The following is a 43,374-nucleotide window of genomic DNA, read 5'->3' as shown; positions in this document are numbered from 1 at the left end:
CAGATCGGAGCAAAGACACTCACTGTCGAGGCCAGGGTTTGATTGAGTCAGACCCCACCAGGAACGCCTGCCCTTCTAGTCTCACTGGGTCTGATAGAGCCCCGGCGCGCTCGGCGATCTTTCATCAGCCGAGCCTGTGTGACCGAACCACGCCGGGATCGCTGGAGGCTTTTGGTGTATCCCGGCACGGCTTATGAAGACCCCGGGGCGGACCGGTGAAGGCGGACCCGCGAAACAGGGTAGGGGCCTCCGAACCGGGACTGGAGCGGGAGAAAGGCGGCGAGCGAAACAGTCGCGATCGCGAACTGCGTCAGAGTCGCCGCCGATCCCCTGCCTTGGTCCTCGCCACGAAATGGTGCCAGATCGGCTAGGGCGAGTGAGGCGATCACTAACGCGGCGTCTGCCCATTCGATCGGCACCGCCTGGCAGGCCTGGGCGGTGGGCGGGGCGGCACCATGCCCGTTCGACGCGCGTTCGTTTCACGGCCGCAGGGGGTCGTGGCGCGAGGTGGGGCGGTGGTGGATGAGCCGGGACGAGGTGTGGCGCAGCCGCCGCCAGCGCCGCAGCGGGGTGGTCAATCTCAGCAGACGTTGCAAGGACGCCTCGCCGCCGGCCCAGCGCTCGAGCTCCTCGCGGCCGAGGAGGTGGATACGGAAGTCGTCGGCTGTCTGGCGGGCGTCGCGGGTGAAGGAGCCGTTGGTGACCACCACGGCGACATCACCGCCGTGCGCGGCGGCGGCCGTGCCGTTGACCTCGTAGATCACCCGGGAGCCGACCTTGGCGGCGGTGGTGGTGTGCTTGCACTGCACGACGATGACGTAGCCGCCGCGCTCGCGGCCGATGACGTCGGCCGCTTTGTCTCCGCGCTGTCCCACGTGCCGGGCCACGATGCCGTCTCGGATCATGAGGTCACGCGTGGCCCGCTCGAAATCGGTGGGATTCATCGCATCCAGTTGCGGCAGCGTCAGTTGCAGATGACGCAGCCGCGCAGAACGCCGCCGGGCGGCAATGGCCTTCCATTGAAGCCAACCGATAATCGCCAGAACGGCACATACTCCTGCGGAAACGCCGATGTACCAGGTGCTGAAAATCGCGTCGACCACGGTGCTGACGATCTGAATCGCGAAAGAGCCGAGGATGAGTGCGATGACAGCGGCGGCGCACCACTCCGTCGGCCCAGCGGGCATTCGCGGTTGTGGAAGGCGCCGCCAAAGCGGTCCGGTACGCCGTTTCACGGCGCCTCGGTCGGGTCGGGCGGCGACTCCTCGCCGGCGTCGGCGACCTGCTCGGGCGCCGGGACCTGCGCCGGGGGTGCGGGCTCTGACACCGAGGACGGCGGCTGGGCCGGGGTGGGCTGCTCGTCGGAGCTCTGGTTCCAAAACCAGGCGAGCACGGCGATAGCGGCCAGCAGAACCCACCCCGACCCCTTCGCGCTTTTCGGTTTCGGTCTGTTAACCCAATGCCCGCGCCGATAATACCTGCCTTGAGGCATGACGACTCCCTGGAAATGTCGGTGGCGTTTTGCCGGATAGCGGCTTACGGGAGATGTAAACACGAGCCACCGACAGATGAGCCCGTATTCGCGGCGTTCAGGAAAGCCTGGAATGGATAAGTGTGTTTCCGTCGGGTGAGTAGATTGTTGCGTTTTCGCCGTAGCGGCGAGGGCTGACTCAGTGCCTCATGCTCCACAGGAACGGCCAGGTGAGCGGGCTCTGGCCGAGGGAGACGGAGGCGATGATCGCCGCAACGTACCGGTCTTCAGGGGCAGCGTGTCCAGGGGACCGCAACCACGTCGGCCACCTCCACTGCCTACCTCTTGCCCTGTACCGCCGCGGGCAGGTCCGAGGGTGCCGGGCCGGTAGACGAGAGCACCTCAGCGCACCGCCCCGCCCATGGGTGGCCCCCCGGACGGGTCGTCGAACAACAGCGCTGTGTCCTCGCAACCGCCCGGCCTGCCCACCTAGAGCACCCCCGTGACCTGCTCGTTCGATGACTTCGATGTGGCCTTGAGGGTGTCCCTCCGGCCGGGCGAGGAAACGGATTAAGGCTTTTCGAGGCGCAGAAACGATCAATATGAAGGATTTTCACATATTCCAGATTGGTCACTATATGCGTCGAATTGAACCCATAAGGTTACGGTCAAGGCCCTGTCTTGCGTGAAGGAGACCTGTGACTCGAGGTATTGGCGCGTCCCTGCTCGCCGTCGTTCTCGCCGCTCCCCTGGCCGTGGCCGCGCCCGCCGAGGCTGCCGCCGTACCGAAGGGTGCGAAGAAAGCGACGGTCGTGAAAATCGTGGACGGTGACACGATCGATGTGCGGTTCACCCGTACCGGCCCCACCGTCCGCGTTCGCCTCTTGCAGGTCGACACCCCTGAGCGTGGCGCGTGCTGGTTCACCGCGGCCACCAAGCGCACCGCTGCCTTGTTGCCCGTCGGTAAGACGACGTACCTGCTCGCCGACAAGGAGCGCAGGGATCGCTACGGCCGGTCGCTGTTTTACGCGTGGACCGCCGGCGGCGTGTTCGTCAACCGCAACCTGGTGCGCTACGGCTACGGCAAGGCCGTGCTGTACAAGCCGAACGACAAGTACATCACCGTGATGCGCGCCGAGCAGACCAAGGCGAAGCGAGAGCGGCTGCGCATCTGGTCAGGCCGGTGCGACACCACCAACGCCCCGGCCCCGAATCCGACCTCGGCGCCTACCTCCGCGCCCACCTCGACGCCGGATCCGCCCTCGGGCGGCAACGATCCTCGCTTCCCCACGTGTGCGGCGGCCAATGCCGCCGGATACGGGCCCTACCGCCGCGGAACCGATCCCGAGTACGCCTGGTATCAAGACCGCGACGGCGACGGCATCGTCTGCGAGCGCTGATCCCGACCCCCTGAGCTCCCGCACGTCGCGCAGCCGCAGGCCGAACTGTCTGCGCAGCTCAGCGAGGCGTGGCGAGTGTGGGCGTCGTCTGTCCAAAGGCGTACTGCGTCGCCGACTGCTGCTGGTCCTGTTCGGTCTGGGCACCAACATGAGCATCAAGCGCGTCGCGGTGACCGGCAAGCAGGGCGGGTCCGAGGCGACGCTGCACCGGGTGCGGCACCTGTTCGTGGTTCGGTCAGCTCGTGGACGACTCCTCGGCGCGAAGCATCCCTCCGCTCGCCGGATTCAGCGGCATGTCAGGTTGACGGCCAGGGCGGCCACCGCCATACAGAAGAAGAGGGCCCAGGGGGCGAAGTGGTGGTCGTTGGCCCGTAGGTGTGCTGCGAATGCTCCGAGGAAGTACAGCACGAGCCCGCTGGCGGCGAGCGTGCCCAGGATCGGTACGGCGATTCCGGCCAGCAGCCCCAGCGCCCCGGCGGCCAGCAGCACCCCCAACAGGCGCATCCAGGACCGGGGAACGCCCAACATGTCCGCCTGGCTCTTGGGGTAGTCATGGCCGATGAGGTTGGCGATGGCTGCCATACCGTAGAGCGCCGCAGCGAGAAGTGTGACCGTGAGATAGACCGCGAACATCAAGATATTCCCTCTTCCATGACGACGATCGGCTGGTTGATCGCCTCACGGACGAGACGGCGGCCCGAGGAGTGACGCGTCGCCGTGTGATCTGCGTTACAACGCGACGCCGGTCAGCTTCTCCGGGTTGCTGACCACGTGGATCACCTCGATTTTCCCCTTCGTCAGGTGGAAGGTGGCCGCCAGCACGGGTGTGCGCCCCGAGTGGATGATGATTCCCGGGCCGTCGTTGACCTGGAAGATCTGCGCCAGCGAGTCGTACGGCCGACGTGCCGACAAGACGACGGCGGCGCGGGCCACACGCTCGCGGCCGTGAATGGCCCTGCGAGGGGCGCCGGTGAATCCGCCACCGTCGCTCACCATGGTCACATCCGGCGCCAATACCTCCATCAGGGCATTCAGGTCGCCGCCAAGGCAGGCCGCCAGAAACCGCTCGGTGGCCTGCCGCCTGGTCGCTTGATCAGTGTCATAGCGTCGGTGCCGCGTCTCCACCGCCTTCCTGGCGCGGAGCGCTATCTGGCGCACTGTCGCGTGTTTGCGCCCGATGAGGTGCGCTATCTCGTGGTGGCCGTACCCGAAGGCCTCGCTGAGCACGAACACCGCGCGTTCCACCGGGGAGAGCATCTCGAGCACCAGCAGCATCGCGGTCGACACCGACTCCTTGAGCAGCACGTTCTGCGCGGCATCCGGATCAGTCAGAAGCGGCTCGGGCAGCCACGATCCCACATAGGACTCCCGCCGCACGCGTGCACTGCGCAGCCGGTCGATCGCCAGCCGGGTGGCCACCCTGACCAGATAGCCTTCGGCGTCCACGACGGTCGCCACATCGACGCGGCTCCAGCGCAACCACGCGTCCTGCACCACATCTTCGGCTTCGGCGACGCTGCCGAGCACTCGGTAGGCCACAGCGTGCAGCAGACCGCGGTGCTCGGCGAATATCTGCTCGATTGCCAGGGGAAACATCTTGGTCCGCTCCGATACGGCTCGCGTGAACCTCGGGTACGCCGTCCGATCGATCGACACCACCTGAACCTTCGAAACCTTTACCAATATCGGCGATCAAGCTCGCTGCCCCGTTTCTGCGGTATTCCGGTGGCGCCCGAGTATCTCGTGAACCCCACCGCCCCATGGAAAGGTGGAGGAATTACTCCTTTTCGAGTCGGCTGGTGAGCGGAAGCAGCACCAGCGGGATCACGACGGCCACCGTGAGTGCGGCCAGCAACGGCACGCGTTCGCCGGGCGTGAGATGGTGCAGCAGCTGGACGTGGATCACTAGGTGCAGCACGGCGAACACCAGGTAGACGGCGAGCGCCGTACGAGCAATGCTCCGCCGTACGATGAAAAAACTCACGCCCAGCACCACCGACGTGGCCAGGCTCATCGCGCCGTAGTCCATCATCAGATGCGCGTTGTACGGCATGCGCATCCCCACCCACGGAATGTCGAAGAACGAGCGGGGCGACGACAGCGCCCAACCCCCTACGACGAACTGCGCCACGGCGAGGAAGGCCAGACCTGCCCGCAGCCAGGTGAGGGCACTCATGCGGCGAGGAACTGCTCGAAGGTGATGCGGCCGTCGGCGTGCTCAGGGGTGAGATGTCCCCCTTCGCGGTAGCCGCGGATACCGACCCCGGGCATCGGCACCGACACCACCGGCCGACGGCTGGGGCGCGAGCGCGTGTAGGCGCGGGCCAGATCGGCGGCGAGGCGCACCTCGGGCCCGCCCATGTCCGGCGACCGGCCGGCCGGTGGCGCGCCGGCCAGCGTGACCAGGCGGGCGGCCACCTCGCCGGCGTCGACGGGCTGGAAGCTGACCCCGCTGGGCATCACGATCATGGGCAGCCAGCGCTGGCTCGTGCACATCCAGACGATGAGCTCGTGGAACTGGGTCGTACGCTGGATCGTCCACGGCAGGGCAGAGCGTTCCACGAGCTGCTCGCAGGCCAGCTTCGCCCGGTAGTAGGCCGTGTCCACCTGGCCGACGCCGACGATGGACACGTACATCAGATGCGGGCGCCCGGCTCGCATCGCCGTCTGGATGAGGTTGCGCGTGCCGGCGATGTCCGCACGGCCGTTACCGGTCGCGCAGTGGACAATCACCCCGACGCCGTCGACCGCCTCCTTCAGGCCCTCACCGGTGAGCAGGTCACCGCGCCACGTCTGCTCATCCGACGGCGCCTTGCGGCTCAGCACGCGGACGGCATGACCGTCCGACAGAATCCGTGGCACGAGTACGCGGCCGAGCCGGCCGGTACCGCCCGTCACCAGGATCAGGTTCGTCACGAGTAGGAATCCTCCGCGGAGAGCGCGATGCCGGTGTTCCGGCCTCGCGCGGCTGTCAGGTCACCGCCTCACACCGGGTCCGGCGTGAGGTGGTCACCTGTTAAGAACCGGACAGGCCTCCGGAATGTGACAACCGCAGCTTGTCGGGGTTGGCGATGATGCGAATCCCGCTGATCCGGCCGTTCGACGTCTCCGGCACCAGCACGCCGACCGGCTTCCCACCGGCCCGGGCCAGCAGCCCCAGTGCGCCGTTCACCTCCGTAGCCGACAGCCGCACCCCCTCACCGGCGGTGCTCAACGACCCCACCAGGTAGCGCGCCACCTTGGAGACACCGCAGGACGATGTCCTCGGCCTCCTCAGCCGAACCCAGCATCCGATAGGCCAACCCGAACAGCTTCGAACGATGCCGCTCGAACTCCTCAACCGCATCAACTGTCACGCGCACCAGACTCTCAGCCCTTTTACGGGCCCGGTCGCCTGGAGGCCACGACGGGTGCCGCTCGCCCTGCCGCAGCGATCGGGGATGCGTGGAGCGAGTCGTGCGGTTCACCGAGCCGGAGGATGAAACCCGTCCCAGAAAGGCTGAGGAGCATCTGCGATCGTGACGATCAGTCGACCCTGACCACGTACTTGCCCCGCACCCCGCCCGCCTCAAGCGCCCGGTGTGCCGCCGCTGTCTCCTCCAGCGGGAAGCACCTGTCCACCGCGGGGCGCAGTCCCCCCTCCGCCGCCTGGCGGGCGAGGTCGTCGAAGAGCGCCCGTGTGGGGTTGCCGCTGAAGAAGCGCACCCGGCCGCGTCCGTGTACGGCGCTGGCGGCGATGTAGCCGATTGAGGCGGCGAGCCGTGTCAGGTCGAAGGAGATGGTGACCATGCGTCCGCCGGGCTTCAGCAGGCGCCGGAAGGACCGCAGGTCGGTGCCCGCGGTGTCGAGGACCACGTCGAACAGGCCCAGTTCCCCCGGCGAGACGGTCCGGTGATCGATGGCGTGGTGGGCGCCGAGCGTGCGGACGAAGTCGAGGTTGGCGGCACGTGCCAGGGCCGTGACTTCGGCACCGTATGCCCGTCCGAGCTGGACGGCGGCGTTGCCGACACCGCCTGCTGCGCCCCGTACGAGCAGTCGTTCGCCGGGGCGCAGCCTGGTCTTGTCGCGCAGCGCCGTGATGGCCGTGGTCGCGACCGGCAGCGCGGCGGCTGCCACCAGATCCAGTCCGTCCGGGACCGGGCCGAGCCGCTCGGCCCGGACCGCCACGTACTCGGCGGCGCTGCCGAATCCGGTACGGCCCACGATGCCCCACACCCGGTCACCGACCGCGACGCCCGTCACGCCCGCGCCGAGCGCGGCAACCTCGCCGGTGAAGTCCAGCCCGACGCGTTGCGGGAACTTCTGTCCGGTGAAGAGACGGAGGCGGCCGGAACGGGCCGCCAGTTCGCCGCCGTTGACGCTGAACGCGCGCACCCGCACGAGTACCTCGCCGGGTGCCGGTTCGGGACGTGGCACCCGGCCCACGTACAGCACCTCGGGGCCGCCGAAGCGGTCGAAAAGCACTGCTCTCATCGTGCGGTCGTTCATCGTTCTCACCTTCGTCACCATCGGCCGTGCGGGGGGCTGGCCCTGAGCGTAGGCTCTTAACCGGACGACACCGTCCGTTTAGGCCGGAGGTGAGAGACAGTGGTGGAGGAATCCTCTCGGATCGCGGGCCCGGGACTGCGGGCCGACGCCCGGCGCAACCGGGAGCGCATCCTCGTCGCCGCCCGTGCGGTCTTCGCCGAGCACGGGATCGACGCACCCATGGCGGCCGTGGCCCGACGGGCCGGGGTCGGCGTCGCGACGCTGTACCGGCGTTTTCCGACCCGGGACGACCTGGTGCGGGCCGCGTTCGCGCAGCAGATGGAGACCTGCGCCCGAGCGCTCACCGAGGCGCTGGCCGACCCCGACCCCTGGCGGGGCTTCCAGCGGTTGGTCGAGACGGCCTGCGAGCTTCAGCGGGAGGAACAGGGGTTCTCGGCCGCGTTCGTCGCGGCCTTCCCGGACAGCACGGTGGAACACGCGCAGGCCCGGGAACGGGCCGAGCGGGACCTGATGACCCTGGTCCGCAGAGCCCAGGCAGCGGGCGCGCTGCGGGCCGACTTCCACCCTTCCGACCTCGCCGTGGCCCTGTTGTCCCATTGCGGGCTGGTCACCGCGCTGCCGCGTGACAGTGCCGCGTCTCGGCGCCTGGTGGCGTACCTGCTCCAGTCGTTCCGCGCCGAGGCGGCTCACGGGGCCCTGCCTCCGCCGAGCGCTCTGTCGCTGCGCGGTCTCCCGCTCACGGCCGACGGCTCCCGGAGACAGCGGCCCTCCAGGGCCTGACGCGAGGGCGAGGCGCCTGCCGCGTGGCACGTCTGCTGCGAGACCGGCTCCCTACGCCGGGCCGCCGGGGATCCCAGCCGAGCCCACTTCTTCGGGTCGAAGTAATCAGCGAGCCGGTGGGGCGGACGCGCGCAGTGCCGCGGCGAGCCATTCGTACGGGAACCGCTCCGGTGGTGCGTTGTTCACGGCGGTGACCAGCGCCATGTACCGGTCGAGCGGTCCCTCCGGCTCCGGCGGCGTGCGGTCCCACTCCGCGGCCACCAGCATGTGGTCGGCCGTCTGGATCCGGAACTCGGGCGTGTCCGGCATCCCGGGGCTGTCCGGTGTCGCGAAAATGCCGGTCAGCCACCCGATCCATCGATCGGCGATCTCCCGCCCTGGCGGCGAGTCCGGCGGTACCCGCTCCCGCGCCGCGTCCATCGCCGCCTGGCCGATCGGCATGGCCGCCTCCAGGCTGTCCAGCATCGGCGACGAGGTCATCAGCGGTCCGGCCCCGGTGGTGCACACCTCGTGCAGCTCACGGCGCACGGCCTGCCGTGCCTCGGCGTCCCGGACCATCTCGGCCAGCTCGATCCACGCCTCCAGCTGGGCCGCGCTGGGATGTTCGGGCAGCTCAGGCCGGACCGCCCGCCACCACTCGAGCATCCGCTCCGGCGGCTCCCAGCCGGTGGAGACCTCCGTCCAGAACTCGTCGATCAGCCGGTCGCGCTCCTCGTCCGGCATGCCGACGAGCTTGTGCATCAGCGTGACCTGCTCGGCCGTGGAGTCCTGTCGCAGGATGGTCGACAACACCGCGCGACGGCTGCGCAGCCGTGCCTCCTGCCGTGCCAGCAGGGCCAGGTGGGTGGCGGCCAGCTCGCGCAGCGTCGCCTCGCCGGCCAGCACCCGCCGGATCTCGTCCAGGCCGGCGTCGAGTTCCCGTAGCGTCCGGACCAGTTCCAGCCGGGCGATGGCCGACACGTCGTACAGGCGGTGGCCGGCCGACGTGCTGGCGGCCGGCGTGACGACACCGGCGTCCGCGTAGTACCGGACGGCGCTGACGCTCAGGCCGGTCCGCCGGGCGACATCCCCAATGGCATACAGCTCGTTCGTGTCCACGACGCCCACTATGCGACCTCAAGCGGCTTGAGATGCAAGCTCCTGAGAAGACTTCGACGTGGAGCCTGGACACCTCCACCACATCGGAGGTCTTCGCTATTGATCAAGCTCAACTGTCAACTACGTTCGTGGTCAATACAAATGTCGCCAAGCACCCGGGCCGCCCGAGGAAGGCCGCGATGACGGCTGACCGTCCAGCGGTCGCGGCCCGCTCAGCGTGGGCGGCTGAGGGCGGCCTCGGCCAGATCCGTCCATCTCTCGGCCAAGGATTGAGGCACGACCACCCAGTCCTTCATCACCCTGCCCCGTCCCGAGGGGTCGAACAGGGACGTCCCGGCCAGCTGAAGCGCGGCCGTGTGTTCAACGGTGTCCCTGACCAGCCGGAACACCATGGAACCGTCGCGCTGCAGGCTCGCGAACACCTTCCCCGCCTGATCTTTCAGCGCGGGATTCCCCATCATTGTGGAGATCCATACGCCCAGGTCGGCCAGCTCGGCGCCGACCTGCTTGAAATTCTCTTCCGCGCTCATCGTCAGTCGGTCCCAAACTCCATGGCGTCATGGTCGAACAGCTCGTTCGGGTGGAGGGCTCTTCCCGCGTGACGCGATCACCCCGGCCCCGCCTCCCGGCAGCTCGGCGATCACGTTAGCCGTCCCGATGACACCGATCAAGGCCGGGTGGCCGACAGGCCGGCCGGGCATCGGGAAGTGGGTTTTTCGGCTAAGACCGGACCGTTCGCCGGACGTTCGGCGCCCAAGCGCACGGGTCGCGGGAGTGGGGCGAGCGCGGACGGGATCGGGGGTCGCGGATCGTCTTCGCCTACCTCGCTTCGGCGCATGCCTTCGCCTCGGCCAGATACCGTGCCACCGGGCCCAGGGTCAGCATTCCGCTGGCGGCGCCGGCTTGTTCCGCCCAGGCATCGCTCAGGGCCGCCGCGGCGCGCGCGGCGATTTCGCGCTCGCCGAGGTGTACGGCGGCGCGGGCGGTCAGGCACCACATGGCCTCCTGCATGTGGTCACGCGGTGGTTCGGGCACCGCGGCGAGGGCGGTACGGGCCTGCTCGCCCCGGTCCTGGGCGAGCAGCACGAGGGGGCGTGCCCAGGGCCGGTACGGACCCCAGTCGAGGTGCGGGTCAACGGGCGCGGGCCGGTCGTGCAGCAGGCGCAGCCCCAGTAGCGCGAGCGGGAACAGGCCGCGGTGCAGCCCCGGCATTCCGGCCGCAAGGAGGGTGTCCTCGCAGGCGCGGTAGTGCGCTGCGGCCGTGGCGGCGCTCGGCCCACCGGGTTCGGTGCTGCGGGCGGCCGTGGCCCGGGCCCTGAACCACCGGGTGAGGACGGCGACGAGGGGCGCCTCCGTGGTGGCGGCGAGCTGTTCGGCGGCCTCGGCGTGCGCGGTCGCGGCGTCGAGATCACCGAGGGCCGAGGCGGATTGCAGGCGGATGAGCCGGCCGAGTACGGCGAAGTTCGGCAGCTCGTGCCGGGTGGCCAGGTCGAGGATCTCGGCGCCGAGCCCGTCTCGTACCGTCGCGAGCCCGGGGCGGGTGAAGGACTGCAGGAAGACCCCGTTGAGCGCGAAGGCCAGCAGGGCCGGATCGGCCAGGTCCCGTGCCAGCGCCTCGGCCCGCAGCGCCGCCTGGTGCGCGCGTCTCAGCTCGGCCCCGGACAGATCGGCGCTGCGGCTCTCGACGGCGATCGTGGCCAGCAGGCGGCCCGACAGGTCGGGGGGACCGTCGGGGCCGAGTGCGGTGAGGGTGCGCTCGGCGGCCGCGACGACGGCGCGGGACTGTTCGGGGTCGTCGGCCCGGCTCCAGATGGCGGGCACGTCGTAGGCGCCGATGATCCGGGCGGTCAGAAAGAGGTCTCCCGTGCGTTCCGCCGCCTGGATGGCGGCGAGGCGGTCGCGCCGCGAGTGGATGAGGGCGTCGCCGCCCGCCAGTGCGAGGGTGCGGGCCAGATTCACGGTGGTGCGCGGGCCGAGCCGGGCACCGGGACCGGTCCACGCGGTGCGCGCGCCTTCGAGGAGCACGGATCCGCGGAGGATGTCCGTCTCCAGGCGCTGAAGATCGGCACCGGGGTCCAGTCCGAGTTGGTCGACGAGCATCGCGCGGGCGCGGCGGAGTGCGGCCAGTGCGTCGGCCTGGCGGCCCGCGCGGTACAGCGCGCGGGCAAGAAGCCCCCAGGCCGGCTCGCGCCACGGATGTTCGGCGACGTGAGCACCCAGTTCGGCGACGAGATCGGCCCCCTCCCCGGAGTCGAGGAGGATACGGGCGCGCAGTTCCACCCCCTCCAACCTCAGTTCCTCCAGCCGGGTCCGCTCGCGCCGCACCCATGGGGAGCCGGGCACATCGGCGTAGGCGGGTCCGCGCCAGGCCGTGAGTGCCACGTCGAGGTCGGCCACCGCGTCGGGGGTGCGGCGGGCGCGGGCCAGGGCGTCTTGGAACCGGTGGACGTCCACCTCCTCGCGTGACAGGCGCAGCGCGTAGCCGGGACCTTCGGTGACGATCACGCGCGGCGGGCTGCGCGGCGGCCGGTCGGGTTCGAGGGCGCGGCGCAACGCGGCGACGAACGTCCGCAAAGCGCCCACGGCGCGGGCCGGTGGATCGGTCCACAGGTCGTCGACGAGGGTGTCGGTGGTCACCATCCGCCCCTCGGCGGCGACGAGCCTGGCGAGTACCTCACGATGGCGAGGCCCGCCCAGGTCGGCCGGGCTGCCGTCGTCGCGGAGCGCCCGCACGGCGCCGAGCACGTCGATTCGCATACTCCCATCCTCCCTGCCTGGGGTCGGCCGAGCCCAACCGCACTGATCGGCTGCTGATCGCCGTCGCCCAGGCTGATCGGGTCAGTCCCCCAATCGAAAAGGACGGCCCTTCATGACGCTCACCATTCCCGGCTTCGATCACATTCGCCTGCCCGGTACGGGCGGTGTTGAGCTGGCCACCGCTGTCGGCGGCAGTGGCAGCCCGGTCGTGCTGTTGCACGGTTTTCCGCAGACCCACCTGATGTGGCGACACGTCGCCGAGCGGCTCGCCGACGAGCACACGGTGATCTGTCCTGACCTTCGAGGCTACGGCGCCAGCGACAAGCCGGCGGCCACCGACCCCGACGTGTACGCCAAGCGCGCCATGGCCGCCGACGTCGTGACCCTGGCGGCGGCGCTCGGGCACGAGCGTTTCGCCCTCGTCGGCCACGACCGGGGCGCCCTGGTCGCCTTCCGGGCGGGGTTGGACCATCCTGAGACCATCACGCACCTGGGCATCCTCGACATCGTGCCGACGCTCGACATGTGGAACGTCCTGCACGGCGTCTCGGCGGCGGTCGGCTACCACCTTTTCCTGATGGCGCAGCCGCCGGGCCTGCCGGAGACGATGATCGCAGGCAGCGCGGACGCGTTCTTCGGTTCCTTCCTCGACGCCTGGGCCAACGACCCGGCCGCCATGCCGGAGGATGTGCGTGCCGAATACCTGCGGGCGAGCGCCGCGGCGGTGCCGTCGATCGTCGCGGACTACCGGGCCTCGGCGGGCATCGACGTCCTGCACGACCAGGCGGACCTGGACGCCGGGTCGCAGCTGGCCATGCCCGTGACGGTCGTCCAGCAGGACTGGGGTGCGCGGCTGGGCTACGACGCCGCCGGGTGTGGAAGGCGTGGGCGCCGGACCTGGACCACCGGCTGACCCGGGCGGGGCACTTCATGGCGGAGGAGGCACCCGACGAGATCGCGGCGGCGATCCAGGGCCTGCTGACCCGCTGAGCCTCCCGTCGGCTGGGATGTGGGGGCCGGCATGACACTCACCGGTGCCGAACCGCGAAGATCCCGTGAGAAATCCTCCGGCATGGTGTCGAATCCGGGGCGAGCCGTTCGTAGAACAGGTGGGTGGCGGCCGGCGGCGATTGCCCTGTTACCGATTCAATGCCCTGAATGGTCGATGTCGTGGGCACGATGCAGGCCCAGTTTACGGTTCAGGCGCCCGGTCAACCGGGTGACCGTGGTGCGGGGTAGCGCGCGAGGGACCCACGTCGCCACCCTGTTGATCGTGCGCCCCGGGTAGGAGTTGACGGTGCCCTTGGCGAAGGCGTCGAGGGTCTTGACCGCGACGCCTTCCGGCGCATCGGTGAAAGCCGGATTCATGGTGACGGAGGTGCCGTCGAAGAACCCCGTGTCGGTGGCTCCGGGGTGGGCTGCCATGACACGGACTCCTGTGCCGCGGAGCTCCTCGGCGAGTGACTCGGTGAACGACAGCACGAACGCCTTCGTCGCCGCGTAGCCGGCCTGGTACGGCATCGGCTGGAAAGCGGCCGTGGAGGCCACGTTGATGATCCCGCCGTGTCCCCTCTCGGCCATGCGGCCGCCGAGGACGTGGGTCAGGCTCATCAGGGCGGTGATGTTCAGTTCGACCGAACCGACGTTCCGCCGGAGCGGGGTGCTCAGAAACGGACCGACCGCGCCCGCGCCCGCGTTGTTGACCAGCAGATCGACGGTACGATCCTGCCGGTCCAGTTCCGCGATCAGCCCTCTCACTCCGTCGGGCTCGGCGAGATCGGCCGTCACGGAGTTCACGTCGACCCGGTGCGCCTCACGGATCTCATCGGCGACCCGGCGCAATGCGTCGCCGGAGCGGGCCACGAGCACGACATGAGCCCCTCGCCGTGCGAGTTCGTGCGCGTAGGCCACGCCGAGCCCTTTCGACGCGCCGGTGACGAGTGCGGTGACGCCTTGGTATCTGTACATGATCGTCCAATCCATTTGCTTCGAGACTCAAAGCAAAAGCAGGCTAACAGCTTCGAGCCTCGAAACAAACTGCTATCCTCGAAGCATGACGAACCAGGCGCTGGAGCAGGTGGTGCGGGCCAGTCACGAGGTCTTCATGCTGACCGGTGACCGCATCGCCAAGGCGCTCGAGGAGCTCCGGCTCACGCACGCGACCGCGCAGGCCCTGTGGGCGATCGACCCCGAGCAGCCCGCCCCGTCGATGACGGTGCTGGCGGGCCGGCTGTTCTGCAACGCGCCCAACCTCAGTTTCCTCGTCAACCAGCTGGCCGATCGCGGGTACGTCGAGCGTGCCGTGGACCCCGGCGACCGGCGTTCTCGGATCGTCGTGCTGACCGAGCAGGGCCGGCGGGCCCGCGAGCGCGTCATCGACGTGACGCTTGCCGAGACCCCGTTCGCCGGCTGCGAACCGGAAGATCTGCGCCGCCTCGCCGAGATCTTCCAGCGGATCCTGAGCCGCACCGATCGGTAAGACCGGAGACATCCTGAGTAAGGAACCACGCGATGAGCACCCCGCACGTCTTCCCCCTGAACCCCGTTCCGATCCACGTGTCCGACGAGACTCTCGATGACCTGCGCGCCCGTCTCGCATCGACCCGTCCGCCGCTGGACGAGGGAAATGAGGACTGGTCCTACGGCGTCCCCGACGGCTATCTCCGCGAGTTGGTCACCTACTGGCGGGACGGCTACGACTGGCGCAAGGCCGAGGCCGCCATCAACGTCTACGAGCACTACCAGGTGAGCGTCGACGGTGTCCCGGTGCACTTCATGCGCAAGGCCGGCCGCGGCCCCCGTCCGATCCCGCTGATCCTCACCCACGGCTGGCCGTGGACGTTCTGGCACTGGTCGAAGGTGATCGACCCGCTCGCCGACCCGGCCGCGTTCGGCGGTGACCCCGCCGACGCCTTCGAAGTCATCGTGCCGTCTCTGCCGGGCTTCGGTTTCCCCGGCCCGCTCACCGGCTTTCCCGACGTCAACTTCTGGAAGGTCTCCGACCTCTGGCACACGCTGATGACCGAGACGCTGGGGTATGAGAAGTACGCCGCCGGGGGCTGCGACATCGGCGGGATCGTCACCAGCCAGCTCGGCCACAAGTACGCCGACGAGCTGTACGGCATCCACATCGGCTCCGGGTTGCCGCTCAACTTCTTCACCGGCCCCCGGGCCTGGAACTTCGCCCGGAACCAGCCTCTCACCGACGACCAGCCCGCGGACATCCGCGCCCGGATCATCGAGCTGGACCACCGCTGGGCGTCCCACCTCGCCGTGCACATGCTCGACGGCGCCACCCTGGCCCACGGGCTGAGCGACTCACCCGCCGGACTGCTCGCCTGGCTGCTGGAGCGCTGGAACGCCTGGAGCGACAACGGCGGCGACGTCGAAACCGTCTTCACCAAGGACGACCTGCTCACCCACGCCACGATCTACTGGGTGAACAACTCCATCGCCACGTCGATGCGCTACTACGCCAACGCCAACCGCTACCCCTGGGCCCCCGCCCACGACCGCACCCCGGTCGTGCAGGCCCCGGTCGGCCTCACCTTCGTCACGTACGAGAACCCGCCCGGCATCCACACCGCCACCGAGCGCGTCCAGACGTTCAAGACCGGCCCGCAGGGCGACTGGTTCGACCACGTCAACGTCAACGCCCACGACCACGGCGGCCACTTCATCCCCTGGGAGAACCCCGACGCCTGGGTGGACGACCTGCGCCGCACCTTCCACGGCCGCAGACCCTGAACGACCTTCGCGGGCTCCTGTGGCGAAGGTCGGCCAGTGGGGCCGTGTACGTCGCCTGACCGGTCGCTATGGAACATAGATGCTTATCGGCCGACGCCCCCGTCCACTCCCGTCGCCGCGACGCTGGAGCGGTGTGGATGGGCGCGCAGGTGAGCGCGCTCACCTTGATGGCCGAAGAGGGTCAGAACTTCAACGGAGTGTTCGTCGGCGTTGCCGAACCAGTGCGGTGTGCGGGTGTCGAATTCGGCGGCCTCGCCCGGTCCCATGATCAGGTCGTTGTCGCCCAGGAGCAGACGCAGACGCCCGTCGAGGACGTAGAGCCATTCGTAGCCCTCGTGACTGGATGGTTCGGGCCGGGGCGACCGTGTCCGAGAAGAGATGATCAATTTGTAGGCTTGCAGGTTCCCGGCGCGCCTGGTCAGCGGCAGGAGCGTCATGCCGTTGCGAGTGACCGCCCTGAGGTGCAGCCGAGGGTCTCCCGTGTGGGGTGCGCCGATCAGCTCATCTATGGCCACACGCAGATCCCGTGCGAGTGGCAGCAGCAGCTCGAGGGTGGGGCGACGCTGTCCTGATTCCAGACGCGAGAGCGTGCTGATAGAGATGCCGGTCGTCTCGGAGAGCTGGGTCAGCGTGATGTTGCGGTGGGTGCGCAGAGCCCTCAACCGGGGACCGACGGCCGCCATTGTCGCCGCTATGCTCTCATCCATATCTCCAGTTTGCCACTGCAGCAAGGATGTTTGCTGTATTGCCGCGCTGCCCTCAGTTTGGTCGCGGGCACCCTGTCGGGGCCCTTTCCCGCAGGACAGGAGAGCGATCAATGATCAAAGACAGCACGCCCACCGCGCCCGGCAGGCAGGTGGCAGGGCAGGCGGCCCGCCCGACGGTGGCCGTGCCGCACACCTCGGTGAGGGGAGCGACCATGATCGAGGACCTCGCCGACCAGACGGCACTGGTCACCGGGGCCACCGCCGGAATCGGCCGCGCCAGCGCCCTGCTCCTGGCCGAACGCGGCGCCCACGTCATCGTCCACGGCCGTGACCGCCACCGGGCCGCCGACACCCTCCGGCGCATCGAAACACTGGGCGGCCACGCCCGCTTCGAACCCGCCGACCTGTCCCATCCCGCCGAGGTGACGGCCCTGGCCGAACGCGCCGGAGACATCGACATCCTCGTCAACAACGCGGGCGTCTTCCATTTCGCCAGAACCGCCGACACCGACCAGGCGACCTTCGAGGCGCACATCAACATCAACCTGCGCGCGCCCTACCTTCTCGTCCAAGCCCTGGCACCCGCGATGGTCCGGCGCGGGCACGGCGTGATCATCAACATCAGCAGCGGCGCCGCCACCACACCGGGCCTGGGCACCGGCGTCTACGGCGCCAGCAAGGCCGCCCTGGAGTCCCTCACCCGCGCCTGGGCCGCGGAATTCGGCCCGGCAGGTGTTCGCGTCAACGCCGTCGCGGCCGGCCCTACCCGTACCGAAGGTACCGCCGCCTTTGGCGACGCCTTCGAGGCCGTCGGAAAAGCCGTCGCACTGCAACGTGTCGCGGACGCCGAGGAAATCGCCGGAGCCGTCGCCTTCCTCGCCTCCGGGGCCGCCAGCTATGTCAACGGCACCACCCTCAGCGCCATGGGCGGAATGCCAGCCCTCGGCTGATGACGGCGCCCCTCCCCACAGCGACGGCCGATGACATGATCCACGGTCCCGGTCTTCTCGGCGGGCTACCTGCCTGACAAGATGTCGTTCGTGACCCCTCCGGCGTCGGCGCTGCGCGTGCCGCGAGCCGTCGTCTTCGCGACGATGTGCCTCGTGGTCTCCGCGGGCGGCCACGTCCTGGCCGGGGGTGGCCTGATCCCCCCGCACCTGGCCGTTCTCGGCGCGTTGATCGCTTTTTGCGTGGCGTACGCGCTGAACGGGCGCGAACGCGGGGTGGAGGTCGTGCTCGGCGCGACCGTCGGCGCGCAGATCCTGCTGCACGAGCTGTTCGGCCGTGCCGCGCCCGCCTCGCACGCGATGCCGCCCGCCGAGCACGGCCATTCCGGGCTGGGCATGACGGTGGTCCATCTGGTGGTGGCACTGGGCACCGGCTGGTGGCTGCACCGGGGTGAGAGCGCCCTGTGGCTGATGATCCGCCTGTACGGCGGGCCCAGGCCGCTGATCCGGCTGCTGTTCGCCGTCCCCGTCGAGGTGGCGGCACCGGTGTGGCGGGCCGTCCCGGCCGCGGAGGTTCGGCCCTACGGCGGCTGGGAGATCTCACCGGTGCTGCGGCGGCGCGGCCCGCCCGTGCCGCGACACGCCGGCTGAGGGACCTCGGAAGAAAGGGTCCGGCGGGCGGCGTGCCCCCGTGACCATGATGTCCTCCTCTCTTGTGTTTCGCCGGAGGCGTCTCTTCCGTTCTCGTCGGCCCGTACCGAGGCACGGCGAAAAGGTCCCTTCTGGAGCCCACGATGGCGTCCCTGCCACGATCCGTCCGCACGACCGTTGTCACCACACTGTGCTGCGCCCTGTTCGTCCTGCTCAGCACCCCCTTCGCCCCCGCCGCACTCGCCCACGACCGCCTCAAGAGCAGCTCCCCGGCCAAGGGCGCCAAGGTCTCGGCGGTCGAGCGGATCAAGTTGGAGTTCAGCTCCCGGATGCGCTTCCCTACGGTCGCGTTGCGTACGGCGGGCGATGTGGTCATCGACATCGGCAAGGCGAAAGGCGCGGGCGACACGGTCACCTCCGACGTTCCCGAGCCACTGCCCGCAGGCAAATATGTGATCGCCTGGCGGGTGGTCTCCTCCGACGGTCACCCGATCGAAGGGGAGATCCCCTTCACCGTGACCGCCCCGGCAACCCCGTCTGCCATCCCCTCCCGCACACCGACATCGGAGTCGGACACCTCCGCCGTTCCTTCGGCGGACGCGCAGCCCTCCTCGCCCGCCCCGACATCTCCTACCTCCGCCGTGGCCGACGCCCCCGTTTCCGCGACCGACGACCGGCAGGCTTCCGAGGGACTGCCGGGCTGGACCTGGATCGCGCTGGTCGCGCTCGCGCTGATCGGCGCGGGCACCTGGTCGCTGACCTCGCGCCGGGGCCGTCCCGGCGGCGGCGCGGAGTGATCCGCTGAGCATGCCCGCGCACCCGACGCTCCGCCTGGCCCGCGCCGCGGTCTTCGCCGTGGTGTGCATGGGGCTGGGCGCGCTCGCCCATATCGTGGGCGGCGGCGTCGTCTCCGCGCCGGCAGCGGCGGGAGCTCTGGCGCTGGCGTTCCTGACAGCGCTGCCCGCGACCGGCACCGAGCGCGGCCTGGCGGTGATCTGGCCGCTGCTGGCGGCCACGCAGGTGGCGCTGCACCTGCTTTTTTCCACCGTTCACCTCATCGCGCCACTGGCCGAGACCGGCGGGCACACACATCCGGGGTCCGGGCTGGTGCCCGGCCTGGGCATGGTGGTGGCGCACGCCTGGGCCGGGGCGCTGGCCGCTTGGTGGCTGGCGCGCGGCGAGGCCGTGCTCTGGGCGGTGCTGCGCCGCCTCGCCGTCCGGGTTTTACGGTTGCTGACAGTCCGGTGCGACCGGACGGCCAAACCCGCCCGCCCCTGGCTCACCGCCTCCCCCGCACCGCCGCTGCCGCGCTCGGCGCTGTTGCGGTACGCGCTCAGCGGACGCGCCCCGCCGCTGTCGATCCGTAGCTGAACCGCTCCCCCATCACGGACCGACCTTCGTTCGAAGGCGGTTCCGTCTCCTCACGATGCCCTCCCGGGCGGACCTGTGTCCGTTCGGCCGCCGTCGTGCCCGAATTCACAGGCCGTACCCCTCACCGCAGGCCGGAGCAGGCCCATGCCCATCCCCCTTCTCGCCGCGAACACGAAACCCGATCGGTCCGGCCACGCGCCCCGATCCCGCTTCCGCGTTCCGCCTCGGCATTCGCGCTGTCCGGCCGCCCTCTTCCCGATCCCTGTCGTGGCCGGCCCCTCCGGGGCCGCGCCTTCGACCCGTGTATCCGTTCTGCACCGTGACCCGAGGAACGATCACCATGATTTCCGCCACGTGCGATCAACCCGCTGCCGACCACGACGTCACCACGTGTCCCGATGACGATTTGACGCTGCTCGCGCTGACCGCGCGCTCGGGAGCGCCCGCGGACGTCGAGGCCTTCACCCGCGCGGTCTACGCCGAGGTCCGCAGGTTCGTCGCCCATCTGGCCGGGAGCGCGCCGGCCGAAGACCTGACCCAGGAGACGTTCGTACGTGTCCTGCGCAGCCTGCCCCACTTCGCGGGCCGCTCCTCGGCCAGGACCTGGTTGCTGTCCATCGCCCGGAGGGTCGTCGTCGACCGGTTCCGGTCCGCGTCCCGCCGCCCCGTAGTCGCCGATCTCGCCGACTGGCAGGGCGTCGCCGAACGGCATCAACCCGTCGGGCTACCAGGATGCGAGGATCAGGTGGCTCTGGCCGACCTGCTGGCCAAGGTGCCCCGCGAGCGGCGGGAGGCGTTCGTGCTCACCCAGGTTGTCGGCGTGCCCTACGCCGAGGCCGCCCTGCTGATCGGCTGCCCGATCGGAACGGTGCGCTCCCGGGTGGCGCGAGCCCGAATCCAGCTCATCGAGTCCTTGGCAGCCGCCGATCGAGCCGCCTGAGTCCCGCTTCACAGAGCTTCGAGGGCCGGCAGGAGGGTGTGAAGGTTCAGCTGCGCCGGCGCGGCGGCGACGAGGCGGGCCGGGCTCGCGGCGGTGGCCAGGTCGACCTCGACGTTGACGGGTGACGAAGGCAACGCCGCGGATCGTTTTCGGCTCGTCTAGAGGTTGTTCGCGGTGAGCCAGGCCAGACAGGCGTCGGCCACCTCACGCCAGCCGTGGTCGATGGTCAGGGAGTGGCCGCGGTCGGGGAAATCCTGGAAGTCGGTGATCGCGGTGGAGTCCCGGTACTGCTTGAGGGTCGCTTTGGTGACGGTCTCGGGGACGGTGTGGTCCTTGCCACCGGCGATCAGGAGCAGCGGTCCCCGGGAGTTGTTGCCGGTGTCGACCTTGGCGGGCGAATGAGGGGAGAAGTTGGCGGCGGCGGCCTCGAACAGCGGCTTGCCCGGGGCGGGGATGGTCCAGCGTTCGTACAGTTCGGCGGCTTCCTGAGGCGGGATGGCGTTGCCGAACGCGTAGGTGAACTGGTCGAGGGTGAGGGAGACCACCCGGTGCTTGTTGGCCGGGTTTTTGAACACCGGCAGGGTCGAGCGCAGCGCCGACAGCGGCAGCGGCAGCACCCCCTTGATCTGTGCGGCGTCGATCGCGATCGCGGCTCTGGCCAGGTTCCGCCCGAGCAGCTTCTCGGCGATCATGCCGCCGAAGGAGTGGCCGATCAGGATCGGCTTGACGCCCAGAGCGTTGATGATCTCTGTGTAGTGGGCGACGACGTCGTCGATGCCATGGTCGGCGATGCTCTCGGGGTTCTTGCGGGACAATTCGACGCTTTCGCCGTCGCCCGGCCAGCCAGGGGCCGTCGCGTCGTAGCCGACGGTCGTGAACAGCTCGATCCAGGAGGACCAGGAGGTGGCGTGCAGCCAAAGGCCGTGGATGAAGATGACGGGAACGGTCGGTGCGGTCATGGGGTGTGGCTCCTTGGGAACAGGGCTGTTATGCCGGATGGGTGTGCTTGACCGCCCCGGTCGCGGTCGCGGCGGTGCGGATGTGGTCGGCCACGGCTGCCGGTCGCGACAGCGCGATCGCGTGTGACGCGTCGACCTCGATGGTGTCGGCCCCGGCGCGCCGGGCCATGAAACGCTGGGCGGCGGGATGGATCGCCTGATCGGCGGTCGCCACGACGTACCAGGACGGGAGGGTCTTCCAGCTCGCGTCGGGAGAGCTGTCCTCGAACGCCGTAGCCGCGATGGGGCGTTGCGCGGCGGCCGCCACCGAGGTGAAGGGCCCGGGCAGGTCGGCGGCGAACACCGCGGGGAACCGCTCGTCCTTGAGGAACAACTCCACGGTCTCCTCCCCGTCGGCCGCGCGTAAGACGGCCGGCCGCAGCGCCGGGCCCAGCAGGCTGCCGGGGAAGTGGCCCGTGACGTCCAGTAGGCTCTCCCCCGCCTCCAGCGCGAAAGCGGTCACGTAGACCAGCCCGACCACGTTGCCCGGTCGTGCTCCGGCCCAGGTGATGACCGCGCCGCCGTAGGAGTGGCCCACCAGCAGGACCGGACCGTCGATCGCGGCGACGACGCCGGTGAGGTAGGCGGCGTCGGTGGCCAGGCCGCGCAGCGGGTTGGCCACCGCGGTCACGGGTATCCCGGAATCCTGAAGTTCGGCGATCACGCCCGACCAGCTCGACCCGTCCGCGAAGGCGCCGTGGACCAGGACGACGGTCGGCGTGCTGCCGTTCTTGAAGGATCTCTCTGCTGTCATGGCCTCACCGTAGGAAGTCCCGTGCGCGCCTCGCGAGCGTCACATGACTGCGTCACCGAGCGTCACCCGAGCAGGCGGTGAGGTGGGGCCGATACGCGTAGCGCTGTGCTCAGAGCCGATCGTGAGGTGACCCCCAGCTTGGGGAAGATCCTGTAGAGGTGGGAGCTGACGGTTCGGTGAGACAGGTAGAGCTTCTCGCCGATCTCCCGGTTCGTCAGGCCGTCGGCCGCCATCTGGGCGATCTGGAGTTCCTGCGGGGTCAGCACGTCGCGCGCTTCGCTGCTGCGACTGTGGCTGCTCTCGCCCGAGGCCCTCAGCTCCTGGCGCGCTCGTTCGCTCCAGGGGATCACTCCCAAGGCGTCGAACGTCTCGCGAGCCATCCGCAAGGGCGCCCGCGACTCGGCCGTACGCCGTCGACGTCGCAGCCATTCCCCGTACGCCAGCTGCACCCGGGCCCGCACGAAGGGCCATCGCCGCAGGTCGGCGCCGAGCGCGGCATCGAAGAAGGGTCCTGCTGCCGCCTCGTCGGCCAGCACGGCCCGCGCGTAGCGCAGGTCGGCGTGCAAGGACGGCGACGGCGTGGTGAGCGCCACCGTCTCCATTTCCCGGAGGATGCCGGCGACCGCGTGGTTTTGACCGCTGTGCGCCGCGGCGTCTGCGAGTTCGGCGATGGAAAAGCAGCGTAGCGCCAGGTGGAAGGCCGGGTCGGCGGGGTCGTGCATTCTTCGCAACTGGTCGAAGGCGTCGGCGTAACGTCCTTCGCCCAGCGCGGCGAGCCCGCGCGCGAGCTGTACCGTGGCCAGTACGGGGCGGGCTCCGATGGGCAGGGCCACCTGCTCGGCCGCCGCCGCGAGGCTCTCCACCCGATCCTGTTCGCCGCGTAGCGCGGCGAGCACCGCGCCCGAGGCCTGAGCGATGGCGTGCATCAGCGGCTGGGATGTCTCGTGCGCCAGACGGGCGGCCTCCTCGGCAGCGGGAATGGCCACGCTCAGGTCGGCCAGCCGGGCCGCGCTCCATGCCTGTGCCCCGAGGTCTCGTGCCAGGAGGCTGAGCCGGCCCTGTGCGCGCAGGGCCGGTAGCGACGCGGCGCAAAACTTCTCTGACAGGTCGAATGCCCCCACCATCAACGCCGAGCTGCCGAGCAGTCCTGCCGCCGGCCTGCCGCCGGCCGGGTGGGCGGCCAGGTGGCGTAATCGCTCGATCACGACCTTGCCACGCTCGATGGGAGCCGCGAACGCCAAGACCGTCAGCAACCGCCCGTCCAGATCGTCGACGGGCAGGCCCTCGGCCACGGTGACGACGCGTTGCCGTGACTCCTCGTCGGCATGAGCCCAGAAACATCGTAAGGCCGCACTGGACAGGAGTTTCAGCGCGAGATCGACGTCTCCCTGCGCCGCCATGCTCTCGGCGAGGTCGGCCAGTGAGTGCGCTGCCTCGCTGTCGTCACGGATGCCGTCCTCGAAGTTCTCACGGATCCACACGATACGGGCCCGCTGCCGGGCCGAAGGCCGCAGCCGCTCGCCTTCGCTCAGCAGCCGCACGACGATGTCGCGCCGTCCCATCTCAGCCGCGTACTCGGCGGCCCGCACAAGCCGTTCACACCGGTGAGCGGGATTCTCGCTGAGCCTGACCGCGTGCTCCAGCGCCGCGACGGCCGACAACAGGTCGCCTCGGCGTCGCACGCTTCTGGCCGTGGTCTCCAGCTCGGCGGCGATGCTCTCATCCGGTCTGGGGGTGGATGCCGCGCGGTGCCAGAGGCGACGGTCGGGCCGGCCGGTGAGGACGTCGGCCAGGGCGGCGTGCACCGCGTGCCTCTGGGAGATGCTCGCCCCCTGGTAGATCGCCGAGCGCATGAGCGGGTGCCGGAAGGACACCCCGGCTTCGTGCACGTCGATCAGCCGTACGCTGACAGCGGGAGCCAGATCGTCTGCCGTGACCGCTACAGCGGTGATCAGCGCAGCGGCGTCGAGGGTCTCGGAAAGAGCGGTGCTGTCGTTGAGCGCGGCCACCAGCAGCATGGTCCGAAGGGTCGGCAACAATCCCGACATGCGGGCGGTGAAAGCCTGTTCCAGCCGGGTGGTCAGTGGGAGCCATCCCGGCGGCAGGGGCCCCTTCCCGTCCCGCGTGTCCGAGGCGATCGGCAGTTCGACGAGGGCCAACGGGTTTCCCGCCGCCTCCCGCAGCAACCGTGCGCGCACCGTCGGCGTCAGGGCGGGGCTGTGGGCGTCCAGCAGGGCGGTCGCGGCGGTGTCGTCGAGCCGATCGAGGAGCAACTCCTGCAGCCCCACCCTGTCGAGGGGACTCTGGAAACCGTCGCGTATCGCGGCCAACAGCACGATCGGTTCGGAGTCCAGCCGCCGCGCGACGAACGCGAGCACGTCGGCGCTGGCACGGTCCAGCCAGTGAGCGTCCTCGACGAGGAACAGGACGGGCGAGCGGACGGCGGCCTCGCCCAGGAGATTCAGCGCAGCCAGGGCGATGAGGAACGGGTCCGGCACCCGGGCGTCGGTCAGGCCGAACGCCGCTCCCAGCGCGTCGCGCTGCGGAGCGGGCAGTTTTCCGATCTCGGCACGAAGCGGAAGCAGTACCTGATGCAGGCCGGCGAAGGGCATGTGTGTCTCTGATTCCACACCGGCCGTCCGCAAGACGCGCATGCCACGCGCGGCCGCGATCTCCGCCGTGTCCAGCAACAGGGCCGACTTTCCGATCCCCGCCTCGCCACGCACCAGCAACGCCCCGCCGCTGGTGTGGACGCCGTCCACGAACTCGCGGAGACGCCGCTGTTCGGACTCTCGCCCGAAAAGTGATCTTCCTGGCGGGTTCGCTGGCATATATGGCCATGATTGCCCGCGCCAGAGGTCCCGTCCAGCGAGCCCACTGTCAGGCCCGTTGACAGATCGCTTCTGACCAGGCCGGTCTTGCGCTGTGGCGGGACCTGCCGGGGTGACGTTCCCGCGGTCGGATATCACGCCTTCTTCGGAAACGCGGATCATAAGGATTCCGGCCTTTCGCTGATGCGTTCGGTTCTGCGGGTGTCCGTGTTCTGGGCGGCTCGCAGGCGGCGACCGCGGCCTGTGTCGCGACGAGGGCTCCCAGGCCGGCGGGAAGAACAGGTCCGGCGGCGGCCTGGTCTCCCGCGCGAGGGCGGACGTCGTCAGGCGGCGGCCTCGCGGATGAGGTCGGCGACCACGGCGGGCTGGGAGACGTGGACGGCGTGGCTGCCGATGACTTCGACGATCTTCGCCCCGGCACGCTCGGCCATCCTGTGCTGAGCCGGCGGCGGGATCATCCGGTCCTCGGTCGCGATGAGGTACCAGCTGGGCCTGTGCCGCCAGGCCGGTTCGGTGACCGGCCCGCCGAAAGCGTCCACGCCCCACGGGACCTGGGAGTCCGCCATGAACGCGGCCACCCGGCCGGGCAGGTCGGCGGCGAACGCGGCGGCGAACCTGTCACGGTCGAGGAGGAGAAAGCCCTCCACCGCGGGCAGGATGGGCGGCGCGGGCGCGCCGGGGGGTGCGGCGGCGATGAGGGTGTCGACCGACTCACCCCTGTCGGGGGCGAACGCGGCGACGTACACCAGCGACGTGACGTTGGGGTGGGTGCCGGCCTCGCTGATGACGACCCCGCCGTAGGAGTGGCCGACCAGGACGGCTGGACCATCGAGGCCGTCCAGCACCCGGCGGGTCACCGCGGCGTCATCCTCCAGCGACAGCGTCGGGTTCTGCACGACGTGGACGCGGAGTCCGTCCCTGGTCAGCTCGTCGTGGACGCCCCGCCAGCCGGATCCGTCCACGAAGCCCCCGTGCACGAGCACGATGTTCCCGACAGCGGTCATGGTCGCTCCTGACCTGGACGGACAGGCCCGGCGCCTGTCCCTGACGCTCTCCATCCAAGTCGCGCGCGCGTGGTCAGGCCACGCAGAACAGGACGCAGAAGTGGCGCGGAAACGGTCAGGGCGCGACGGTCGCCAGGCTCCGGCAGCGGCCGCTCGCCTCGGCGTCGCCGACGGCCTGGTACACCTCGGCCGCCCGCGCGTAGGCACGGCGGCTCTCCCCGATCCGGTCCTCCTCGGCCAGCAGGACCGCCAGTGTCTCCAGGGAGCGGGCCTGCGGAACGGGCAACTGCCCCTGCTCCATGAGGCTGATCGCCTCGGTGAGCTTGAGGATCGCCTCAGCCCGGCGGCCGAGCAGTCCCAGACAGTCGCCGACGCGGGCCAGCGCGATCGGCCGGATGATCGCCACGACGCTCGGCGTCACCCCCGAGCGGTCGTCGTTCAGCAGAGCCAGCAAGCCGAGGTAGCGCTCCAGTGCCTCGGCGTGGTGCCCGGCGTCGCGCAGGCAGGTGCCGATGGCGCCGAGAGAGTGGCAGTACCGGTCCATGTCGCCGTTGGACCTGTGTAACTCCGCCGCCCGGGTTTCCGACGCGATGGCCTCGTCGAGGCGCCCGAGCCGCCGAAGCGCGCCCCCCGCATGGTGGTGGGCCAAGGCGATCTGGATCGAGGCACCGCTGCGGGTCGCCAGGTCCATCGCCTGGGCCGTGTAGCGCAGTGTGGCCTCCGGGTCGTCTCTCGACAGTAGATGAGCCCAGGCCAGCATGTTCAGCTGCACCGCCTGCCTGGCAGGGTCGCCCAGCGCGGCGGCGGCCTCGGCACCGAGGGTGAACACCTCGTACCAGAGCGGCGCGTGCATCCACCGGTCGGAGAACCAGTCCATCGACTCGGCGCAGTCGAGGACGACGTCGAACCGGCCGATGCTCGTCGCGTGACGTAACGCGCCCAGCCAGTTGTCCGCGTTCACGCGCAGCCAGTGGTCGGCCTTCTCCGCGGAGGACAGCTCGGCGGCGTCGGGGGCGGCTTGCCCGGGATCGCCGTACCCGGGCTCGAACCACCGCCCGGCGGTCGTGGCCGTCGACAGCAGCCACGACGTCAGCGTCACGGTGAGCGCGTCGCGCTCGGCCGTGGTCTCCTCCTTCCGAAGCCGATCGCGGGCGAACAGCCGGACCAGGTCGTGGAAGCGGTAGCGCCCCGACATGTCGTCCTGCAGCAGACCGAGGTCGACAAGTTCGTCGAGGGCGTTCCATGCCTCCTCGATCGACGTGCCGCCCGCCACGGCGGCCAGAGCGGCGTCGAAGTCACGGCCCGGAACCAGAGCGAGGCGGCGGAAAAGCCGTCGCGTCGAGATGGCCAGCTGCTCGTAGGACAACCCGAACGCGGTGGCGATCTTGAGGTCGCCGGCGCTGAGCTGATCCAGGCGGCGCTCCTCGTTCGTCAGCCGGGCGGCGAGGTCGACGGCGTTCCAGCCTGGCCGGCTCACCAGCCGATTTCCGGCGATCCGCAGCGCGAGCGGCAGACCACCGCACAACTGCGCGAGCCGCCCGACGGCCGATTCTTCGTCCGGGGCACTGCGCTCTTTCAGGATCCCGGTCAGCAGCTTGGTGGCTTCCAGCGGGGGCAAGGGCCCGAGGGCGAGTCTGCGCACTCCTTCCAGACCGGCCAGCAGGCGACGACTGGTCACCAGGGCCTTTCCCGCACCGCCGCCAGGCAGCAGCGGCCGGACCTGCTCCTCGGAGGCGGCGTTGTCCAGCACGATCAGCGCGCGCCGGTCGCGCAGCAGGGAGCGGTACAGGGACGCACGCTCGGAGACGTCGCCCGGGATCTGCTGATCCGCGATGCCGAGTGCGCGAAGCAGCATGCCCAAGGCATCGTCGACGGGTAAGGGATGCGGAGACATACCGAACAGGTCGAGGAAGAACACCCCGCGAGGGAAATCCGGCCGCAGGACGTGCCCGGCGCGGACGGCCAACGTGGTCTTGCCCAGCCCGGCGGAACCGGTGATGAGCCCGACCCCCGCCGCGCCCGGCGCGTCCCCGGCGCGTAGGAGTTCGCTCGTCCAGGCGAGTCCCGCGGCTCGACCGGTGAAGTCGCCGACGGAGCGCGGCAGCTCGCACAACCCGGTCGGCCGGGCCCAGCGATCACGCAGGCGGCCCTCACGCGCCAGCTCGACGAGCTGGTTGCGGTCGGCGTCGTCCAGGCCAAGAGCATCGGCCAGCGCGGTGACGGTCCGATGCTGGGAACCCTTGCTGCGTCCGCGTTCCATGTCCGACAACGTCCGGGCGCTGACCCCGGAGGCCTCGGCGAGCTGCTCCAGTGTCAGACGTACCGCGTGCCGATGACGACGCAGCACCTCCGCGAAGCTGGGTGTGGTGATCGGGTGCTCCTTCTCCGCGACCTGGTGGAGATGCCCCAAAGCCTATGGGAAGACCGGTGACAGCCACAGGTCACCGCATGATCGAGGGTGAGACGCCGCTTCGTGCATCTTCGGCCTGGAACAAGACCCGCGGTCACGTGGCGCTCGGTGACGCAGTCAGGTGACGCTCGCGCGGCCGGCGAGCCGGTTTCTACGGTTTGTCCCATGAACACCCAGTGCTCCATCGCTCCTTGAGCGACGCCGGGGCTCCCGGCGAACCGTACGCGATGTCCCGGTCCACCGTGGAGAGACCGGAGAGCCGGACCGCGCGGTCGGCACGTTCAGCAGCCTACGACCCTCACCCGCCTCGAAAAGGGAAACGTCCTGTGAAAACGATCCATTTCGCTCTTGCCCCGAAGATCCGCGGCCGCGCCGTCATCCCGATCGCGGTGATCGGCATGCTCGCCTCCCTCGCTCCTGCCGCCTCCGCCCTCGCCACGCCGGCGCCCATCACGGCCATCGCCGCCGAAACGCCCTCGAAGAGCGGCGATGAGCCGCGTGTTCCGGCAGGTTTCCGCGAGCGGAGAGTTCGGGTCGGCGACATCTCGATCAACTACGTGCGCGGTGGACGCGGACCGACGCTGGTGCTGCTGCACGGGTATCCGCAGACCTGGTACACCTGGCGCGAAGTCCTGCCCGAGCTCGCCAAGCACTACACCGTCATCGCGCCGGATCTACGCGGAGCGGGCCAGAGCGACGCACCCGCCGACGGCTACGACAAGAAGACCCTCGCCGCCGACCTGCACGGCTTGTTGACCGAACTCGGCCTCAAGCGGGACATCAGGCTCGTGGGCCACGACATCGGCACGATGGTCGCCTACGCCTATGCCGCCGCCCACCGCCGCGACGTCACCAAGCTGGTCCTCAGCGAGGCACCCATCCCCGACAAGTCCCTCTACACCTTCCCCGCCCTCACCGCGAAGGGGCCGGGCTTCTGGAACTTCGGCTACTTCAGCCTCACCAACGGCCTGCCCGAGCGCATGGTGAACGGCAGGGAGGAGCAGTGGGTGGAGCGTTTCGTCGACTCCCTCGAAGTCAGGAAGAACGGCGTCAGCGACAAGCAGGTCCGCGAGTACGCGCGCTGGCTGCGCGACGACGCGCACCTGCGGGCGAGTTTCGAATGGTTTCGTGCCCTGCCACAGGACGTCACCGACAACCGCGCGTACGGCGCGAAGAAGCTCACCATGCCCGTGCTCGCCATCGGTGCCCGCGGCAGCCTCGGTGACTTCGTCCCCGCCCAGGTCCGCCGATACGCCGACCGCGTGACCGGGATCGTCATCGAAGACTCCGGTCACTGGATCTTCGAGGAACACCCCGGACAGCTCACCCGCACACTTCTGCGCTTCCTCAAGAACTGACCCGACGCCGAAACAGGAGCAGCCGGCAGCTCGCCCGTCTCCGACGTGAACGACGCACCGGCATCCTTCGACATCGAAGCCGTCCTCGCCTCGGCCGAGGCGAGGACGGCTTCGCGTGGCGGGGCCTCCGCCGGTGTCCCAGCCGCACCGTGTCACTCAGCGTCACTCCGCGCTCTGGCCTGTCCGGCGGGCGGACGACGGCTTAAGCCTCCCACTGCCTCAGCGCCTCGCCTGACACCTTCACCTCTGACCAAGGAGATCCGCCATGTCCGCGCATGTGCCCTCACGAACCTCTCCGCTCTCCCGGCCGGGAATCCGAATCCTCCCGCCCTACGACCGCCAGGCGGTCGCACCTCCGGCACTGTCCGCCTCGCCGGCCTCGCCACACCCGCGTCGGCGACGACGGCGGTCTTGGGGGAACGCCCGGTGTCCGCGGCTCAACCGCGCAGTCGCGCGTTGAGCCGTGCGGCCTGTCGCGTGAGGTGGTCGCGTTCGGAGAGGTTGGGTGCCGATCGGGCGGCTTCGGCGTAGAGGCGTGCCGCGGTCACCGGGTCGCCGTCACGTTCGCGTAGGTACGCCGCGGCGGCGGTGTGGCGGGGCAGGGAGGGGTCGAGTTCCGCGAGGGCGGCCAGACCGGCCCGCGGGCCGTCGGCCTCGCCGACCGCGACGGCCCGGTTGAGGCGGGCCACCGGATTTCCGGTGAGGCGCACCAGCTCGTCGTACCACTCGACGATCTGTACCCAGTCGGTCTCCTCGACCGTTCGGGCGTCGGCGTGCAGCGCGGCGATGGCGGCCTGGGCCTGGAACTCGCCCAGCCGGTCACGGGCGAGGGCCGCCTGGAGCACGTCGACGCCCTCGGCGATCAGGCGGGTGTCCCACAGGCCGCGGTCCTGCTCGGCCAGGGGCACGAGCCTGCCGTCGGGGCCGGTTCGTGCCGGTCGCCGGGCGTGGTGCAGCAGCATGAGCGCGAGCAGGCCCGCGGCCTCCTCATGTCCGGTCGCCGCGGCCAGCCGGCGAGTGAGCCGGATCGCCTCGGCGGCGAGGTCGACGTCACCGGAGTAGCCCTCGTTGAAGACCAGGTAGAGCACGCGCAGCACCGTGGCGACGTTCCCCGGCCGGTCGAACCGGACGTCCGAGACGGTTCGCTTGGCCCTGCTGATCCGCTGGGCCATGGTCGCCTCCGGCACGAGGTATGCCTGCGCGATCTGACGCGTCGTGAGGCCGCCGACCGCGCGCAGCGTGAGCGCGACGGCCGAGGCCGACGTCAGGGACGGGTGCGCGCACAGGAAGTACAGGCGGAGCGTGTCGTCCACCGCCTTCCCCGGGCCGGGTACGGGCTCGGTCTCGACGCGCACCTCGCGGTGCCGCCGCGAGGTGTCGGCGCGGGCGGCGTCGAGGAACTTCCGCCACGCCACGGTGATCAGCCACCCACGGGGATCCCGTGGTGGATCGTCCGGCCACACACGTACGGCCTCGACCAGGGCGTCCTGCACGGCGTCCTCGGCCGCCGCGAAGTCGGCTCCACGACGGACGAGAACGCCGATCACCGCGGGCACCAGCTCCCGCAGCAGCGACTCGTTCACTCGACCACCGTGGGCTGCCCGTAGAACGGCCGCACCTCAAGCCACTCGTGGATCGGCTTCCCGCCCGCTCCCGGCGCCGCGGACAACTCACCGGCCAGCTCAAGCGCCCGCTCGTAGGTATCGACGTCGATCACCATCCAGCCGGCGATCAGGTCCTTGGTCTCCGCGAACGGGCCGTCGGTGACCGGCGGCCGCCCTTCTCCGTCGTAGCGGACAAAGGTGCCCTCCGGGGAGAGGGCCTGGCTGTCGACGAACTCGCCGGTGCGCTCCAGCCGGGCGGCGAAGTCACGCATGTACTGCATGTGGGCCGAGATCTCCTCCGGCTCCCACTGGTCCATCGGCACGTCGTTCACCGATGCCGGCGCGCCCCGGTAGTGCTTGAGCAGCAGGTACTTGGCCATCGTGTTCTCCTTGGTGAGGTACGGCCCATTGTGGCGGTGTTCACCACGGGGACGGAGCGGCGCGCGGCTTCTCGACATCCCGTCGCGACATTTTCCGGCGGACTTCACGGAGTCCGCGTACCGCTGCGGAGTCGAGGCGTGGGAGATCCATTCCACGCGAGCGATCGTGTGTTGCTCGGCCGCGCTTGGCCGCCTCCTCCCGTCGTCGTTCTCGGTCCATCCGGCGGATCGTTCCGGTTGGTCGCGGGTCGGCCGCGACGGGCCGTCAGCCGAGTTGTTCGGCCAGCGCGAGGATGATCCCTCCGGGGCCGCGAAGGTAGCAGAGCCGGTAGCTGTTCTCGTAGCGCACCAGGTCGCCGAGGAGCTCGGCGTCGTGGGCGCGCAGGCGGGCGACGGTGTCGTCGATGTTGTCGACGGCGAACATGACCCGATGCAGGCCCAGCGTGTTGGGCGGCGGGTTCTGCGGCCCGGCGCTGATCGCCGCCGGGGCGTGGTACTTCATCAGCTCCAGTTTGTTGTGACCGTCCGGGGTCCGCATCATCGCGATGTCGCTCCGGATACCGTCGAGTCCGACGGTACGGTCCGCCCAGAGGCCTTCGATCTGCGCCTCGCTTTCCAGCTCCATGCCGAGTTCCACGAAGAACGCGATCGCGGCCTTGAGGTCGTCGACGACGATGCCGACGTTGTCCATCCGCTGAATCGCCATGGTGGTTCTCCTTCTTCGCTGGGCGGCCCGTCGTGGCCACCGGTGTACCTGGGACGGAGCCGGTCCCACATTCTCGACATCCGGCAACGTACCGAGTTCGATCGCCCTGGCGCGGATCATCTCGGTCACGCCGGATTCGGCCACGACGGGCCATATTCCCTGCATCTTCGTGAACCGCTCGCGGAGCGGGAAGGTGCGCTGGCCAGAGCCGCCCTGACGCGAAGGAGAGTGACGTGCGACCGCCTCGATGTGCGAGAACGGGATCAGCCGTCGACGATCACACCTCCGATCGCGGTGCGGCCGGCCGGGGTCGCGACGAGTTCGACCGCGACGGTGTCGCGCAGGTGCGCTCCGAGGACGTCGGCGGTGGCGTCGGTGACGGTTCGCACGAGTCTGGCGATGAGCTCGTCGCTGTCGGGGCGGGTGAACGCCCCCTCACGGATACCGAACGTGATCGCGGGCGGGCCAAGCGGATGCCCGTTCCCGAGTCGCTGCGGACGTTCGATCTCGCTCCCCGTCACCTGTCGCTGCTCGCCTACCTGCGGTACGACGGCCCCAGCACGGTGAACCGCCTGGCGGAACGACTGGAGGTCGCTCCCACGGCCATCACACTGCGTGGAATTACACCGAAGGTGCTTACGGAGACGCTCCGCGCGATGGAACGTGACGGGCTGATGGAACGCACCGTCTACCCTGAGATGCCCCCGCGAGTCGAATACGAGCTGACCTCACTCGGCCGGACGCTTCACGAACCCATGGTCGCCTGCTGCGCCTGGTCACAGGCACACATGCCGGAGATATTAGAAGCACGTGAAGCCTGACGCGCCGTAGGGAGAACCGACCGAATTCGGTTCTCCCCATTGGCCTGGCACTTCAGCTTCTCAAGCTGGATGACGCATCACCTGCGGCTCCACCGGTTGTCCTCACCGCCGATTATGATCTCTGCGCCTGGAATCGATCACCTCAGACTCCGGCTACGGCTCGTAGCGGCGGCGTGCGAGGTGAACGGTGACGTCGGCGGTGATCTGGAGCGTCTCCGGCAGAACCCTCCTGATCTGACTGAACACCTGCTCGCGCTCCGCGTCCGGCAGGACGAGATAGGCCGAGACGGTCGAGAGGTGGCCGATGTAATCGTCGGCGGTCAGCGTGAAGCGGCGTTCGATCACGGCTTGCCGGACATCGGTGAACCACTCAGACCGTTGAAGCTCGGTGCCCGGCCACTGCATCTCCGCCTCCGGAGGTGTCCCATCCGGGGACGGGACATCATCTCTCGCCAGGAACGGTGCTCGTGCCGCGCGGACGGTGCGCGCCACGGCCGGGTCGGCCGGCTCGATCGGCCCGCCGAACGAGGCGACCACCCCGCCCGGCTCCACCAGCGAAGCCATCCGTGACCACCGATCCTCCGGGCTCGTCCAATGCAATGCCGCGGCCGCGTAGACCAGGTCGTACCTCTCCCCCGGCCGCAGATCCTCGAACGCGGCTCGCACGGTCCTGACATGTGCCGGCACGTGCTTGCGCAGCTCGGTGAGCATGGCCTCATCGGGCTCGGTCGCGGTCACCGCGACCCCTCGCTCGGCGAACAGGCGGGTCGCCTTGCCCGTGCCGGCACCGATTTCGAGGGCGGTCCTCAACGGCCGGGCGGCGTACGCCGCTACCGTGTCGAAAAGCTCCTCGGGATATCCCGGCCGGAACCGTTCGTAGGCTTGCGCCATCATTCCGAAGCTCAGCGCACGATCGGACACGCTGAGCACGATAGTCCCCCGACGGCGCTCAAGCGATGTTGCTGAAGAGTTCCACGTAGATGGCCGTGCTGGACGGCGGCAAGGACACGCGGCACCACCCGGATGAACGGCGACAGGGGCGGCGGTCAGGGAATCACCGCTCCTCCTTGAGCCGCTCGAAGACGAGCTGGGTGCGCTGTACGGCGCGCACGCCGTACACCTGACAGATCAGGTCCGGGGTGAGGACCCGGTCGGGCGGCCCGCCGGTCACGATGCGGCCGGCGTTCATCACGTAGAGGCGGTCGCAGAAGGCGGCGGCCTGGTTGAGGTCGTGCAGCACGGCGAGGGTGGCGATGCCCAGCTCGCGCACCAGATGCAGGATCTCCAGCTGGTGGCGGATGTCGAGGTGGGAGGTGGGCTCGTCCAGCAGCAGCAGGCGGGTCTGCTGGGCCAGGGCGCGGGCGAGCAGGACGCGTTGTTTCTCCCCGCCGGACAGGGTGGCGAAGATCCGCTCGGCGGCGCCGGCCAGGCCGACGCGTTCCAGCGCCCGCGCGCACAGCTCCTCGTCGATGGCGGCGTCGGCCCTGTACGGGGTGCGGCCCATGAAGACGATCTCGGCCACCGTGAAGTCGAGGTCCGCCGGGGTCTCCTGGGCGACCACGGCGGTGCGCCGGGCGGCCTGGCGGGCGGGCAGCCGGTGCACGTCGTCACCGTCGACGGTGATGAGCCCGGCGGCGGGGCGCAGCGCCCGGTAGATCGAACGCAGCAGGGTGGACTTGCCGCAACCGTTCGGCCCGACCAGGCCGACGAACTCGCCGTCGTCCACCACCAGGTCGACCTCGTGCACGATCGGCTGACCGTCCAGTGTGACGGACACGCCGCGCAGATCGAGCCTCACGTGACGCTCACCGCCCGGTCCACGGAGCGGCGGCGCAGCAGCCACAGGAAGAACGGCACACCGAACAAGGCGGTGACGATACTGAGCGCCAGTTCCTGCGGCGCGTTGACGGTGCGCGCGGCGATGTCCACGAACTGCAGGAACACCGCTCCGAGCAGGGCACTGACGGGCAACACGCGGCGGTGGTCGGCGCCCACCAGCAGCCGGGCGGCGTGCGGCACGATCAGGCCGACGAACGCGATCGCGCCGCTGGTGGCCACCAGCACACCGACCAGCAGCGAGGTCAGCACGAACAGAATCAGGCGGAAGCGGTGCACGTTCACGCCGAGCGAGACGGCCGTCTCCTCTCCGGCGGCGAGCGCGTTCAGCGGACGGTGCTGCAGCAGCAGGTACGTCACCCCGGCGGCGAGGACGACGGCCGGCAGCGGCAGCATGTGCCAGCGAGCGCCGCCGAGGCTTCCCATCAGCCAGAACAGCACCTGCTGTGCGGCCCGGCCGCTCTGGGCCAGTTGCAGGACGAAGCTGTAGGCGGCCTGGAACAGGTAGGCCAGCGCCACCCCGGCCAGCACGAGCCGGGACGGGGACAGGCGGCCGGACCGCTGCGCCAGCGTGTACACCAGGGCGAGCGAGAGCAGGGATCCGGCGAAGGCCGCAGCCGACAGTGACAGCCCGCCCAGCGCCGAGGCGCCCAGGATCAGCACGAGCACCGCGCCGAACGAGGCGCCGGAGGAGATGCCGAGCAGGAACGGGTCGGCCAGCGGGTTGCGTACCAGGGCCTGCAGCACCGCGCCGACCACAGAGAGCCCGGCCCCGACCAGGAGTGCCAGCAGCGCGCGTGGCAGCCGGAACTCCCACACGATCTGCTCCTGTACCGGGGTCCAGGTGCGCGCTCCCCCATCGGTCAGGACGCCGGGGAGGAGACGGTCGGCGACGATGCCCCAGGCTTGGGGCAGCGCGACGTGCACCGCGCCGATGCTCACCGCCAGCCAGGTCGAGACGACGACGGCGACGGCGAGCGCGGCGATGAGCAGGAGAAACCCGTTCGCGCGGCGTCTCTTCGGCACGATCCCGGTCTGTGCCGGGCTCTGCCGGGTCGCGCCGGTCACCGGGTGAAGGCGTCGGGGTGCAGGAAACGGGCGATGTCGGCGATGGCCAGGATGTTGCGGTAGCCGGGGTGCTGGGCCGCCACCGGAAGCGCGAGGTAGCGCTGCTCCTTGGCGGCGGGGCTGTTTTTGGCGATGGCGAAGGCCTCGGCGGCCTTGGCCGGTGAGCTCGGCATGTCCTCGCCGCGCAGGGTGGAGTAGTCGCTGATCAGGACGGCCTCGGGCTGGGCGGCGCTGACCTTCTCCGCGCTGACCTCGGTGTAGTCGCCCTTGACGTCGGCCAGCACGTTCGTCCCACCGGCGGCGGTGATCATCTGGTGGGTGATGCCCGAGCCGCCGTAGGCGTTGACCGGTCCCTTGCCGCCGTCGGTGGCCAGCACCTTGACCGGGCTGCGGCCGGCGACGCGCTTGGTGACGTCGGCGAGCCTGCCCTGAAGTTCGCCGATCAGCGCGTCGGCGCGGTCGGGGACACCGAAGATGGCGCCGAGGTTGCGCAGGTCGGTGTAGGTGTCGTCGATGGTGAACTTCAGCACCTCCTCGGGGCTGCACCAGCCGCCCAGGATGTACACCGGAGAGCCGGCCGCGTCGAGCTCCTCCACGGTGGCGTAACCGCCGGCGGCGTCGAAGCCGGCCATCGCGTTGTCCAGGACGAAGTCCGCGCCCTGGGAGAGCATGACCTCTTTTTGCGGCAGCATGATCGTGCCGGAGATTTCCGGGATCTTGGCGTACTGCTCCTGCTGCCCCGGCAGGAACGGGCTCTCGGAGAAGTTCGTGCGCCCGGCGACCTGATCGCCCAGACCGAGCGCGAGCAGGGTCTCCAGGGAGGGGTGGTAGCCGGTCACCACCTTGGCGGGCGGCTTGTCGAACGTGAGCTCGCGCCCGCAGTTCTCCACCGTGACCGGGAAACCGGCCTGCGGCGCCGCCTGTTCGGCCTTCTGGCCGGTCCCCTGAGTGGCGGGAGCCGGTGAGCAGGCGGTCAGCGTCAGAGCGACTGCCAGGACGAGCAGTCTTCTCATGATCGGGGTACCGCCTTCGGTGGCGCGTTGCCGCCAGATGGTCGGGGTGATGCGGGGCGGGCGGCTCATGTGGTGAGTCTCCGGAGGTTCGAGATCAAACGATCGTTGTGCATCAAAGCACCACATTCTGCACATAAGTTGCAATTGCCAGCAAGCTGCATCAGGCCGGCGATGGCCGGAGGGGGCCTCCCGTGCGAGGTGGAGCACACGGCACACCTCATAAGTAGTTGCATTGTTATTGTTGTTGCGAACTAATCGCGATAAGGTCTGGCGCAACAAGGAGATCACTGTGGGCCGATACACCCTTCCGGACATGCCCTACGACTACGCGGCGCTGGAGCCCGCGATCACCGGGGAGATCCTGGAGTTGCACCACGCCAAGCACCACGCCGCCTACGTCAAGGGCGCGAACGACACCCTGGAGAAGCTGGCCGAGGCGCGCGACAAGAGCGAGTTCGGCGGGCTGGTCGGGCTGGAGAAGACCTTCGCCTTCAACCTGTCCGGGCACGTCCTGCACTCGATCTTCTGGCAGAACCTCTCCCCCGACGGAGGCGACCGCCCCGACGGAGTGCTCGGCGAGGCGATCACCGAGCACTTCGGCTCCTTCGAGGCCTTCCAAAAGCAGCTCACCACCGCCACCGCGACGGTGCAGGGATCGGGCTGGGGCATCCTGGCCTGGGAACCGCTGAGCCGGCGCCTGGTGGTGGAGCAGGTCTACGACCACCACGGCAACGTCGGCATGAACACCACCCCGCTGCTGGTCTTCGACGCCTGGGAGCACGCCTACTACCTGCAGTACCGCAACGTGCGCCCCGACTACGTCGAGAAGCTGTGGTCGCTGATCAACTGGAACGACGTCATCGCCCGCTTCGACGCGGCCAAGGGCGCCTGACCCCATGACCGCGGCGCCCGACCGTCCGTCCTTCCTTGGTGAATGGTCCAACCGGACGGCCGGGCGCCGCCCCCTGCACATCCAGATAGTCGCCTCCCACGTCATCACCCGGTTTCCTGGGAGCGTCATGGGGGCCACGAGAACACCGAGATGATGCGCCCCTGGCAGATCGTCCCCTGATCGGGGCCTTGATCAGGCATTACCCGATTCGTCGTATCGGATCGCCTGAACCCGGGCATGCCCGTGATGCGCGGGCATGCGGCAGATGAATTGGGGGCTCGGGATGCGGCCGGTGGGACGGGACGACCAGACGTGCGCCGACAGGCCGCCTGTGCACCGGCGCGAGTTGCTTGGCCTGCCGGTCGTGGTGGTTTTCGGATCAGCGCTGACGGCTTGCGGGACGCATACCACCAACGTCTCCTACGCCACCTCGCCGACGCCTTCCGCTCCGGCCGAGCAGATCGAACCCGTTACCCCACCTGAGGATCTGATGCGCGAGCACGGCGTGCTCAAGCGCATCCTGCTCATCTACCGGGACGGGATCCGGCGCATCGACGGCGGCCAGGCCGTACCGGCCCAGGCGCTGCACGCCTCGGCGGGTCTCATCCGCTCCTTCATCGAGGAGTACCACGAGCGCCTGGAAGAGAAGTACGTCTTCCCGCCGCTGGTCAAGGCCGGCAAGCTCACCGGCACCGTCGCGGTGCTGCTCCAGCAACATCGGCGCGGACGCACGGTGACCGGCCGCATCCTGAACGCCACCGGCACGACCGGCGTCGCGACGCCGTCCGCCCGGGCCCGCCGCGCCCTGGTCGCCGACATGGCCGCCTTCATCCGCATGTACGAACCGCACGAGGCGCGCGAGGACACCGTCGTCTTCCCCGCCCTGCGCGAAGTCGTCTCCGCCAAGCAGTTCGCCGAGTTGGGCGAGATCTTCGAAGACGAGGAACACCGCCGTTTCGGTACGGCCGGATTCGCAGGCGTCGTCAACCAGGTGGCCGACATCGAGAAGAGCCTCGGCATCTACGACCTGGCCCAGTTCACTCCCCGGGGGTGAGCTGTCGATGACTTGAACGCGATCATGCGGTGTGTGGCCAGGAAGCTTCCTGAACGCCGGCCCGAAGCAGGGCTTCGGGCCGGGAAGCGGCACTGATCAGAGATCCGCTCGGACAGCTCGGGCGGCGGCGACCATGTTGGCCAGGGCTGCTCGCGTCTCGGGGTAGCCGCGGGTCTTCAGCCCGCAGTCGGGGTTGACCCACAGACGGTCGGCCGAAACGGCCTGGAGGGCGTTGCGCAGGTTGTCCTCGATCTCCTCGGCGGTCGGGACGCGCGGTGAGTGAATGTCGTAGACGCCGGGGCCGATGCCGTTGGCGTAGCCGACCTCGGTCAGGTAGGGCAACAGCTCCATATGGGAGCGGGCGGCCTCGACGCTGGTGACGTCGGCGTCCAGGTCGGCGATCGGGCTGATGATCTCGCCGAACTCCGAGTAGCACATGTGGGTGTGAATCTGGGTGGAGTCGGCGGCGCCGGAGGTGGCCAGCCGGAACGCCCCGACCGCCCAGGCCAGATAGACCTCCTGCTCGTCCTTGCGGAGCGGCAGGAGCTCGCGCAGCGCCGGCTCGTCCACCTGGATGATCCCGATCCCGGCGGCCTCCAGATCCGTGATCTCGTCACGTAGCGCCAGGGCGACCTGGCGTGCGGTGTGTGTCAAAGCCTGGTCGTCGCGGACGAACGACCAGGCCAGCATCGTCACCGGCCCGGTGAGCATGCCCTTGACCGGCCTGGACGTGAGCGACTGGGCGTAGGAGGCCCACTCCACCGTCATCGGCTCGGGGCGGGAGACGTCGCCGTGCAGGATCGGCGGGCGCACGCAGCGGGAACCGTACGACTGGACCCAGCCGTGGTCGGTGGCGGCGTAGCCGTCGAGTCGCTCGGCGAAGTACTGGACCATGTCGTTGCGCTCGGGCTCGCCGTGGACGAGCACATCCAGGCCGAGCTCCTCCTGAAGCATGATCACGCGGGCGATCTCGGCGCGCATCGCCTCGACGTAGGCGTTCTCGTCGATCCGTCCCGCCTTGCGGTCCGCGCGGGCCTTGCGGATCTCCGCGGTCTGCGGGAACGAGCCGATCGTCGTCGTGGCCAGCTCGGGCAATCCCAGTTTGGCCCGCTGCGCCGCGAACCGGACCGCCCGATCGGCTCGCCGCGCGTCACCAAGAGCCTCCAGCCGGGCCCGGACGTCGGGATCGGCCGGTACGGCGGGGGGTTTCACGGCCGACGGGTTCTCGGAGCGTAGATCGGCGGCGAGACCGACCAGCTCGGCGACCTTCTGCCGGGCGAACGCCAGCCGCGCCCGGACCGCCGGGTCCAGCGCCGTCTCACTGTCGAGGTCGACCGGAACGTGCAGCAGTGAACAGGAACTGCTCAGCTCCACCGTGTCGGCGAACCCGAGCAGCACCGCGTACGTCGACTTCACCCGCGCGGGGTCGGCGCGCCACACGTTCCTGCCGTCGACCACGCCGGCGACCAAGGTCTTGCGGGCCAGCCCGCCGGCCGAGGCCACCGCCTCCAGGTTGCCGGGTCCGGCGACGAAGTCGAGCCCGATCGCCTCGACCTCGGTGGAGGCGACCATCCGTAGCGCCTGCGCACCGACGGCGCCGAAATACGTGGCGAGCAGGATCTTCGGACGGCTGGACAGGCCGCCAAGCCGCCGGTAGGCCCGCCCGAGCGCGTCGATCTCCCGGGCCCCGAGGTCGCGGGCCAGGATCGGCTCGTCGAACTGCACCCACCGCGCGCCCGCACCGGCCAGCCGTTCCAGCAGCTCGGCGTAGGTCTCCACCAGGGAGTCCAACAGGTCGAGCGGGGTGAATCCCTCAGGCGAGTTCGGCGCGGCCTTGGCCAGCAGGAGATAGGTGAGCGGGCCGACGAGCACGGGCCGCGTCTCGATCCCCAGATTCCTGGCCTCCAGATACTCGGCCACGGGCTTGGCGGCCGAGCCTCCGGCCAGCTGGAACCGGGTGTCCAACGCCAGCGTGGGAACGATGTAGTGGTAGTTGGTGTCGAACCACTTGGTCATCTCCAGGGGCGGAAGCTCGGCGGTGCCTCGCGCCATCGCGAAGTACCGGTCGAGCCCGGTGAGGTCGCGGTAACGCGCGGGCACGGCGTCGATCATGACCGTGGTGTCGAGCACCTGGTCGTAGAACGAGAACGTGTTCGACGGGATCGCATCAAGGCCCGCGTCACGCAGCTCGGTCCAGACCGAGCCACGCAGCGACGCGGCGGTCGCCTCCAGCTCGTCGGCGCCGATCGTGCCGGCCCAGAAATCCTCGGTGGCGAATTTGAGCTCCCGATGCGCGCCGATGCGCGGGTAGCCCAAAACGGTCGTCCTCATGGCAACTTCCCTCGTCTCGCCAGTATGCGGCCAGGCGGGAGAGAGAAACGCAACGCGGAGCAGGCCCCGGCGAGCGCGTCCCAGGCCCTCCCACGAGGCCGCGGACCACCGCGCGCCGAGCGGCACGCGGGCGGAGGCAGGTCTTCGGACTCGCGGGCACCATGCCTGAGGCATGACCTACTGGCCGTCGCTTCCCAGGCACGCGCCCAGTGCTTGTGACGGCGGTCGTTCCTGCTTACCGCTGCGGGGCAGTCCCGGATTCACACCGGGTTCCCTCTTACGACGCCCGCCCCCCGAAGGAGACGGGCGAACCATCCACACCCGAGATCCTAACGGCCCGGCCACCGTTCGGGCCCAGTCGTGTGCGCATCGGTGGCTCACTACGGGCGAACGGCGACCGATTCGGCGGAGAGCGTGACCTCGATGGTGATGTGCGGATTGTCCACTTGCGGGAGCTGAAGCCCACGCTTGAACTCCTCCGCATCGTCCGGCATCATCTTCGGCTGAACTGTGACCTTGACGTGGCCGGTCTCGTCATCTGGGTGCGTCGTCATCGTGGCCACCTCAGGACGGGATTGGAGCCAGGAGACGACCGTGTCCTGGGCCCGCCGGAGCTCCGCGGCCGAGAATCCCTTGCCGCCGATCAGGGTGACCTCCACGGGGAGGGTCCTGGCCAGCTCGATCGCGCGAGTCGGGATGGGCCCCTTGAAGCCGACGCGCAGCCCTCGCTGGTCGTCGACGTACCTGACGCCGGAGATCTCGTCGGGAAACTCCGTATTAAGTTTGTCGATCACCTGACTGTTGGACGACTGTGAGCCGAAGCGGTCGATGGCCTCCTCGTAGGAGATGCCCTCCGATCTGGCGACGGTCCCAAGGTCGACCAGCTCGGCGTAGGGAATGCCGTCGATCGTCACGCCCGGGTCGGTCACCGCGGGGTCGTAACCCTCGAAGTCCGTCGGCTTGGGCGACGAGGTAGCAGCCACCTGGGTCGCGTACCGCTTGACGACCTCTTCCAAAGGCCGACCCGACGACGCCGCCTCTCGCTTGAGCCGCTCCAGGGTGGGCCGATGCGCTTTGGGCTGATCGGCCCGCGGCAACACGATCGTCTCGCTTCCGGCCACTGTGAGTGCCGGACCGGCACCGGACTGGCCGCAGGCGCACAACGACGCAAGCACCGCAATGGTCAAAAGCAATTTCTTCACACCTAAGGGACGCTCCGCCGCCCTGAAGGGTTCATCCAGGCGCTCTCGGTACGGCGAAGTCCGTTCGTCAAATAACTTGGGTCTCCTGGCGCACTCCGGAAGGCACGGTCCGGCGCCGTTACGCGGGCGGAGGACGGTTGTGACCGGGCTCTCGCCGTTGCGGAGTCGGCGTGGTGCCGATGCCGGCCCGTGTCCTGGTCGCCCCGGTTGTCGGCCGAAGTGAAGCGCGGCCGGTTGCCCGTACTCCGCTGTTATGGGTGGCCGTTCACTCAGTCCGTCATCTCGCGGGCGAAGTGCGGTTCCGCCGCTTCCAGTCGCGGTACCGAGATGCCCAACCGTCGTGCTTCGGCCAGGGTGTCCCGGCAGACCTCACGCGGCTCCTCGGCGTCGGGATCGGAGTGCGCCGCGAAATTCACGCGCGCGAGCGCGACATGAGCGGTCAGCCAGGCGAGCACGGGGGCCGTCAGCCAGGTGGGCGCACGCAACAGCAGCGCACCGCCCCGGTGACGTCGCAGGTCGACACCGCGCGCCTGGAGGAGCGGCAGAAGCTCGCGGATGGCCAGCAGCGCCTCGCGCAGGTCGTCCGTCGCCCCTATCAGCTTGGACAACGAGCCCAGTCTCAGGCCTTGTGAGTGCAGGCCCGCGTCGAACACGAAGTGAATCCACAGCCAGCCGCGGAAGTCAGGCCGCTCCTTGAGCCGGAGTCCGGCCTCGCGAAACGCCTGGCGTACGGCCCGCTCCCGGTCGGTCGGGGA

The 43,374-nt window shown here is 69.6% G+C and carries 42 protein-coding genes, 2 pseudogenes and 1 riboswitch; of the genes and pseudogenes, 14 read left to right on the top strand and 30 right to left on the bottom strand.

Annotated features, from left to right (window positions below; all coding sequences use genetic code 11):
• Positions 1–479: 479 nt before the first annotated feature.
• Both ACFY3D_RS38915 and ACFY3D_RS38910 read right to left on the bottom strand, forming a co-directional pair.
• Positions 480–1,187 (bottom strand): restriction endonuclease, encoded by a 708-nt coding sequence (locus ACFY3D_RS38915; protein ID WP_389989487.1) that lies wholly within the window; start codon positions 1,185–1,187, stop codon positions 480–482.
• Positions 1,188–1,231: 44 nt separating this feature from the next.
• Positions 1,232–1,393, bottom strand: coding sequence for a hypothetical protein (locus ACFY3D_RS38910; protein ID WP_389989485.1), 162 nt, complete (start codon positions 1,391–1,393; stop codon positions 1,232–1,234).
• Between the two features lie 776 nt (positions 1,394–2,169).
• On the opposite strand from ACFY3D_RS38910, the gene ACFY3D_RS38905 reads away from it, so the two are divergent.
• Complete coding sequence (locus tag ACFY3D_RS38905) at positions 2,170–2,871, top strand: thermonuclease family protein (RefSeq protein ID WP_389989483.1); 702 nt, start codon at positions 2,170–2,172, stop codon at positions 2,869–2,871.
• 285 nt (positions 2,872–3,156) lie between these two features.
• Here the strand turns inward: ACFY3D_RS38905 and ACFY3D_RS38900 are convergent, their stop codons facing one another.
• The 6 genes from ACFY3D_RS38900 to ACFY3D_RS38875 all read right to left on the bottom strand — a co-directional run bounded on the left by ACFY3D_RS38900 (position 3,157) and on the right by ACFY3D_RS38875 (position 7,359).
• Positions 3,157–3,504: a DoxX family protein gene (locus ACFY3D_RS38900; protein WP_389989481.1), complete on the bottom strand. Its 348-nt coding sequence runs from the start codon at positions 3,502–3,504 to the stop codon at positions 3,157–3,159.
• Positions 3,505–3,600: 96 nt separating this feature from the next.
• Positions 3,601–4,527, bottom strand: a complete 927-nt coding sequence (gene sigJ / locus ACFY3D_RS38895; protein WP_389989479.1) for an RNA polymerase sigma factor SigJ — start codon at positions 4,525–4,527, stop codon at positions 3,601–3,603.
• A 121-nt stretch (positions 4,528–4,648) separates the two neighbouring features.
• Positions 4,649–5,047: a hypothetical protein gene (locus ACFY3D_RS38890; protein WP_389989477.1), complete on the bottom strand. Its 399-nt coding sequence runs from the start codon at positions 5,045–5,047 to the stop codon at positions 4,649–4,651.
• Entirely contained in the window at positions 5,044–5,787 is a 744-nt protein-coding gene (locus ACFY3D_RS38885) for an SDR family oxidoreductase (RefSeq protein WP_389989475.1), read from the bottom strand. Before ACFY3D_RS38885 ends, ACFY3D_RS38890 begins: the two co-directional genes overlap by 4 nt.
• 100 nt (positions 5,788–5,887) lie before the next feature.
• A complete protein-coding gene (locus tag ACFY3D_RS38880) occupies positions 5,888–6,109 on the bottom strand; it encodes a hypothetical protein (protein ID WP_389989473.1) in 222 nt (73 codons plus the stop codon).
• Between the two features lie 287 nt (positions 6,110–6,396).
• Complete coding sequence (locus tag ACFY3D_RS38875; RefSeq protein ID WP_389989471.1) at positions 6,397–7,359, bottom strand: NAD(P)-dependent alcohol dehydrogenase; 963 nt, start codon at positions 7,357–7,359, stop codon at positions 6,397–6,399.
• Positions 7,360–7,461: 102 nt separating this feature from the next.
• On the opposite strand from ACFY3D_RS38875, the gene ACFY3D_RS38870 reads away from it, so the two are divergent.
• Complete coding sequence (locus ACFY3D_RS38870) at positions 7,462–8,139, top strand: TetR/AcrR family transcriptional regulator (RefSeq protein ID WP_389989469.1); 678 nt, start codon at positions 7,462–7,464, stop codon at positions 8,137–8,139.
• A 105-nt stretch (positions 8,140–8,244) separates the two neighbouring features.
• On the opposite strand, the gene ACFY3D_RS38865 is transcribed toward ACFY3D_RS38870, so the two are convergent.
• From ACFY3D_RS38865 to ACFY3D_RS38855, 3 genes are all read right to left on the bottom strand, one after another.
• A complete protein-coding gene (locus tag ACFY3D_RS38865) occupies positions 8,245–9,237 on the bottom strand; it encodes a MerR family transcriptional regulator (protein ID WP_389989468.1) in 993 nt (330 codons plus the stop codon).
• Positions 9,238–9,449: 212 nt separating this feature from the next.
• Positions 9,450–9,767 carry a hypothetical protein gene (locus tag ACFY3D_RS38860; protein WP_389989466.1) on the bottom strand — a complete coding sequence of 106 codons (318 nt, stop codon included), beginning with the start codon at positions 9,765–9,767 and terminating at the stop codon, positions 9,450–9,452.
• Between the two features lie 289 nt (positions 9,768–10,056).
• Positions 10,057–11,994, bottom strand: a complete 1,938-nt coding sequence (locus tag ACFY3D_RS38855) for a BTAD domain-containing putative transcriptional regulator (protein WP_389989464.1) — start codon at positions 11,992–11,994, stop codon at positions 10,057–10,059.
• Between the two features lie 112 nt (positions 11,995–12,106).
• Between ACFY3D_RS38855 and ACFY3D_RS38850 the strand changes: the two are divergent.
• Positions 12,107–12,984: pseudogene (locus tag ACFY3D_RS38850) on the top strand (alpha/beta fold hydrolase).
• Positions 12,985–13,140: 156 nt separating this feature from the next.
• Here the strand turns inward: ACFY3D_RS38850 and ACFY3D_RS38845 are convergent.
• Complete coding sequence (locus tag ACFY3D_RS38845; protein ID WP_389989462.1) at positions 13,141–13,962, bottom strand: SDR family NAD(P)-dependent oxidoreductase; 822 nt, start codon at positions 13,960–13,962, stop codon at positions 13,141–13,143.
• Positions 13,963–14,047: 85 nt separating this feature from the next.
• On the opposite strand from ACFY3D_RS38845, the gene ACFY3D_RS38840 reads away from it, so the two are divergent.
• Together ACFY3D_RS38840 and ACFY3D_RS38835 are read left to right on the top strand one after the other, a co-directional pair.
• Complete coding sequence (locus ACFY3D_RS38840; protein ID WP_389989460.1) at positions 14,048–14,473, top strand: MarR family winged helix-turn-helix transcriptional regulator; 426 nt, start codon at positions 14,048–14,050, stop codon at positions 14,471–14,473.
• 32 nt (positions 14,474–14,505) lie between these two features.
• Positions 14,506–15,741, top strand: coding sequence for an epoxide hydrolase family protein (locus ACFY3D_RS38835; protein ID WP_389989458.1), 1,236 nt, complete (start codon positions 14,506–14,508; stop codon positions 15,739–15,741).
• 83 nt (positions 15,742–15,824) lie between these two features.
• Here the strand turns inward: ACFY3D_RS38835 and ACFY3D_RS38830 are convergent, their stop codons facing one another.
• Positions 15,825–16,448, bottom strand: a complete 624-nt coding sequence (locus ACFY3D_RS38830) for a helix-turn-helix domain-containing protein (RefSeq protein WP_389989456.1) — start codon at positions 16,446–16,448, stop codon at positions 15,825–15,827.
• Positions 16,449–16,558: 110 nt separating this feature from the next.
• Between ACFY3D_RS38830 and ACFY3D_RS38825 the strand changes: the two genes are divergently transcribed.
• The 5 genes from ACFY3D_RS38825 to ACFY3D_RS38805 all read left to right on the top strand — a co-directional run bounded on the left by ACFY3D_RS38825 (position 16,559) and on the right by ACFY3D_RS38805 (position 20,357).
• Positions 16,559–17,398 carry an SDR family NAD(P)-dependent oxidoreductase gene (locus tag ACFY3D_RS38825; RefSeq protein WP_389989454.1) on the top strand — a complete coding sequence of 280 codons (840 nt, stop codon included), beginning with the start codon at positions 16,559–16,561 and terminating at the stop codon, positions 17,396–17,398.
• Between the two features lie 90 nt (positions 17,399–17,488).
• Positions 17,489–18,046, top strand: coding sequence for a hypothetical protein (locus ACFY3D_RS38820; protein WP_389989452.1), 558 nt, complete (start codon positions 17,489–17,491; stop codon positions 18,044–18,046).
• Positions 18,047–18,189: 143 nt separating this feature from the next.
• A complete protein-coding gene (locus tag ACFY3D_RS38815; RefSeq protein ID WP_389989450.1) occupies positions 18,190–18,843 on the top strand; it encodes a copper resistance protein CopC in 654 nt (217 codons plus the stop codon).
• A 10-nt stretch (positions 18,844–18,853) separates the two neighbouring features.
• Entirely contained in the window at positions 18,854–19,417 is a 564-nt protein-coding gene (locus ACFY3D_RS38810) for an MFS transporter (RefSeq protein ID WP_389989448.1), read from the top strand.
• A 340-nt stretch (positions 19,418–19,757) separates the two neighbouring features.
• Positions 19,758–20,357, top strand: coding sequence for a sigma-70 family RNA polymerase sigma factor (locus ACFY3D_RS38805; protein WP_389989446.1), 600 nt, complete (start codon positions 19,758–19,760; stop codon positions 20,355–20,357).
• A gap of 8 nt (positions 20,358–20,365) precedes the next feature.
• Here ACFY3D_RS38805 and ACFY3D_RS38800 read toward each other — a convergent pair whose 3' ends face one another.
• The 6 genes from ACFY3D_RS38800 to ACFY3D_RS38775 all read right to left on the bottom strand — a co-directional run bounded on the left by ACFY3D_RS38800 (position 20,366) and on the right by ACFY3D_RS38775 (position 28,354).
• Complete coding sequence (locus ACFY3D_RS38800; protein ID WP_389989444.1) at positions 20,366–20,491, bottom strand: hypothetical protein; 126 nt, start codon at positions 20,489–20,491, stop codon at positions 20,366–20,368.
• A gap of 24 nt (positions 20,492–20,515) precedes the next feature.
• Positions 20,516–21,316: an alpha/beta hydrolase gene (locus ACFY3D_RS38795; RefSeq protein WP_389989442.1), complete on the bottom strand. Its 801-nt coding sequence runs from the start codon at positions 21,314–21,316 to the stop codon at positions 20,516–20,518.
• Positions 21,317–21,344: 28 nt separating this feature from the next.
• The gene (locus ACFY3D_RS38790; RefSeq protein ID WP_389989440.1) at positions 21,345–22,109 is read right to left on the bottom strand and encodes an alpha/beta fold hydrolase; all 765 of its coding nucleotides are present in this window, start codon (positions 22,107–22,109) and stop codon (positions 21,345–21,347) included.
• Between the two features lie 62 nt (positions 22,110–22,171).
• Complete coding sequence (locus tag ACFY3D_RS38785) at positions 22,172–24,940, bottom strand: AAA family ATPase (protein WP_389989438.1); 2,769 nt, start codon at positions 24,938–24,940, stop codon at positions 22,172–22,174.
• A 323-nt stretch (positions 24,941–25,263) separates the two neighbouring features.
• A complete protein-coding gene (locus ACFY3D_RS38780; RefSeq protein WP_389989436.1) occupies positions 25,264–25,944 on the bottom strand; it encodes an alpha/beta fold hydrolase in 681 nt (226 codons plus the stop codon).
• A 115-nt stretch (positions 25,945–26,059) separates the two neighbouring features.
• The gene (locus tag ACFY3D_RS38775) at positions 26,060–28,354 is read right to left on the bottom strand and encodes a helix-turn-helix domain-containing protein (RefSeq protein ID WP_389989434.1); all 2,295 of its coding nucleotides are present in this window, start codon (positions 28,352–28,354) and stop codon (positions 26,060–26,062) included.
• A 326-nt stretch (positions 28,355–28,680) separates the two neighbouring features.
• On the opposite strand from ACFY3D_RS38775, the gene ACFY3D_RS38770 reads away from it, so the two are divergent.
• Positions 28,681–29,712, top strand: a complete 1,032-nt coding sequence (locus ACFY3D_RS38770) for an alpha/beta fold hydrolase (protein ID WP_389989432.1) — start codon at positions 28,681–28,683, stop codon at positions 29,710–29,712.
• 437 nt (positions 29,713–30,149) lie between these two features.
• On the opposite strand, the gene ACFY3D_RS38765 is transcribed toward ACFY3D_RS38770, so the two are convergent.
• From ACFY3D_RS38765 to ACFY3D_RS38750, 4 genes are all read right to left on the bottom strand, one after another.
• Entirely contained in the window at positions 30,150–31,295 is a 1,146-nt protein-coding gene (locus ACFY3D_RS38765) for an RNA polymerase sigma factor (protein WP_389989430.1), read from the bottom strand.
• Entirely contained in the window at positions 31,292–31,696 is a 405-nt protein-coding gene (locus ACFY3D_RS38760; RefSeq protein ID WP_389989428.1) for a YciI family protein, read from the bottom strand. The genes ACFY3D_RS38765 and ACFY3D_RS38760 overlap by 4 nt, the downstream gene beginning before the upstream one ends.
• A 265-nt stretch (positions 31,697–31,961) precedes the next feature.
• On the bottom strand, positions 31,962–32,387 hold the full coding sequence (locus ACFY3D_RS38755) for a VOC family protein (protein ID WP_389989489.1): 426 nt from the start codon (positions 32,385–32,387) through the stop codon (positions 31,962–31,964).
• A gap of 278 nt (positions 32,388–32,665) precedes the next feature.
• Positions 32,666–32,791 (bottom strand): hypothetical protein, encoded by a 126-nt coding sequence (locus ACFY3D_RS38750; RefSeq protein WP_389989426.1) that lies wholly within the window; start codon positions 32,789–32,791, stop codon positions 32,666–32,668.
• Positions 32,792–32,875: 84 nt separating this feature from the next.
• On the opposite strand from ACFY3D_RS38750, the gene ACFY3D_RS38745 reads away from it, so the two are divergent.
• The gene (locus ACFY3D_RS38745) at positions 32,876–33,223 is read left to right on the top strand and encodes a winged helix-turn-helix transcriptional regulator (RefSeq protein ID WP_389989424.1); all 348 of its coding nucleotides are present in this window, start codon (positions 32,876–32,878) and stop codon (positions 33,221–33,223) included.
• Between the two features lie 153 nt (positions 33,224–33,376).
• On the opposite strand, the gene ACFY3D_RS38740 is transcribed toward ACFY3D_RS38745, so the two are convergent.
• From ACFY3D_RS38740 to ACFY3D_RS38725, 4 genes are all read right to left on the bottom strand, one after another.
• A complete protein-coding gene (locus tag ACFY3D_RS38740) occupies positions 33,377–34,144 on the bottom strand; it encodes a class I SAM-dependent methyltransferase (RefSeq protein ID WP_389989422.1) in 768 nt (255 codons plus the stop codon).
• Between the two features lie 133 nt (positions 34,145–34,277).
• Complete coding sequence (locus ACFY3D_RS38735) at positions 34,278–35,021, bottom strand: ABC transporter ATP-binding protein (protein ID WP_389989420.1); 744 nt, start codon at positions 35,019–35,021, stop codon at positions 34,278–34,280.
• Positions 35,018–36,085 carry an iron ABC transporter permease gene (locus ACFY3D_RS38730; protein WP_362522066.1) on the bottom strand — a complete coding sequence of 356 codons (1,068 nt, stop codon included), beginning with the start codon at positions 36,083–36,085 and terminating at the stop codon, positions 35,018–35,020. The genes ACFY3D_RS38735 and ACFY3D_RS38730 overlap by 4 nt, the downstream gene beginning before the upstream one ends.
• Before the next feature lie 38 nt (positions 36,086–36,123).
• A complete protein-coding gene (locus tag ACFY3D_RS38725; protein ID WP_389989418.1) occupies positions 36,124–37,209 on the bottom strand; it encodes an ABC transporter substrate-binding protein in 1,086 nt (361 codons plus the stop codon).
• Positions 37,210–37,429: 220 nt separating this feature from the next.
• Here ACFY3D_RS38725 and ACFY3D_RS38720 point away from each other — a divergent pair, with 220 nt between their 5' ends.
• Together ACFY3D_RS38720 and ACFY3D_RS38715 are read left to right on the top strand one after the other, a co-directional pair.
• Positions 37,430–38,032: a superoxide dismutase gene (locus ACFY3D_RS38720; protein ID WP_389989416.1), complete on the top strand. Its 603-nt coding sequence runs from the start codon at positions 37,430–37,432 to the stop codon at positions 38,030–38,032.
• Positions 38,033–38,288: 256 nt separating this feature from the next.
• Complete coding sequence (locus tag ACFY3D_RS38715) at positions 38,289–39,086, top strand: hemerythrin domain-containing protein (protein WP_389989414.1); 798 nt, start codon at positions 38,289–38,291, stop codon at positions 39,084–39,086.
• Positions 39,087–39,182: 96 nt separating this feature from the next.
• Here ACFY3D_RS38715 and metE read toward each other — a convergent pair whose 3' ends face one another.
• The 3 genes and pseudogenes from metE to ACFY3D_RS38700 all read right to left on the bottom strand — a co-directional run.
• Positions 39,183–41,417, bottom strand: a complete 2,235-nt coding sequence (gene metE / locus ACFY3D_RS38710; RefSeq protein WP_389989412.1) for a 5-methyltetrahydropteroyltriglutamate--homocysteine S-methyltransferase — start codon at positions 41,415–41,417, stop codon at positions 39,183–39,185.
• Positions 41,418–41,534: 117 nt separating this feature from the next.
• A riboswitch (cobalamin riboswitch) is annotated at positions 41,535–41,748 on the bottom strand.
• Between the two features lie 49 nt (positions 41,749–41,797).
• Positions 41,798–42,610, bottom strand: coding sequence for a hypothetical protein (locus ACFY3D_RS38705; protein WP_389989410.1), 813 nt, complete (start codon positions 42,608–42,610; stop codon positions 41,798–41,800).
• Positions 42,611–42,888: 278 nt separating this feature from the next.
• Positions 42,889–43,374: pseudogene (locus ACFY3D_RS38700) on the bottom strand (ketopantoate reductase); the annotation flags it as partial.

Source organism: Streptosporangium sp. NPDC000509 (assembly GCF_042898365.1).
Classification (GTDB): domain Bacteria; phylum Actinomycetota; class Actinomycetes; order Streptosporangiales; family Streptosporangiaceae; genus Streptosporangium.
The sequence above is the reverse complement of the archived record's forward strand: the minus strand, read 5'-3'. Positions and strand labels throughout refer to the sequence as shown.

Bases quoted from the DNA above. Each gene is read 5' to 3' on its own strand.
- ACFY3D_RS38860 (WP_389989466.1), bottom strand. From the start codon at position 9,767: ATGAGCGCGGAAGAGAATTTCAAGCAGGTCGGCGCCGAGCTGGCCGAC.
- ACFY3D_RS38855 (WP_389989464.1), bottom strand. From the start codon at position 11,994: ATGCGAATCGACGTGCTCGGCGCCGTGCGGGCGCTCCGCGACGACGGC.
- ACFY3D_RS38840 (WP_389989460.1), top strand. From the start codon at position 14,048: ATGACGAACCAGGCGCTGGAGCAGGTGGTGCGGGCCAGTCACGAGGTC.
- ACFY3D_RS38915 (WP_389989487.1), bottom strand. From the start codon at position 1,187: ATGCCCGCTGGGCCGACGGAGTGGTGCGCCGCCGCTGTCATCGCACTC.
- ACFY3D_RS38715 (WP_389989414.1), top strand. From the start codon at position 38,289: ATGCGGCAGATGAATTGGGGGCTCGGGATGCGGCCGGTGGGACGGGAC.
- ACFY3D_RS38815 (WP_389989450.1), top strand. From the start codon at position 18,190: ATGGCGTCCCTGCCACGATCCGTCCGCACGACCGTTGTCACCACACTG.
- ACFY3D_RS38845 (WP_389989462.1), bottom strand. From the start codon at position 13,962: ATGTACAGATACCAAGGCGTCACCGCACTCGTCACCGGCGCGTCGAAA.
- ACFY3D_RS38875 (WP_389989471.1), bottom strand. From the start codon at position 7,359: ATGAACGACCGCACGATGAGAGCAGTGCTTTTCGACCGCTTCGGCGGC.
- ACFY3D_RS38755 (WP_389989489.1), bottom strand. From the start codon at position 32,387: ATGGACAACGTCGGCATCGTCGTCGACGACCTCAAGGCCGCGATCGCG.
- ACFY3D_RS38900 (WP_389989481.1), bottom strand. From the start codon at position 3,504: ATGTTCGCGGTCTATCTCACGGTCACACTTCTCGCTGCGGCGCTCTAC.
- metE (WP_389989412.1), bottom strand. From the start codon at position 41,417: ATGAGGACGACCGTTTTGGGCTACCCGCGCATCGGCGCGCATCGGGAG.
- ACFY3D_RS38780 (WP_389989436.1), bottom strand. From the start codon at position 25,944: ATGACCGCTGTCGGGAACATCGTGCTCGTGCACGGGGGCTTCGTGGAC.
- ACFY3D_RS38835 (WP_389989458.1), top strand. From the start codon at position 14,506: ATGAGCACCCCGCACGTCTTCCCCCTGAACCCCGTTCCGATCCACGTG.
- ACFY3D_RS38805 (WP_389989446.1), top strand. From the start codon at position 19,758: ATGATTTCCGCCACGTGCGATCAACCCGCTGCCGACCACGACGTCACC.
- ACFY3D_RS38795 (WP_389989442.1), bottom strand. From the start codon at position 21,316: ATGACCGCACCGACCGTTCCCGTCATCTTCATCCACGGCCTTTGGCTG.
- ACFY3D_RS38830 (WP_389989456.1), bottom strand. From the start codon at position 16,448: ATGGATGAGAGCATAGCGGCGACAATGGCGGCCGTCGGTCCCCGGTTG.
- ACFY3D_RS38760 (WP_389989428.1), bottom strand. From the start codon at position 31,696: ATGGCCAAGTACCTGCTGCTCAAGCACTACCGGGGCGCGCCGGCATCG.
- ACFY3D_RS38790 (WP_389989440.1), bottom strand. From the start codon at position 22,109: ATGACAGCAGAGAGATCCTTCAAGAACGGCAGCACGCCGACCGTCGTC.
- ACFY3D_RS38785 (WP_389989438.1), bottom strand. From the start codon at position 24,940: ATGCCAGCGAACCCGCCAGGAAGATCACTTTTCGGGCGAGAGTCCGAA.
- ACFY3D_RS38725 (WP_389989418.1), bottom strand. From the start codon at position 37,209: ATGAGCCGCCCGCCCCGCATCACCCCGACCATCTGGCGGCAACGCGCC.
- ACFY3D_RS38810 (WP_389989448.1), top strand. From the start codon at position 18,854: ATGCCCGCGCACCCGACGCTCCGCCTGGCCCGCGCCGCGGTCTTCGCC.
- ACFY3D_RS38745 (WP_389989424.1), top strand. From the start codon at position 32,876: ATGCCCGTTCCCGAGTCGCTGCGGACGTTCGATCTCGCTCCCCGTCAC.
- ACFY3D_RS38825 (WP_389989454.1), top strand. From the start codon at position 16,559: ATGATCAAAGACAGCACGCCCACCGCGCCCGGCAGGCAGGTGGCAGGG.
- ACFY3D_RS38890 (WP_389989477.1), bottom strand. From the start codon at position 5,047: ATGAGTGCCCTCACCTGGCTGCGGGCAGGTCTGGCCTTCCTCGCCGTG.